General features: G+C 43.2%; 50 protein-coding genes, 1 tRNA gene, 1 pseudogene and 2 riboswitches. Of the genes and pseudogenes, 2 read left to right on the top strand and 50 right to left on the bottom strand.

The window, feature by feature from the left end; genetic code table 11:
- Positions 1 to 1445 precede the first annotated feature (1445 nt).
- The 20 genes from DMI82_RS00005 to DMI82_RS00100 all read right to left on the bottom strand — a co-directional run bounded on the left by DMI82_RS00005 (position 1446) and on the right by DMI82_RS00100 (position 19682).
- Positions 1446 to 1688 carry a hypothetical protein gene (locus DMI82_RS00005; protein ID WP_015525915.1) on the bottom strand — a complete coding sequence of 81 codons (243 nt, stop codon included), beginning with the start codon at positions 1686 to 1688 and terminating at the stop codon, positions 1446 to 1448.
- Between the two features lie 124 nt (positions 1689 to 1812).
- Positions 1813 to 3186, bottom strand: a complete 1374-nt coding sequence (radA, locus tag DMI82_RS00010) for a DNA repair protein RadA (RefSeq protein WP_110101979.1) — start codon at positions 3184 to 3186, stop codon at positions 1813 to 1815.
- Positions 3180 to 3593, bottom strand: coding sequence for a hypothetical protein (locus DMI82_RS00015; protein WP_015525913.1), 414 nt, complete (start codon positions 3591 to 3593; stop codon positions 3180 to 3182). The genes radA and DMI82_RS00015 overlap by 7 nt, the downstream gene beginning before the upstream one ends.
- 96 nt (positions 3594 to 3689) lie before the next feature.
- A complete protein-coding gene (locus DMI82_RS00020; protein WP_110101980.1) occupies positions 3690 to 6155 on the bottom strand; it encodes an ATP-dependent Clp protease ATP-binding subunit in 2466 nt (821 codons plus the stop codon).
- Positions 6156 to 6166: 11 nt separating this feature from the next.
- A complete protein-coding gene (locus DMI82_RS00025) occupies positions 6167 to 6544 on the bottom strand; it encodes a GntR family transcriptional regulator (protein ID WP_015525911.1) in 378 nt (125 codons plus the stop codon).
- 72 nt (positions 6545 to 6616) lie between these two features.
- The gene (locus tag DMI82_RS00030) at positions 6617 to 7390 is read right to left on the bottom strand and encodes an SseB family protein (RefSeq protein WP_110101981.1); all 774 of its coding nucleotides are present in this window, start codon (positions 7388 to 7390) and stop codon (positions 6617 to 6619) included.
- Positions 7391 to 7575: 185 nt separating this feature from the next.
- On the bottom strand, positions 7576 to 8850 hold the full coding sequence (purD, locus tag DMI82_RS00035) for a phosphoribosylamine--glycine ligase (protein WP_022426209.1): 1275 nt from the start codon (positions 8848 to 8850) through the stop codon (positions 7576 to 7578).
- A 32-nt stretch (positions 8851 to 8882) separates the two neighbouring features.
- On the bottom strand, positions 8883 to 9506 hold the full coding sequence (gene purN / locus DMI82_RS00040; RefSeq protein WP_022426210.1) for a phosphoribosylglycinamide formyltransferase: 624 nt from the start codon (positions 9504 to 9506) through the stop codon (positions 8883 to 8885).
- Complete coding sequence (gene purM / locus DMI82_RS00045) at positions 9500 to 10525, bottom strand: phosphoribosylformylglycinamidine cyclo-ligase (RefSeq protein WP_015525906.1); 1026 nt, start codon at positions 10523 to 10525, stop codon at positions 9500 to 9502. Before purM ends, purN begins: the two co-directional genes overlap by 7 nt.
- Before the next feature lie 49 nt (positions 10526 to 10574).
- Positions 10575 to 11075 (bottom strand): 5-(carboxyamino)imidazole ribonucleotide mutase, encoded by a 501-nt coding sequence (gene purE / locus DMI82_RS00050; protein WP_015525905.1) that lies wholly within the window; start codon positions 11073 to 11075, stop codon positions 10575 to 10577.
- A gap of 123 nt (positions 11076 to 11198) precedes the next feature.
- The gene (locus tag DMI82_RS00055; RefSeq protein ID WP_418215257.1) at positions 11199 to 13280 is read right to left on the bottom strand and encodes an aminopeptidase; all 2082 of its coding nucleotides are present in this window, start codon (positions 13278 to 13280) and stop codon (positions 11199 to 11201) included.
- Positions 13261 to 13872 (bottom strand): HD domain-containing protein, encoded by a 612-nt coding sequence (locus DMI82_RS00060; protein WP_021650961.1) that lies wholly within the window; start codon positions 13870 to 13872, stop codon positions 13261 to 13263. The genes DMI82_RS00055 and DMI82_RS00060 overlap by 20 nt, the downstream gene beginning before the upstream one ends.
- Positions 13873 to 13875: 3 nt before the next feature.
- The gene (locus tag DMI82_RS00065) at positions 13876 to 14190 is read right to left on the bottom strand and encodes a hypothetical protein (RefSeq protein ID WP_015525901.1); all 315 of its coding nucleotides are present in this window, start codon (positions 14188 to 14190) and stop codon (positions 13876 to 13878) included.
- Positions 14174 to 14647 carry a VanZ family protein gene (locus DMI82_RS00070; protein WP_022426214.1) on the bottom strand — a complete coding sequence of 158 codons (474 nt, stop codon included), beginning with the start codon at positions 14645 to 14647 and terminating at the stop codon, positions 14174 to 14176. Before DMI82_RS00070 ends, DMI82_RS00065 begins: the two co-directional genes overlap by 17 nt.
- Before the next feature lie 64 nt (positions 14648 to 14711).
- The gene (locus DMI82_RS19990; RefSeq protein WP_022426215.1) at positions 14712 to 14864 is read right to left on the bottom strand and encodes a hypothetical protein; all 153 of its coding nucleotides are present in this window, start codon (positions 14862 to 14864) and stop codon (positions 14712 to 14714) included.
- Positions 14865 to 14934: 70 nt separating this feature from the next.
- Entirely contained in the window at positions 14935 to 15609 is a 675-nt protein-coding gene (pyrE, locus tag DMI82_RS00080) for an orotate phosphoribosyltransferase (protein WP_015525899.1), read from the bottom strand.
- Positions 15610 to 15748: 139 nt separating this feature from the next.
- Positions 15749 to 16654, bottom strand: a complete 906-nt coding sequence (locus DMI82_RS00085) for a dihydroorotate dehydrogenase (protein WP_015525898.1) — start codon at positions 16652 to 16654, stop codon at positions 15749 to 15751.
- Entirely contained in the window at positions 16651 to 17445 is a 795-nt protein-coding gene (locus DMI82_RS00090; RefSeq protein WP_021650964.1) for a dihydroorotate dehydrogenase electron transfer subunit, read from the bottom strand. Before DMI82_RS00090 ends, DMI82_RS00085 begins: the two co-directional genes overlap by 4 nt.
- A 15-nt stretch (positions 17446 to 17460) precedes the next feature.
- Positions 17461 to 18387: an orotidine-5'-phosphate decarboxylase gene (pyrF, locus tag DMI82_RS00095; protein ID WP_110101982.1), complete on the bottom strand. Its 927-nt coding sequence runs from the start codon at positions 18385 to 18387 to the stop codon at positions 17461 to 17463.
- On the bottom strand, positions 18384 to 19682 hold the full coding sequence (locus DMI82_RS00100; RefSeq protein ID WP_022426216.1) for a dihydroorotase: 1299 nt from the start codon (positions 19680 to 19682) through the stop codon (positions 18384 to 18386). The genes pyrF and DMI82_RS00100 overlap by 4 nt, the downstream gene beginning before the upstream one ends.
- A gap of 325 nt (positions 19683 to 20007) precedes the next feature.
- Here DMI82_RS00100 and DMI82_RS00105 point away from each other — a divergent pair, with 325 nt between their 5' ends.
- Entirely contained in the window at positions 20008 to 20208 is a 201-nt protein-coding gene (locus DMI82_RS00105) for a cold-shock protein (protein WP_015525894.1), read from the top strand.
- A gap of 144 nt (positions 20209 to 20352) precedes the next feature.
- Here the strand turns inward: DMI82_RS00105 and DMI82_RS00110 are convergent, their stop codons facing one another.
- Positions 20353 to 20607, bottom strand: a complete 255-nt coding sequence (locus DMI82_RS00110; RefSeq protein ID WP_015525893.1) for a hypothetical protein — start codon at positions 20605 to 20607, stop codon at positions 20353 to 20355.
- 117 nt (positions 20608 to 20724) lie between these two features.
- A complete protein-coding gene (locus DMI82_RS00115; protein WP_021650968.1) occupies positions 20725 to 21564 on the bottom strand; it encodes a DegV family protein in 840 nt (279 codons plus the stop codon).
- A 159-nt stretch (positions 21565 to 21723) separates the two neighbouring features.
- Here DMI82_RS00115 and DMI82_RS00120 point away from each other — a divergent pair, with 159 nt between their 5' ends.
- Positions 21724 to 22227, top strand: a complete 504-nt coding sequence (locus tag DMI82_RS00120; protein WP_022426217.1) for a DUF5721 family protein — start codon at positions 21724 to 21726, stop codon at positions 22225 to 22227.
- Here DMI82_RS00120 and DMI82_RS00125 read toward each other — a convergent pair whose 3' ends face one another.
- From DMI82_RS00125 to DMI82_RS00265, 28 genes and pseudogenes are all read right to left on the bottom strand, one after another.
- Positions 22228 to 22560 (bottom strand): sporulation initiation factor Spo0A C-terminal domain-containing protein, encoded by a 333-nt coding sequence (locus DMI82_RS00125; protein WP_110101983.1) that lies wholly within the window; start codon positions 22558 to 22560, stop codon positions 22228 to 22230.
- 279 nt (positions 22561 to 22839) lie between these two features.
- Positions 22840 to 24894 carry a molecular chaperone HtpG gene (gene htpG, locus DMI82_RS00130; RefSeq protein WP_110101984.1) on the bottom strand — a complete coding sequence of 685 codons (2055 nt, stop codon included), beginning with the start codon at positions 24892 to 24894 and terminating at the stop codon, positions 22840 to 22842.
- 247 nt (positions 24895 to 25141) lie between these two features.
- Positions 25142 to 28123: an LPXTG cell wall anchor domain-containing protein gene (locus DMI82_RS20175; protein ID WP_242981790.1), complete on the bottom strand. Its 2982-nt coding sequence runs from the start codon at positions 28121 to 28123 to the stop codon at positions 25142 to 25144.
- 120 nt (positions 28124 to 28243) lie between these two features.
- The gene (locus DMI82_RS00140; protein ID WP_015525887.1) at positions 28244 to 28501 is read right to left on the bottom strand and encodes a hypothetical protein; all 258 of its coding nucleotides are present in this window, start codon (positions 28499 to 28501) and stop codon (positions 28244 to 28246) included.
- A 1-nt stretch (position 28502) separates the two neighbouring features.
- Positions 28503 to 29306, bottom strand: coding sequence for a Cof-type HAD-IIB family hydrolase (locus DMI82_RS00145; RefSeq protein ID WP_015525886.1), 804 nt, complete (start codon positions 29304 to 29306; stop codon positions 28503 to 28505).
- Complete coding sequence (locus tag DMI82_RS00150) at positions 29299 to 29964, bottom strand: HAD family hydrolase (RefSeq protein WP_044961208.1); 666 nt, start codon at positions 29962 to 29964, stop codon at positions 29299 to 29301. Before DMI82_RS00150 ends, DMI82_RS00145 begins: the two co-directional genes overlap by 8 nt.
- A gap of 8 nt (positions 29965 to 29972) precedes the next feature.
- Positions 29973 to 30578, bottom strand: coding sequence for a Maf family protein (locus DMI82_RS00155; RefSeq protein WP_022426223.1), 606 nt, complete (start codon positions 30576 to 30578; stop codon positions 29973 to 29975).
- A 189-nt stretch (positions 30579 to 30767) separates the two neighbouring features.
- Positions 30768 to 32435, bottom strand: coding sequence for a glutamine--tRNA ligase/YqeY domain fusion protein (locus DMI82_RS00160; protein ID WP_015525883.1), 1668 nt, complete (start codon positions 32433 to 32435; stop codon positions 30768 to 30770).
- Positions 32436 to 32549: 114 nt separating this feature from the next.
- A tRNA-Thr gene (locus DMI82_RS00165) sits at positions 32550 to 32622 on the bottom strand.
- 164 nt (positions 32623 to 32786) lie between these two features.
- Positions 32787 to 33140: a hypothetical protein gene (locus DMI82_RS00170; protein ID WP_059085171.1), complete on the bottom strand. Its 354-nt coding sequence runs from the start codon at positions 33138 to 33140 to the stop codon at positions 32787 to 32789.
- Between the two features lie 84 nt (positions 33141 to 33224).
- Positions 33225 to 33809: an RNA polymerase sporulation sigma factor SigH gene (sigH, locus tag DMI82_RS00175; RefSeq protein ID WP_110101985.1), complete on the bottom strand. Its 585-nt coding sequence runs from the start codon at positions 33807 to 33809 to the stop codon at positions 33225 to 33227.
- A 36-nt stretch (positions 33810 to 33845) separates the two neighbouring features.
- Positions 33846 to 34571, bottom strand: a complete 726-nt coding sequence (gene rlmB, locus DMI82_RS00180; protein WP_227573913.1) for a 23S rRNA (guanosine(2251)-2'-O)-methyltransferase RlmB — start codon at positions 34569 to 34571, stop codon at positions 33846 to 33848.
- A gap of 10 nt (positions 34572 to 34581) precedes the next feature.
- Positions 34582 to 35007 (bottom strand): Mini-ribonuclease 3, encoded by a 426-nt coding sequence (locus DMI82_RS00185; protein WP_021650980.1) that lies wholly within the window; start codon positions 35005 to 35007, stop codon positions 34582 to 34584.
- Positions 34992 to 36401 (bottom strand): cysteine--tRNA ligase, encoded by a 1410-nt coding sequence (cysS, locus tag DMI82_RS00190; RefSeq protein ID WP_021650981.1) that lies wholly within the window; start codon positions 36399 to 36401, stop codon positions 34992 to 34994. Before cysS ends, DMI82_RS00185 begins: the two co-directional genes overlap by 16 nt.
- A gap of 1 nt (position 36402) precedes the next feature.
- The gene (ispF, locus tag DMI82_RS00195) at positions 36403 to 36894 is read right to left on the bottom strand and encodes a 2-C-methyl-D-erythritol 2,4-cyclodiphosphate synthase (protein WP_110102108.1); all 492 of its coding nucleotides are present in this window, start codon (positions 36892 to 36894) and stop codon (positions 36403 to 36405) included.
- Between the two features lie 70 nt (positions 36895 to 36964).
- Entirely contained in the window at positions 36965 to 38230 is a 1266-nt protein-coding gene (locus tag DMI82_RS00200) for a sn-glycerol-1-phosphate dehydrogenase (RefSeq protein WP_110101986.1), read from the bottom strand.
- Between the two features lie 1182 nt (positions 38231 to 39412).
- Positions 39413 to 40462 carry a GGDEF domain-containing protein gene (locus DMI82_RS00210; RefSeq protein ID WP_110101987.1) on the bottom strand — a complete coding sequence of 350 codons (1050 nt, stop codon included), beginning with the start codon at positions 40460 to 40462 and terminating at the stop codon, positions 39413 to 39415.
- Between the two features lie 299 nt (positions 40463 to 40761).
- Positions 40762 to 40837, bottom strand: a riboswitch (cyclic di-GMP riboswitch).
- Between the two features lie 163 nt (positions 40838 to 41000).
- Positions 41001 to 43832 (bottom strand): response regulator, encoded by a 2832-nt coding sequence (locus DMI82_RS00215; protein ID WP_110101988.1) that lies wholly within the window; start codon positions 43830 to 43832, stop codon positions 41001 to 41003.
- Between the two features lie 178 nt (positions 43833 to 44010).
- A complete protein-coding gene (locus DMI82_RS00220) occupies positions 44011 to 46866 on the bottom strand; it encodes a transporter substrate-binding domain-containing protein (RefSeq protein ID WP_110101989.1) in 2856 nt (951 codons plus the stop codon).
- Between the two features lie 46 nt (positions 46867 to 46912).
- Positions 46913 to 47110, bottom strand: a pseudogene (locus DMI82_RS20610) (hypothetical protein); the annotation flags it as partial.
- A 3-nt stretch (positions 47111 to 47113) separates the two neighbouring features.
- A complete protein-coding gene (locus tag DMI82_RS00230; RefSeq protein WP_110101990.1) occupies positions 47114 to 48613 on the bottom strand; it encodes a response regulator in 1500 nt (499 codons plus the stop codon).
- A gap of 213 nt (positions 48614 to 48826) precedes the next feature.
- Entirely contained in the window at positions 48827 to 49051 is a 225-nt protein-coding gene (locus DMI82_RS20505) for an Hpt domain-containing protein (RefSeq protein WP_330409171.1), read from the bottom strand.
- A 30-nt stretch (positions 49052 to 49081) separates the two neighbouring features.
- A complete protein-coding gene (locus tag DMI82_RS00240) occupies positions 49082 to 51268 on the bottom strand; it encodes an ATP-binding response regulator (RefSeq protein ID WP_110101991.1) in 2187 nt (728 codons plus the stop codon).
- Complete coding sequence (locus DMI82_RS00245) at positions 51252 to 52067, bottom strand: substrate-binding periplasmic protein (protein ID WP_110102110.1); 816 nt, start codon at positions 52065 to 52067, stop codon at positions 51252 to 51254. The genes DMI82_RS00240 and DMI82_RS00245 overlap by 17 nt, the downstream gene beginning before the upstream one ends.
- Positions 52068 to 52274: 207 nt before the next feature.
- A riboswitch (cyclic di-GMP riboswitch) is annotated at positions 52275 to 52350 on the bottom strand.
- 201 nt (positions 52351 to 52551) lie between these two features.
- Complete coding sequence (locus DMI82_RS00250) at positions 52552 to 52923, bottom strand: RidA family protein (protein WP_180214274.1); 372 nt, start codon at positions 52921 to 52923, stop codon at positions 52552 to 52554.
- Positions 52924 to 53017: 94 nt separating this feature from the next.
- On the bottom strand, positions 53018 to 54484 hold the full coding sequence (locus tag DMI82_RS00255; RefSeq protein ID WP_227573904.1) for a serine hydrolase: 1467 nt from the start codon (positions 54482 to 54484) through the stop codon (positions 53018 to 53020).
- 123 nt (positions 54485 to 54607) lie between these two features.
- Positions 54608 to 56974: an ATP-dependent DNA helicase gene (locus DMI82_RS00260; RefSeq protein ID WP_110102113.1), complete on the bottom strand. Its 2367-nt coding sequence runs from the start codon at positions 56972 to 56974 to the stop codon at positions 54608 to 54610.
- 178 nt (positions 56975 to 57152) lie between these two features.
- Positions 57153 to 57374 carry an HPr family phosphocarrier protein gene (locus DMI82_RS00265; protein ID WP_015525837.1) on the bottom strand — a complete coding sequence of 74 codons (222 nt, stop codon included), beginning with the start codon at positions 57372 to 57374 and terminating at the stop codon, positions 57153 to 57155.
- Positions 57375 to 57671 lie beyond the last annotated feature (297 nt).

Consider the following 57671-nt stretch of genomic DNA (forward strand, 5'->3'; position numbering starts at 1 on the left):
AGACAACCGTTTGGCTATCTCTCGTTTTTACTGCTTTTGGTTTGTTTAAACCGTTCTTTAAATGTAAAGAAATTTTCGAGAATCGTATGTGTTTCACTGTTTAGTTATCAAGGTTTGTTTTGTCTGTCTCTCAGACAGCTCGTTTATTTTATCTCATCTCTTTTTGTTTGTCAAGCACTTTTTTAAGTTTTTTTCAAACATTTTTGAGTTAAGATCTTGTTGTCGTTTTGTTGACGACTTGGATACTTTATCATATCTTCTGTCTTTTGTCAACTGTAAATTTCATTTTTCTGAAATTCTTTTTAATTGTTTGTTTTTTAAAAACAATTATTTGCGACAGCTCAGTTATAATACCACTGGGAGTTATGCTTGTCAACCATAAATTTCAATTTTTTTAGATTTTCCTGGAAGTTTATTTTTATAGGACAATTTTTTATTCTTATTTGTAATTTATAGGATTATCTTTATTGTTGTTTATCGTGTTGTTTTTTAATAATAAGTCTCTTCGCTGGATGGCGCTACGCCGGTCGCATTTTCAATGCGGGAATATGCAGGGGGAAGGCCATCTCAGAGTTCCGTAGCCCGAAGGCCCTCCCCCTGCACCCCCACCCTCTTGGGCACGGAAGGAGTTCTGCGTTGTTGTGTGTGCTGCGTTGTTGACTTTTGTCTGTATGCTTCGGTATTGGATGTGGAACGTTGTGCCGATCTGGTTTCTGTATTCTTCGGTACTTATGGTGGTACGCTGTGCCGATCTGCGATCTGCGATCTGCGATCTGGTTCTGGGATTCTTCGGTACTTATAGTGGTACGCTGGGCCGATCTGGTCCCTGTATTCTTCGATATTTATGGTGATACACTGGGCCGATCTGGTTCCTGTATTCTTCGATATTTATGGTGATACGCTGGGCCGATCCTGTTTCTGTATTCTTCGATACTTATAGGAATATTCTGTACCGGTCTGACATTTCAGGACAGGACGCCCAGTCCGCTTCCATCCCCCGCATGTTTTTTCCTGTCGGCTGGAAGCGTCAGCCAGAGGAAGGTGGCATCGGGCCGGGCTGCTGCGGAGGAGGGGTGATTACTACTTGGGCTGCGGGAGACGGCGTTATTGCGGCAGGGCCTGCTGTCTGAGCCGCAGGCGAGTTCTGGCCCTGCCGCAATGCTTTTAGCCGTCTCACGGAGCCCTAGTAGTATCCCCCGACGGAGTCCCTGCCCGGAGCGATGCCACCTTCCTCTGGCGTCCCTCAACCACATCCACCCACAAAACCTCAAAAACCCCACCGACTGCATCCACTCCCCGGACCGATGCCACCTCCCTCTGGCGTCCCTCTCCATCCCAACAAAAAAAACGGCACCCGGCAGTTCCAACACTGCCAGACACCGAAACCAAAACACCCGTCAAACAGACCTATACAATATATAATCAACATTCGCTATCCGCTCAACTCAATTACCACCAGAAAGTTCTCTCAGCAACTCAAGATCGCTGGCCTGCACTTTAATATTCGTAGTCAGCTTCTCACCCTCAGGGCTAATATACGTCACCTCAAGAATACTCCCCTCACGAATCCCCCGCCGGGAAACCGCACTACAAAATGCCGGAAACTTCGGATGATTCTGTTTAAATGTATTCCATGCATTCATAACCTTCATCATATTTCCAATATTTCCAATATTACCAATACCCATAACCAACACCAGCCTTTCCCTTACTATCATCTATGTTTTTTTATCTATTAACCCAAACACAGCCGCCGTACAAACCATACAGCGGCTGACCACATGATCCTATTCAAAATAACCTGCCGGAAACTCACAACCCTCTGATAAAAGAAATCGCATCCCGGATCCCAGCCACATAAACCAATTTAATTCCTTTAATACTCTCTGTAGCCGTCCGGTTCACCTCAGGAAGTATCACCGTCTCAAACCCAAGCTTTTTCGCTTCCTGCACACGCTGTCCGGCCATACTCACTGCACGAACCTCGCCACTCAGACCAATTTCACCAAACGCCATCACAGAATCCGGGATCACGATCTCCTTCGCACTGGAAATAATAGCAAGACAAATACCCAGATCGATCGCCGGCTCTGTCATCTTCATGCCACCCGCAATATTCACATAAGCATCCGAAGCAGCAAGATGAACTCCCGCCTTCTTCTCCAGAACCGCCATCAAAAGATTCACACGATTAAAATCCGTACCAACTGCTGTTCTTCTCGGAATTCCAAAATTACTCTGACACACCAGAGCCTGGATCTCCACCAAAATCGGTCTCGTCCCCTCCATAGAACATGCAACAACAGACCCCGAAGCATTCTCCGGTCTTCCATTCAAAAGGAACTCGGAAGGATTCTTCACTTCTTCAAGTCCGGAATTCTGCATCTCAAAAACACCAATTTCATTGGTAGAACCAAAACGATTTTTCACCGCACGCAGGATCCGGTAAGAAGCATGCCTGTCTCCCTCAAAGTAAAGCACAGTATCTACCATATGTTCCAGTACACGAGGACCTGCCACATTTCCCTCCTTGGTCACATGACCCACGATAAAAATGGACACTCCCATACCCTTAGCGATCTGCATCAGTACATTGGTAGATTCCCTCACCTGAGAAACACTTCCCGGCGCAGACGAAATATCTTCATGAAACATCGTCTGGATAGAATCCACAACAGCTACATCTGGTTTCGTCCGCTCAATGATCTCCCGGATATTTTCAAGCTTCGTCTCACAGAGCAGTTTCAGTTTATCATTAAACGTTCCAAGCCGATCTGCCCGGAGCTTGATCTGTCTGAGAGACTCCTCACCAGAAATATACAAAACAGAAATCCCCTGTGAAGATAAATTTCTGCACACCTGCAACAACAATGTAGACTTGCCAATACCAGGATCTCCACCTACCAAAACAAGGGAGCCGGGGACGATTCCGCCTCCCAGCACCCTGTCAAGTTCACCGATTTCGCAGCTCTGACGTTCATCTGAAGAAAGACTGATATCTTTCAGAACTACAGGCTCCGTTTTCTTTTGTGTAGTTTTAATACTCCCTGAGGAAGATTTTTTGGAAGAAACCGTTTCCTCCACAAAAGTATTCCATGCCTTGCATGCCGGGCACTGCCCCATCCACTTGGCTGATTCATACCCGCATTCCTGACAGAAATAAACCGTTTTTTTATTTTTTAGCATTTTACAATTTTAACTTCTGCTTTGGTGTTCGCATCCAGTTCAACACTGAAAGAAAGCTTGCCGCCCAGGTTTGTGGTCATTGTACCTGTACTTACATCGTCAATAAATACCTGATACTCTGTCTCAGCTTCCAGTTCAACAGTAATCTGAGAATCCTCAAAGCCCTGAACCTCAAAACTCATTGCTGTTCCATCCTGCTGAAGATGGAACACACTGGTTCCCGGAACAGACTCATATACGAACATTCCATTACGCTCAAGTTTGGTGATCTCCTTATATGTTTTTACTTTATACATATCTCCCTGATACTGATAATCCGACAATTTGGATTTCTGATTTAATTCATAATCTCCAAAACTGATAGTCCCATTATCTTCTGTGCGGATCAATTCCTGTACCACTGCCATGATCTTATGTCCTCCTGAAATCTTTCATTGTATAGTTTTAATTTTGTTAATTATAACTTATTTCTGTTTTTTTGGCTATAGAAAGTAATAAAATTCTTACGCTTTCTCCGCATCTTTTACTTCAAAGTAGATTTTCTTGTCTTTGACCTTCACCTGTACGGTATCACCGGCTTTGATCCGACCTTCAAGGATTTCTGTTGCCATCTCATCCTCAATCTTTGTCTGGATCGCACGACGCAGCGGTCTTGCACCGTATTTACTGTCAAAGCCTGCATCTGCGATAAGATCTTTAGCTGCTCCGGTAACTTTCAGTATGATATCCAGCTGTTCCTGACAGCGTTTTTCCAGGTTTTTCAAAAGAATAGTAACGATCTTCCTGATATTTTCTTTATTCAGAGAATGGAATACCATGATCTCATCGATCCGGTTCAGAAATTCCGGTTTAAACATCCGCCGCACTTCTTCCATCACTCCGGACTTCATACGTTCATAATCACGCTTTTCCGTATCTCCGGACATAAATCCAAGATGTTTCGGTTCCATGATCATCTGCGCACCTGCGTTGGAAGTCATGATAATGATCGTCTGCTTAAAATCCACTTTTCTGCCTTGAGCATCTGTAATATGACCATCATCAAGTACCTGCAGAAGAATATTAAACACATCCGGATGAGCCTTTTCAATCTCGTCAAAAAGAATGACACTGTATGGATTTCTGCGCACTTTTTCGCTGAGCTGTCCACCTTCTTCATAGCCTACATATCCGGGCGGCGATCCGATCATTTTAGAAACACTATGTTTTTCCATATATTCGGACATATCTACACGGATCATTGCCTGCTCACTTCCAAATACAGCTTCCGCCAGCGCTTTGGAAAGCTCCGTTTTTCCCACTCCGGTAGGTCCCAGGAATAAGAAAGAACCTATAGGCCTTGCCGGATCCTTTAATCCTACTCTTCCCCTTTTTACCGCACGGGCAACTGCAGAAACTGCCTCATCCTGTCCGATCACACGTTTTTTCAGAACCTTTTCCAAATTTGCAAGCTTACGGGATTCCCCCTCTGTCAGACGCTGTACAGGTATTTTTGTCCAGTCAGACACAATACCGGCAACTGCCTCTTCATCAACTGTAAGTGGATTTTTCCTATTTTTCCGCTCCGCCTTTCTTCGGATCTTTTCCAATTCTGCTTCCGCCTCATTCTGCTTTGCCTGTGCTGTTTTTGCACCTTCAAGATCTGCATTTATGACTGCCTGTTCTTTTTGTTTCAGAATATCGTGGATCTCTCTTTCCAGTGCTTCTGCTTTCGGAGACGGACGATATCCCGCCAGTTGTACTTTCGACGCTGCCTCATCAATAATGTCAATGGCTTTATCCGGAAGAAACCGGTCATTGATATAACGAACGGACATTTTTACAGCCGCCTCAAGGGCCTCATCCAGAATCTCTACACCATGATGTTTTTCATAATATGGGCGCAGCCCCTTCAGGATTTCAACAGCCTCCTCTTCTGTAGGCTCTTCCACGATGATAGGCTGAAAACGCCGTTCAAGCGCTGCATCCTTTTCAATGTATTTCCGATATTCTTCCAGTGTCGTTGCTCCGATCAGCTGGATCTCTCCACGGGAAAGAGACGGTTTCAGGATATTGGAAGCATCCAGTGCACCTTCCGCTCCACCGGCTCCGATGATCGTATGGATCTCATCAATAAAGAGCAATATTCCCTGCTGTTCGCTTACCTCATCGATCACATTTCGGATACGTTCTTCAAACTCACCGCGATATTTACTTCCTGCGACCATTCCGGAAAGATCCAGAACTACAACCCGCTTATCCTTCACAGTATCCGGTACCATTCCTGTGACGATCCGCTGTGCAAGTCCCTCTACAATAGCCGTTTTTCCTACTCCCGGTTCTCCAGTCAGGCAGGGATTGTTCTTTGTTCTTCTGCTCAGGATCTGGATCAGTCTGGCAATCTCTTTATCCCTTCCCACTACAGGATCCAGCTTACCTTCTTCTGCCATGGCCGTCAGATCTCGGCTATACTGATCCAGAGTTGGTGTTACACTGCTGTTTCTTCCCTTTGAAGCTTTTACAGCCTGGAATTCTTCCGCAATGGCATCGCTGTCCATTCCCATAGCTGTCAGCACTGCCGCATAAAGCTTCTGGATATTGGCACCCATTGTGTACAGCAGTCTGGTACCCACACAGTCTGTTTCTTTCAACATTGCCAGCAGAATATGTTCTGTCCCGACTTCCTCAAAACGCATGGATTCTGCTTCTGCATATGCACCCTCAAGAACTCTTCTGGTTCTCGGACTGAATCCCGGTTTCTGTGAAACAGCCGTATTTCCCGGCGGTGCGATCAGTTTATCGATCAGAGCCATCGCTTTATCAGCCTGGATTCCAAACTCCTCCAGAACTCTTCCTGCTGTGCCCTCCTTTTCTTCTACAAGCCCGACCAGCAGATGCTCCGTGCCGATATAACTATGTCCGCAGGAGCTGGCTGCCTCTTTTGCCAGAGCAAGAACATTCTCTGCCTGTTTTGTATATCGTTCCTGCATGATGTCTCCTCCTATCTGTCTGTGTCATACTCGTCAAAAATCTCGTCCACCAGCTGATGGACTTCTTCTCTTGTTACATTTTTACAGCATCCCCATGCCATTGCTACTGTCAGATTCTGTTTCATTTCTTCCAGTGCTCTGACCTTATCTGCATCTATGGAGATCACCGCTCCCTTTCGCCTGTCAATAGTCACAAAGCCTTCCTGACGAAGCAGCGCATATGCCTTATTCACAGTATGCATATTGATTCCTGCAATGCTTGCAAGCTGCCGTACAGAAGGCAGAGTATCCCCTTCATGAAGCCTTGATGTAGCGATCCCCATTATGATCTGATTGGTGATCTGCATATAGATTGCCTCATCACTGTTAAAATCGATTTCTATCACCATAGGGTAATCTCTCCTCTACAACAGCAAAAGGCTGCACAGTTTCATCCTGGCAGCCTGCTGTGATTTTTGTTTTTATTTACTGATCCCTGCAATCTTCTCTATCTGTTCTTTGTTAAGAACCAGATTAAATCCCATTGGATTTACCACATAAGCGTTTGCCTGCGGAATCATCAGGCTCGGAAGTTTGTCTATAGTCACTTTCGCAACACGGAGATTCTTGCCTCTTCCAAATTTCTCAAATTCCATAACATCTGTAAACACAGGCTGCATGATCTTATCCTCTTTATTTTTCAGATACGGAATATGGAGCTTTCCATCTTCTTCCTGCTCTGCATTGATCGCGATCAGGAATTCTGCCTTACGCAGGTTTGCTATCAGCTCTTCTTCCAACTCACGGATATTCTTATGCTCTTCCTGTTTTACCGGGCGACGCAATTCCTGCATAAAATAGATTCCGGAAAGTTCAAGAGACGGGTTCAGAAGCGGTCTCTTTGACGGCTCGATCTTACTCATATCTCTCTGGTTTGCGATCTTTCCGATCTCAATCTCGATCTTCTCTTCTCCGTCGATCCAGATCACACTGTTCACTCCGATCGCGTACAGCGTACCATACAGTCTTGGATAGTCTTTTTTCTCATATTTCATGCCCATAAGAAGGATCTTATCCTCAAGGAGCTGTTTACCATATTCTTTGATCTCTTCTTCTGTGGCAAAAATCCTTGCCTGGTCATTAAATGTTTCTTCATCACAGGTCACATATGGAAGTCTGGTTGCCTGTGAATATGCAACAACTACTTCCTCCCTGTTTCTGAGCTCATGGATTGCTTCTTCTACACTGATTCCCATTTTTCTGTCCTCTCTGCCTCATCACTTGGATGCGACACCTCATCAAGGAAAATGGTTGGTTCCTGTTGTGCCCTGTCAGCATCCAGCTTTTCATGTTCGTAACTACTCACTGTGTTTCATAGTTGTTACTATTGTACAATGAAATCCCTGTTTTCGTCAAGCTGTGCCTGTGAAAAATGACCAACTTAAGCCTCGTCGATAGCTTTTCCGATATCGTGACGCATATACTTATTTGCAAAGCTGATCCACTCTGTAGCAGCATATGCATTCTTTCTGGCTTCTTTTAATGTCTCTCCTTTGGCAGTGATGCCAAGAACACGCCCACCGTTTGTAACGATCTCTCCATCTTTAAATTTGGTTCCCGCATGGAAACAGTAGTATCCGTCTTTGTCCTTAAAATTCTCAAATCCATGGATCGGGATACCTTTTTCGTATTTTACCGGATATCCATCACTTGCAAGAACAACACAAACTGCTGCATTGTCCTCAAATTTCAGATCGATCTGATCAAGTTTGCCGTCTACACAGGCTTCCATTACTTCAATGATATCATTCTCCATACGCGGAAGAACAACCTGTGCCTCCGGATCCCCAAATCTTGCATTATATTCCAGAACCTTCGGGCCATCTGCAGTAAGCATCAGTCCGAAGAAAATGATTCCCTTAAACGGACGTCCCTCTGCTGCCATGGCATCTACTGTTTTCTGATAAACATATTTCTTACAGAATTCATCTACTTCCGGAGTATAGAACGGACTTGGAGAAAATGTTCCCATTCCGCCTGTATTCAGTCCCTGATCCCCATCCTTCGCACGCTTGTGATCCTGTGCGGATGTCATGGTACGGATCGTCTTTCCATCTACAAAAGAAAGTACGGAAACCTCACGGCCAGTCATAAATTCTTCAATTACCATGGTATTTCCGGCATTTCCGAATTTTTTGTCTTCCATGATCTCTTTTACGCCAGCTTCTGCCTCTGCAAGATCCTGGCAGATCAGAACACCTTTTCCAAGAGCAAGGCCATCTGCCTTCAAAACGATCGGGAATTTTGCTTCGGTCCTTAAATATTCCAGAGCTTTTTCCGGATCATCAAAATTCTCATAAGCAGCTGTAGGAATGTCGTATTTTTTCATAAGATCCTTGGAAAAAGCCTTGGAGCCTTCCAGAATAGCAGCATTTTTGCGCGGTCCGAACACACGCAGTCCCTCTGCCTCAAATACATCTACGATTCCGCCCACAAGAGGATCATCCATTCCCACGATAGTAAGATCGATCTCTTTTTCTTTGGCAAAGGCTGCCAGTTTTTCAAATTCCATTGCTCCGATATCTGCACATTCCGCATACTCTGCGATTCCTGCATTTCCAGGTGCACAGTAGATCTTGTCAACTTTCGGGCTTTTTGCAACACTCCATGCAATTGCATGTTCTCTTCCGCCGCTTCCTACGATTAATACTTTCATCTGTTTACTCCTTTGTTTCATCTGTCTGCTGATTACTTTAAAGAAACAATTCCATCTGTCACTGTGATTTTGTCATTGGCGATAAGATTGATTGCTTCCGGAAGGATCTTCCACTCTGCTTTTTCCATTACACGTCTCTGAAGCTCCTTGGATGTATCTCCGTCTTTTACCTTTACTGCCTTCTGAAGGATGATCGGACCTGTATCCGTTCCGGCATCTACGAAATGAACCGTAGCGCCTGTTACTTTCACTCCTCTTGCAAGAACTGCATCATGGACCTTAAGTCCATAAAAACCTTTTCCGCAGAAAGACGGGATCAGAGATGGATGGATATTGATGATCTTGTTGGGATACGCTTCCACCATCATCGGAGGGATTGCAACCAGATATCCTGCAAGAACGATCAGATCCACCTCTTTTTCCTGAAGCTTCGCCAGTAATGCTTTATGGAAAGCTTCTCGGTCCGGATAGTCTTTCGGTGCGATGCATACCGCCTCTATATCGTGCTTTCTGGCTCTTTCCAGAGCATAAGCGGAGGCATTATTACTGATCACAATATCCACTTTTGCATTTGTGATCCCTCCTGCATCAATAGCATCCAGGATCGCCTGAAGATTCGTTCCCCCACCGGAAACAAGAACACCGATCTTTAACATAAGGTCACTCCCTTTTCTCCCTCTTCAATGGATCCTACCACATATGGCTTATCGCCGGTTTTACGGATAGCTTCCATTGTTTTGTCAACATCTGCAGGATCTACTGCCAGGATCATTCCAAGACCCATATTATATGTATTATACATCATATGCTCATCAATATTTCCTTTTTCAGCAAGGAGCTTGAAGATCGGAAGTACCGGATAGCTGTCTTTTTTGACAACAGCTCTGGTTCCCTCTTTCAGCATACGTGGGATATTCTCATAGAATCCACCCCCTGTGATATGGCTGCATGCATGGATCTTCACGCCAGACTCTCGGATGCTCTTCAGCGCTTTTACATAGATTCTGGTCGGTGCGATCAGTGCCTCTCCCAGAGTTGTTCCAAGCTCTTCATAATAAGTATCCAGAGACTCTTTTGTCATGTCAAATACTTTACGTACAAGAGAAAATCCATTACTGTGAACTCCTGTGGAAGCCATACCGATCAGGACATCTCCTGGTTTCAGGGCCTCTCCTGTAAGAAGATCTTTTTTGTCAACGACTCCTACTGCAAATCCGGCAAGGTCGTACTCATCTTCCGGCATAAGTCCAGGATGCTCTGCTGTCTCACCACCGATCAGAGCTGCCTCAGACTGTACACAGCCCTCTGCAACACCTTTTACGATCTCTGCGATCTTTTCCGGATAATTTTTGCCGCAGGCAATGTAGTCCAGGAAAAACAATGGCTCGCCGCCTGCACATGCAATATCATTTACACACATGGCTACAGCATCGATTCCGATGGTATCATGCTTGTCCATAACCATGGCTACCTTAACCTTGGTTCCACATCCGTCTGTTCCGGAAACCAGAGTAGGCTCTTCCATATCTTTGAATTTCTCCATGGAAAATGCACCTGAGAATCCACCGATTCCTCCAAGTACCTCCGGTCTCATTGTCTTGGCAATGTGCTTTTTCATCAGCTCTACTGATTTGTATCCTGCCTCAATATCTACGCCTGAAGTCTTGTAATCCATAATGTCCTCCTTATGACAACACCTTTTTATTTTATGGTAAAAGATTTATTTAGTAATTTTTGTATCCAACTTCCTGAAGCCTTGCGTCTTTCTTCTCAACCTGCTCCTTCAGATCCTGACTGTAGGCTTTCAGTCTGGAAAGAAGCTCTGCATCGGAAGTTGCAAGGATCTTGGCAGCAAGAAGTCCCGCATTGGCGCCACCATTGATCGCTACTGTGGCAACCGGGATACCGCTTGGCATCTGTACGATTGAGTAAAGGGAATCTCGTCCTCCCAGAGAGGTTGTATGCATCGGAATACCGATCACCGGCATTGGAAAGATCGCTGCGCACATTCCCGGAAGATGAGCTGCCATTCCTGCGCCTGCGATGATAACTTTGAAGCCTTTTTCTTCTGCTGTCTTTGCATACTCGAAAAATACATCCGGTTCTCTGTGTGCGGAAATGATCTTCATTTCATAATCAATCCCCAGTTTCTCCAGGATATCTGCTGCTTTGCTCATAACCGGCATATCCGAATCACTACCCATTACAATTCCTACTTTTGCCATTGTGTTCTCCTTTCATGGTACACTAACTGAATATTAGCCTGTGTCCTTTGACTATTGTTATGGTTATTCTACGTATATTCTCACTTTCTGTCAATACGATCGGAAAAACTGTAAATTTACTAATTAACTTATATTATTATTTAATGGAAGATTCTCAAAAGGACGGTTTAATTCCTCTGTTCCCGGAAGAACAAACCTTCCGTTTTCGATAATGGAAAGCATTTCTCCCTCATCATCGATCACACGGATACTTCCAAGCTCATCATAGGGAATGGTAATATCTGTATGACAGCCATAATAAGCAAGGCTTACGTCATCTTTTCGCATCTCGGAAATCTCATTATCCCTGGCGATGATCTCTTTTCCATCCGGATTATATACCGGTGTATCCTCTGCCCAGCTGTAACAGGTATCGCCCACAGCAAAATGCGGTCCCATTTTTTCTGCGATCAGGATCGGAAACTTATCCGCAATTCCGTATTTCAGCGCCGCCACATAAGCTGTGGTATTTGTACCGATGGCAAACTCTCCCATGGGGATCTTCGGATGGTGGTGGAGGATATTATCTTCAATATATTTCCGGTTCTCTTCTTCGGTTTTAAAATTCGAGCAGGTGTAATCAATAACCTGGCCGCAGTCAAATACCAGCTTCAGATCCCGGAACTGAAGACCGTTCAGATATACTTTTTTCACATGAAGGATTCCGCCTGTGCCTGCCAGCTGCGGAGATGTAAAGACTTCGCCCACCGGAATGTTCACATCTGCCACGCAGTTCTCAAAATTTGTCTGTTTCTTCGGATCTGTCAGTTCATGAAGATGGATCAGAAGATCCGTCTCATTGTCTCCACGTCCTTTGACTTCCACCCACTCACAGGTATCCAGGGTATTGATGATCGTCTGCTGGATTTCCTGATAGAGATGGTAATCCAATGTATTGATCTTTACGATCTCACGGAAAATTTCCTCATAATTTCCACCAATCTCAGGAACCGGATATGCAATGATCGTAAAACTTCTCTCATCACCTTTGATGTATCGGTTTACGATCTGTCCGGATTCATTGTCAAGTTCTGTCTGAAGCTTCTGCTGTGTCTCGCTTAATGCATAAGCTTCCGGTTTACTTATCGGAGAGAAAGGATTTTCTCCAAATGTATCAATGCAGGCCGGACCGCCATGTACTTCTGCCAGTTCTCTGTACTTCTCATAGGAGGTCTGCATAGCACGAAGTTTTCGCTGAACAAAATCCCCATCCAGGAACAATGCACTGTCCTGACGATGATCGTAATCGTACTGCGGATTGGCAACGCCGCCTGTATAGCCTACTCTCACGGCGCCTCTCTTATTTACCACATGCGTTGCATGGCGATAGATCACCGGCTTCAGACCCATTTTTTCAAACTGGAGGATCGCTGCTTTTACCATCCGTTCAAAACCAAGACTATATCGGATATTTACTGTTTTCTTTTTTGTGATATCCTTCCGTCCGGTGATAAATCCGATCCGATAGCCTTCTGTATAGGTAGAAGCCATCTTATCGATCTCTTCCTGAGAAAGGGAGTTCAGAAACTCTGCAACTCCTGTTTCATTCTCTGAAACAAACTCGCCATAGCGATACAGATATCTCAGATCCGAAAGATCCGAATTCATGATGATATCTGCTGCAAAGTCAAGCTCCGGATCTACACCTTCCCGTATCCTCTGCTCCATCATATCCTGGCAGTAATCATTTACATAGGAACGGAGAATCCCCTCCACTGTTGCCGCCTCCGGAAGTTCTTCCTCACAAAATGCAGAATATACTTCCAGAAACAGTTCCATGGATACAGTCATATCCCACAGCCTTTTCTCATGAGCATAAGCTACAGTTCCTGCGATCTCTGCATACAGAAAACTGAAGGCTTTTCCATATTCTCCCATCTGCTGTACTGCATACGCCGGATTTCCATAGCTGCTTTCATAATTTTCCGGGAGGATATCCTGATAAAAGCAATGATTTCTCTCTTTCAACACCTCCATCGTAAGCTCTGCTGCGCTCTCATCCATCACATCTGCTGCCATGGAAAGAAACTTTGCCCTGTTTCTGAAAAAATCTCCAAACGGTTTTTTTACGGTTTCTTCTGTTATGATCTCACGGATCCGTTCCTTCGCAAGTCCATAACGTTCTTTCATGCATTCTTCCAAGACTTCATCTCCCATCTTTTTCATCATCGATCACATGCCCCAGGGCAATGTGTTTGTCAACGAGTTCTTTCATATATTCCCAGATCACTTCAGAACCCTCTCCTGTTTTCCGGTTTCTCTTATAAATCTGACTTTTCTTCACCTGATGCTCTTCCCAGCTTTTTCCGTTGGAAGCATCATTTAGAAACAATGGCTGACAATTATCTAGCACATGGGCAAATTTCGCCTCCGGGGTTTCGTAAGCCTCAAACTCCTCCCATAATGCTTTTAACCACTGTCCCTGATCTTCCGGCAATAGTCCATAGATCCGTTCTGCTGCCTGCTTCTCCCTGTATTCCTTGGTTGTCGCTCCTTTTTCATCATATGCATAGGTATCACCTGCATCGATTTCTACCAGATCATGCGCCAGTACCATAGGAATCACCTTCGAAAGATCCACTTCCTCATTGGAATATTCCTTTAAAAGCACCGCCATCAACGCCAGATGCCAGGAATGCTCCGCATCATTCTCTTTCCGCTTTCCGTCTGCAAGATATGTCTGTCGGAAAATATTCTTGACTTTATCTATCTCCATAATAAAGTCCAGCTGTTTTTTTAAGCGTTCTTTTTTATCCATCTGTTATACCCCCGATAAAAAAAGTCCCAGCCAGATAACCAGGATCACTCCGTTCAAAATAGACCCGACCATGCTCGTCCTGTGTTTCCGGTTTTCTTCCGAAAAGCTGGAAAGCCCCAGTGTAAAGCCATATGCAGAAAGCAGCATGGCAAAAAGCCCGGTTCCGCCGATCAGGCCCCCGAGCTTTCCATCAAAAAAGAGTGCAAGCACAACTGCCGCGATAAACAGCACGAGGGAAGCCGCCGCAAGTCCTACAGACCATTTTCCCTTGGAAGCTTCTCTTTTTTTTGCAAATGCATATCTATATCTTCTTGCCATTAATTTTTCTCCTAATCCTGTCGCAGACTGCATAAATCCCATATCCAAGCGCTGCGCCCAGAGTATTCAATATCATATCATCCACATCAAAGCAGCCAACTTTTGTAAGCAGCTGGATCACTTCTATCGTCAGACTGATAAAAAAGCCGGATAATATGATAAAAAAGCCATTTCGCATTTTTCCGGTTATTACCGGAAGAATAAATCCGTATGGCACAAATCCCAGCACATTTCCAAAAACATTTGTGAAAAGCGCAAATGTACCCACTATTTTTCGATAAGTCCAGAAACGCCTGATCTCCACAAACGGAACAAGATTGTAACGGTATTCTCTTTCTGCATCCGCCACTCTTCCGTATCCTTCGGAAAAGAACAGAAGATACACAAGAACAAGAACATACAATACAAAAAAAGCTGTCCCGAGTTTTTTTACTCTGCGTTTTGTCCCTTTTTCCAATATTCTCCCCTGCTTAAATAGTCCGAAAAGCCACACGGAACAACGTGCGGCTTTTCAGATCATATTAGATTAATATCTCTGATTTTCTTCTGAGCAGTCTCGCACCGTTCACGATCATCAGAATTCCTGTGACAAGTCCCGTCACCAGAACGACAATACCGAGTGCAAGGCTTCCCGCCCCGCTGCTCGCCATAGTTTTATAAATTTTTTCATTCATAAGGCTGCGTCCTCCCAGTAAAAGCGGACCTTCGGAATCCGCCGCTCTTTTATGACCTTTTATAACAATATTATTCTGCGCCGTACTGGTCATAATATGCATCAATGGCAGCTTTCAGCTTATCATCGATCACAACACGGCCTTTGTATTCTTTGTTGTAGAGATGCTCAACAACCTCCGCCATAGTTACAATAGCTGTAGTCTGAAGGCCGTAGGTTTCCTCGATCTCTTTGAGCGCACTCTTTGTTCCCTGGCCGCGTTCCATACGGTCAACAGAAACCACAAGACCTATCGGATTTACATCTCCCTGCGCTTTGATGATCGGAAGTGTTTCTTTAATGGATGTTCCTGCAGTCGTAACATCCTCAATGATCACTACCTTATCCCCATCCTGGATCGGGCTGCCAAGAAGAATTCCTTTATCTCCGTGGTCTTTCACTTCCTTACGGTTGGAACAGTAACGGATATCCTTTCCGTACATTTCACTGATCTCCATAGTTGCTGCTACAGAAAGCGGAATTCCTTTGTATGCCGGTCCAAACAGCACATCAAAATCCAGTCCGAATTTGCTTTCTATCGCTTTTGCATAATACTGTCCCAGCTTGCGAAGCTGCGCACCGGTACGGTAAAATCCTGTATTTACAAAAAATGGTGTCTTTCTTCCTGATTTCGTAGTAAAATCTCCAAATTTCAGGACATTACAGTCAATCATAAATTCAATAAATTCCTGCTTATACTGTTCCATTTATCTAATCCTCCATGTTTTTCATATATACGACAAACCCAGGATCCACACTCTGCTGCAATCCCAGTGTAAAATCCCTTTATTTATCCTGTTAATTCTAACATATGAACAACAGAATTGCAAATACGGCAATCCTCCGTTATTTCACTACTCCGATCAGCTCATTGATGTCTTCCACTTTCTGTTTTTCAAGAAATGCCTGAATACCATCTGCGATCTCCACAGTAGCATAAGGGTTAAAAAAGTTTGCAGTTCCCACAGACACTGCAGTAGCACCTGCCATAATAAATTCCAGGGCATCCTCAGCAGTTGCGATTCCTCCCATACCGATGATAGGAAGGGATACTGCATTTGCCACCTGATATACCATACGGACAGCTACCGGTTTTACTGCAGGACCGGACATTCCACCAGTTTTATTTGCCAGTGCAAATGTACGTCTGTTGATATCGATCTTCATTCCTGTCAGGGTATTGATAAGAGAAAGAACATCTGCGCCGCCAGCTTCTGCTGCTTTCGCCATCTCGGTAATATCGGTTACATTTGGGCTCAGCTTCATGATCACCGGCTGTTTTGCATATTTCTTTACTTCTTTTGTGATCTCTTCAAGAGCTTTCGGATTCTGACCGAAGGCAATTCCGCCTTCCTTGACATTCGGGCAGGAAACATTAATCTCCAGCATATCCACAGGCTCATTTCCAAGGCGTTCTACAACCTCACAGTAATCCTTTGCAGATTTTCCACAGACATTGACGATGATCTTTGTATCATATTTTTTAAGGAACGGAATATCTCTTTCACAGAAAACATCAATCCCCGGATTCTGAAGACCAATGGCATTGAGCATTCCGGATGCTGTCTCTGTCACTCTCGGTGTAGGATTTCCCGGCCACGGTACATTTGCCACACCTTTTGTCACAACTGCGCCAAGTCTGTTCAGATCCACAAATTCACTGTATTCCGCTCCGGAACCAAATGTTCCGGACGCTGTCATCACCGGATTCTTAAGTTCTACGCCGGCAAGATTTACATTCATTCTGCTCATAGCTCTACCTCCGTGCTCAGGAATACAGGTCCGTCTTTACATACTCTCTTGTTATGGACATGAGAATGAGAATCCACATCTTTGGATTTGCACACACAGGCAAGACACGCGCCTACGCCACAGGCCATACGCTCTTCCATGGAGATCCAGCACGGAATTCCTTTTTCAAGGGCATATGCCTTGATGGCACGGAGCATCGGGGCAGGTCCGCAGGCAAAGATCGCATCTGCCTCAAGATCGTTCTCACGGATGGCATCCATAACATTTCCCTTTGTTCCTGCAGAGCCGTCTTCTGTTGCCACATAGACATCTCCATAAGCTTCAAATTCCTTATTTAAAAACAGCTCATCTCTGTATCCGAGAACCATGATCTTTTCTGCGTCCAGCTGTTTAGCAGTTTCCAGCATTGGCGGGATTCCGATTCCTCCACCCATGAGAAACACTTTTTTGCCTTTTACTGCATCCAGCGGAAAACCATTTCCCAGAGGTCCCATAGTCTCAATGGGGACCCCTGCATGAAGTCTGGAAAATTCCTCCGTACCGGTTCCTTTTCCTGTAACGCGATATACCAGTCTCAGTTTTCCTTCTGCTTTATCGATCTCACAGAGACTGATGGGTCTTGGCAGAAGCTTACCGCCATTGCGGCTGTAAAGTGATACAAACTGTCCCGGCACTGCATTTTTTCCAATCTCACCTGCATCCAGCCACATACTGTAAATATCTGTACCAATACATTCCTGGCTGAGTATCTTACAGGGCTTTTTTGTTTTTTTACTTTCTGATGTACTCATAAAATGCCTCCTGTATTATCTGTTCTCCAGCGCACCGCTGATATCCGCGATCATATCTTTTACTGCCGCTCTGGAAGCATCTGCGTAATTTTCAGCGCCAAACTCTTTATATTTCTCCTGCTTATATGCAGCGATGATTCCTCTGGAAGAGTTTACGATAGCACCAAGTCCGTCCTCATTAAAGAAATGGACAAGATCTGCGCCCTTTCCACCCTGAGCACCATATCCGGGAACAAGGATAAATGTCTTCGGCATGATCTTTCTTAATACCTTTCCCATTTCCGGATAGGTCGCACCTACAACAGCACCAACATAACTATATTCATCACCCATAAGCTCATCGCCCCATTGTGCAACCTTCTCACCTACCAGCTCATAGAGCGGGCGACCGTCGATGACACGATCCTGGAACTCACCACTTGATGGATTGGAAGTTTTGACCAGAACAAAGATACCCTTTTTCTCTTCCTTACATACATCCATAAAGGGTTTCACACCATCAGAACCAAGGTATGGATTGACCGTTGCAAAATCCTCATCAAAACCTGCATATTTTTTTGAGCCTACCTGAACCTGTCCCAGGTGACCAACTGCATATGCTGCAGATGTGGAACCGATATCACCTCTTTTGATATCACCGATCACAACCAGATCTTTGGCTTTACAATACTCAACCGTTTTCTTGTATGCGATCAGTCCCGGGATACCAAACTGCTCATACATGGCGATCTGTGGTTTCACTGCCGGGATCAGATCACAGGTCGCATCCACGATCCCTTTGTTATACTGCCAGATTGCTTCTGCAGCGCCCTCCAGAGTCTCTCCAAACTCTGCAAAAGCCTTCTTCTGGATATGCTCCGGAATATAATTCAGCATAGGATCCAGTCCTACAACGATTGGTGCATTTGTTTTGCGGATATTGCTGATCAGTTTGTTAATCATGATTCTTTCTCCTCCTGGTTTTTAAATACAATTTTTCCGTCACAGATGGTATAAAGCACTTTTCCCTTTACTTTCCAGCCATCAAACGGTGTGTTATGTCCTTTGGAAACAAATTTATTTTTATCGATAGCATACTCCTGCTCCGTATCCACGATGATCACATCTGCCGGATGGCCTTTCTGGAGAGTTCCTCTGTCAAGCCCGAGGATTTTCGCCGGGTTCAGGCACATCTTCTCAACCATCTGTTTCAGTGTGATCACATCTTTTTCCACCAGCTCTGTATAGGTGAGCGGAAGGCTTGTTTCCAGACCTACGATCCCAAATGGTGCATTCTTCATAGAACCTGTTTTTTCCTGTGCACTGTGCGGTGCATGGTCCGTGCTGATCACCTCGATGGTACCGTCCTTCAGGCCCTGTTTCAGCGCTTCCACATCCTTCGGTGTACGGAGCGGCGGATTCATCTTGTAATTCGGGTCATCTGTTTTAATATCATCGGATGAAAGGATAAAATGGTGCGGGCATACTTCAGCTGTGATATTGTCGTATCCTTTCTCTTTTACGATCTTCATCATCTGAGCATCCCCATAAGTGGAACAGTGGCAGAGATGAAGATGGACTCCTGTCTCCAGCGCCAGAATGATATCTCTGGCTGTAATGGTATCTTCCACTGCATTGCAGATTCCGGGAAGCCCCAGTCTTTTGGCGTTCTCATCCTCATTCATGCATCCATCTCCACGCAGATCGATATCTTCACAATGGTCAAAAAATGGCACGCCACATTCTGCTGCGATCCTCATTGCTTCTTTACAAAGTGCTGTATTCATCACAGATTTACCATCCTCGGACACTGCCGGGATCCCTGCTTTCACCATTCCGGCAATATCTGCAAGTTCAGTACCTTTTTCTCCCATGGTGGCTGCACCTGCCTGAAGTACATGAATACCGGAAACCTGCGCCGCCTTGTTATGTACATAGTTTACCCGGTCCGGATTATCAATAGTGGGAGTTGTATTTGGCATAGCAACTACAGTTGTCACACCACCACGTGCTGCCGCAGCAGCACCACTCTTGATATCTTCCTTATGTGTCTGGCCCGGATCACGAAAATGGACATGAAGGTCGATAATTCCCGGCATGACCAGCTTTCCTTTCGCATCAATCACACGGTCGCCGTCTTTCTTTTTCAGCTTCTGGCCTATTTCCGCAATGATTCCGTCTTCCAGATAAATATCGCCTGTTTTATCCGTATCTGTAGCCGCATCCACGATCCGGCCTCCTCGAATCAGAATCCCCATTTCTGTTCTCCTCTCATCCTGTATTTTCAAAGCAGATCCTTCAATCCGCTTGTATTCTCCTATATCATACACGAAATCTCTCTATTTATAAAGATTTTTTTTACAAAGCAATTTCGCCTCTTTTTACACCCCGGAATTGTTGGAATTTTCTCCTTGACATTTCAAAACACGGGTTATATAATCAGAACATGGCAAGATATTTAATGTAAAATCACTAGTTTTTAGAGATTATATTTACATGAATATAGTCTGTAAAATCTGGTGATTTTTTATTATCATCAGAAGGCTATTTTAATTTTTTTTATTTTTATGGAGGTAACACAAAATGAACAAGGGAACTGTAAAATGGTTCAACGCAGAAAAAGGTTATGGTTTTATCACAGGTGAGGACGGACAGGATGTATTCGTACACTTCTCCGCTATCAACGGTGAAGGCTTCAAATCTCTTGAAGAAGGACAGGCTGTATCCTACGACTTAACTGAGGGCGCTCGCGGAATGCAGGCTGCTAACGTTACAAAGTTATAATTCTATAACCATAAAAAACGTATAAGTCAAAACGGGGCTGCTTTATGGCAGACCCGTTTTTTATTGCATTATATTTATCCTGTATATAAAAATCCCCGGGATGCTTCAACACATCCCGGGAACCCATCATTTCATATGTGTTTTCTATTCCGCACTGTCTGAAGATAATCCGGAAATATAATCTGTCAATGCAGAAGTATCCATCACAGTATCCACCTTCACACTGGCTTCCTTCGCCTGGATCTTGGCATATGCGGAATATCCGATCCAGCCTACAAGCAGAACCGCGATGAGGATCCATGCCGCCATCTCAAGTACAAATTCTGCGCGTTCCTTCTTCAGGGCACTGTTTCGCGAGTATTTGTTGTTTTTATATTTGTCAACTTTCTTCTGGCTCATTGTCTTTCTCCTTTGCCGCTTCAGTACTTCGTTCATTATAGCACACTTGTTTTCAAAAGAAAAGCGGCAACTCCCTGAAGAAATGTGATAATTTTCTGAACTGGAGATTTTCTCTGATCAGACTGCTACGATAACGCCACCATCGTTGGCATACATACTGCTGACACCGGCAGTATCCATAACTACGATCTTTGCTGGGTGCAGTTTCTCACGGATAGCCTCCTCCAGCATCTTCGCTCTTTCCGGACAGTTGCAATGAGTGATGGCAACTGTCTTTTCCGGGATGTTGATCCCCTTCTCTCCAATGTGATCCACCATTTTTACGATTGCTTTATTCATGCCTCTGGCCTGATCCAGCTGACAGATCGTTCCTTCCGGAGTAGCTCCCATAACCGGCTTGATCTTCAGTGCACTGGCCACCAGAGCTTTCACTCTGCCCAAACGTCCGTTCTTGCGCAGAGTTTCCAGATTCTCCAACACAAAAAATGTGTTCATCTCTTCAATATATTTCTCTACTTCACTTACTACTTCTTCAAAAGAAAGTCCCTTTTCTTCACACTCCACGATCTTCATGGCAATCAGACTCTGACCACCGGATGCAGATTTGGAATTAAATACATGAACCTTTTTCTCCGGCTGCTCTTCCAGGAACAGGTTTTTTCCAAGAATCGCACTGTTATAGGAACCACTCAATTCTGCCGATAGCGTCACCGCATAAATGTGTTCCGCATCACACTCATATGCCTTCATATAGCGTTCCGGAGAAGGGCATGCAGACTTGGGGCATTCCGGGCAGGCCGCAACCTTCTTTAAAAAATCTTTCTGATCGAAATTCTCATCATCTATAATATTCTCACCGCCCACCGTCAGCGTCAGTGGTATGGATTCAATCCTGCCGTCATTTTTCCATTCATCTAAAAGCTCCCCACAGCTATCTATCGCAATCTTATAGCTCAATTATATCGTCCTCTTTTCCATTATATGTAGTATTCAATACCACATCTATCGTATCACATAAACAGATATTTGAAAAGAGTTTTTTAAAAAGTCTGTCCTTTTTTCTTTATCTGAGATATAATGTCTACACGCGATCACATAAAAGAAAGGAAGTGCGGCATGCTTGCATTAAAGATCACCGATATCCGGGATTTCACAAACAAACTTTTTATAGGAGAAGTATTTGACAAATTCTGTCTGTCCGAAGCGACTGTGACTACTTTTAATACTTTTACCATTGATGGCAGGCTTCAGAAAGATTTTTTTGATACAGACAGCATGAACAGACTCACAGAGCACGGCCGGACACATTCTCTCTGGAAGGACATCAGACCTTTCTGCTGGTCTGTGATCCGCGGTAAGCGTACGCCCTTAAGCTTCAGGATCGTGCTACATTTAAGTCGGAGTGGAGTTGAAGCTGCAATGAGAAATACAGATTTCGGAATTTCCTCCGAACAGATTGACGGACTATTCTTAAATCTTCAATTTAAAAATAACAGCCTTCTTTGTACTACCGGAACCTCTCTCAAAACATTCTCTATGGATAAACGCCCGGAGCAGCTCTGGGATGATATGATCCTGAGCTTTCTGTCCAGGAATCAGATTCTTTTTGAAAGGCTATAGTCAATTCTCTTCTTCTATTTCCCTCAGGTAATACGCAAGCATATCAATAAATTCACTGTTGGTAGGCTTGTATTCTAGAGGATATCCTGCAATCTCATCCAGCAGTTTTTTATTTCCTTCCCAACACACATTTACCATTGTTCTGATATCATGCTCAATATTGGTAGGTGTTGATCTGTACTTCCGCGCCAGGTATGGATAAATATCCTTTGTGATCCGCAATGGTTTATACTGATACCCCATGGAAATCTTTACCGCTTCCGCAACGAAAAAATATCCTTTGTATTTCGAATTTGCACCAAGTCTTCTGATCAATTCATACACCTTTTTCATACATTTGTTCCTCCATTTCATTTTTTTCTCTTTTTAAAAGCACTCCCTTATGTATAATACGACACTTATCTATATTTTTCGCTTTCTTCCGAAAATTTATTTTATACATATTAGATACTTATTTAAATTTTTAGTCATATTTTACAGGTTATTTTTATTTAATATCTATTATTTTATTTAAAATTCCTCTAATTGTGTTAAAGATACACATATTGTTATAAAAAAACAAAGGCTTCGCCCCATTACGGGCAAAGCCTTTCGATCATTTTATATGTCGTTTTATTTTGTAAGGACCATAAGGATATCGTTGCTTCTCTTTACAAATTTTGTCATTTCTTCAGGAGAAAGCTGTTTATGGCTCATCATTGCAAGATCATAAAGCTGTTCACAGATCACCGGAACATACTCTGATCCCTGATTTTCTGCTATAAATCTTACAAGAGGATGATTTGCGTTCAGTACAAGTACTTCCTGACCACCGAACATATTCGGATCCATTCCGTACATATTGTACATTTTCATCATATCCTGCATACGGCGGCTCTCCTCAGGAAGAGTGATCATCGCTGCAGTTCCCTCATTTTTCAGCTTCTCTACTTTTACTTCAAGTTTATCCTTGCCAAGATTCTTACGGAACACCTCAGTAAGTGTCTTGACTGTTGCTTCATCCGCTTCTCCGTCTTCACGAAGCTCTTCTGTCAGATCTGCATCAATTCTCTTGAACTGGATCGTCTGATCCTGCTGTTCAAGATGGGAAATAAACTGTGAATCGATCACATGCTTCAGCAGTACAGCATCTTTACCCGCTTCACGGAACATATTAATGTACTGGCTCTGCTGTACCTCATCGGTCACATAATAGATCACCGTTTTTTCCGGTTCCTCATTCTGGGATCCTTCAGAAGCTTTCTCCTCTGTCTTCTCCTCTTCAGCTGCTTTTGTTTCTTCTTTTTTATTTTCCTCAATGCAGTCTTTCAGGGTAAGATATTTGCCATCCAGATTCTTAAAGAGGATATAATCATTCATCTTCTCACCAAATTTCGCATCCTTGATGCATCCAAATTTGATAAACGGGCTGATATCATCCCAGTACTTCTCATAAGACTCTCTGTCTGTCTTGCACATTCCGGTGAGCTTATCTGCTACTTTCTTGGTGATGTATTCAGAAATCTTTTTCACAAAACCATCATTCTGCAGTGCAGAACGGGAAACATTCAGTGGAAGATCCGGACAGTCGATCACGCCTTTCAGAAGAAGAAGGAATTCCGGGATCACCTCTTTGATGTTATCTGCAATAAATACCTGATTATTATAAAGCTTGATGGTTCCCTCAATGGAATCATACTCTGTCCTGATCTTCGGGAAATACAGGATACCTTTCAGGTTGAACGGATAGTCCATGTTCAGATGGATCCAGAACAGCGGTTCCTTGTAATCCATAAATACCTTACGGTAAAATTCTTTATACTCTTCATCCGTGCACTCATTTGGGTGTTTCATCCAGAGCGGCTGTGTATCGCTTAAGGATACCGGCCGTTTATTGATCTTTACTTTATCTTTGGCAGGAGAAACTTCCACAACTTCTTTCTCGCCTTTATCATTCTCCTTTTCCTCCGTCTTGGCGTCCTCATGGATATGTTCAACTACCACGTCATCTTCACGGAGATCTGCCTCATCGATGGTTTCATACTCCTGTTCAGCATTTGCTTTGGAAAGATAGATATTTACCGGCATGAAAGAACAGTATTTCTCAATAACCTCTCTCATACGATATTCATTGGCAAACTCCAGGCTTTCCTCATTGAGGAAAAGAGTGATCTCTGTTCCCGGTTCTGTTTTGTTTCCGTCTGCCATCTCATACTCCGTACCACCGTCACAGGTCCAATGTACCGGTGTGGAACCCTCCTTGTAAGAGAGAGTATCGATATGAACTTCATCTGCAACCATAAATGCAGAATAAAATCCAAGTCCGAAATGACCGATCATCTGATCATCCGTTGTTTTATCCTTATATTTCTCAAGAAACTCTGTGGCACCGGAAAAAGCGATCTGTGTGATATATTCCTCTACTTCATCTGCTGTCATACCAATACCGTTATCGATAAACTTCAAAGTTTTCTGATCCGGATCAACGATAACATTTACAGCCGGTTTGTAACCTTCCGGGAATGTATAATCTCCCATAACTTCCAGCTTTCTCAGTTTGGTGATCGCATCGCATCCGTTGGAGATCATCTCTCTTACAAAAATATCATGGTCGGAATATAACCATTTCTTGATAATCGGAAAAATGTTTTCACTGTTGATTGATAAACTGCCATGTTTTGCTGACATATATGTCACTCTCCTTTTGTTTTTATTTTTGTTTTTATTTCTGATGTTCCGACAGAGTCGGAAACCTGTTGTTTTTTTCAATAAATATATACTAATACGACTTTTTACAAAAGTCAAGAAAAATTTAGCACTCATCATTATAGAGTGCTAGCAACAGCATGTAAAACGGATCTCTATGTGCAAAAAAATCCCTCCGTACATTTTTTTGTACGGAGGGTGCTGTAAAACTATCTTCTACATTCTGTTCTTATTTTTTCTTTCTACGATATACAAGGATTCCTCCAATACATACCACAGCCACGATCAAAATGATCACAAATGTCATGATCGGTGTACTGTCTCCCGTCTGCACTGCAGATTTCTGATTTGTCTGTGTCACTGCCGGACTCGGAGTCGCAGTAAGAACTGCTGCCTGTGATACCGTAAAAGTAACCGTACTTTCTGACTGTGTACCGGTATCCTTCCAGCTGGAGCCGTCATATTTCTGCTGTCCAAAGGTAACTTTCAGAGTATATTTTCCTGGCTTGCTGACACGGAATGTTGCAGTATAAGGCTCTCCATCCCAGGTACGGGTCTCTGTGATCTTCCAGCTCTTCGGCTGATATCTGGTATCTCCCTTACGCGGGTTTGTATTATCCATCCCTGCACCAGATGCTGTAAAGGTGATCTTTGTATTGGTATCATACTTGCCATTGGAATCAATTCCTGTGATCTTATTGTCCGATGCAGCGGCTTCCGTGCCCTGATATCCATTTACTGTAATACTTACTGCGATCACTGTACTGATCTTGTTAGGATTCTTAACCCCCTCCGGAAGAATGACAGTACCTTTTACATTAAATATCTGACGTTCTGCAGAAGACGGATCATAAGAAGATCCCTTAACATCCCATTTAACAGATGCCTTCTGCTCTCCCTTTGTTGTAGTGATCTTTACTGTTCCCGGAAGCTTCAGGGCTTTCTGGGTTTTCTGGGTTCCATTGGGAAGATCTTTGATATCGGATGGCTTTTTGATACCTGTAAGGTTATTCGCCTTCTTACTGTTATCTGTTTTTTTCTTTGTAACGCTGAAATGAACGTTTACATAAGCTTCCACATTTGCATCATTGGCGATCACAATGTCTTCCAGATATTCCCCCTGTGAAAGTCCGCTGACCGGCTGTACGCTAAAGGTTGCATTATCTCCTGCTTCCAGCTCTGTGGCGGAAAGTGTACCAATTGTATATGCATTTGATGAAGGCTGTTTCAAAACGATCTTTGTATTTCCGGTGTTGGTAACTGTAACTTTCTTCGCATCAGGAAGTTCCTTATAGCCTTCCTCTTTAGTTCCAAACTCCAGACTGTCTGTTACCGAAAGACCGGGATTGGGTTCCGGTTCCGGCTCCGAAACTGTAAATTCCAGCCGGACTTCAGCCAGTGTGTTTCCGGTATTCTGATCTGTCACAGAAATCGTATCACTGTGATCTCCGGCCTGAAGACCAGTCTTGGGCTGTACGGTAAAGGTTGCCGCCTTATCTCCGGGATTGAGCACTTCCGCAGAAGGCTCTCCCACCTCATAATCCTCCGGAGCAGAAAGCTGGATCCGGATAGCCTCTGTACCTGTATTCTCTACGGTTACAGGCTTTGCATCCGGCGCAGTCTCATAGCCCTGTTCCAGTGTTCCAAACTTCAGAGGGCCTTCCGGTTTCACTGTTGCAGTAACTGTTTTTGGTGTTTCTGTCTTTACCATAACCGAAGCCGTCACTGTAGCAGATGCTTCCGTGCTTTCATCAGAAGCAAATACAAGCTCTTCCACGTATGGATCATCTTTTGCAGAGAGTCCAAGCTTAGGCTGTACGGTAAAGGTCTGCTCTCCTCCCTGCGCCAACTGGATTTTTCCGCTGCTCTCCACTTCACTGACCGGCGCAATATCAAAAAACTCCGACTCAGGCTGTACTAACGTCACAGCTTCTGTACCTTCGTTTTTGATCGTGACTGTACCTGTTGTTTCTACCTTTTCATAACCGGCAGTCAGATCATCAAAAGGCAGTTCTGTCGGATCCGCAGTTAGCTTATATATTTTTTCCGTTGCAGGGTCCGATGTTTCCCCAGGATCTGTCTGCTCATTACTTTCATTATCTTCGGCTTTTTTATTTTCCGGTTCTTTTACTGTAAAGTCCGCTTCAAAGAAGACATCGGCACCTTCTTCTGTATGATACGTGATCAGATCTTTGTATTCTCCAGCCTTCAGACCTTCTCGTGGTTTTACCCACACAGCAACACTTTCACCACTCTTTAATGGCGCATCGTTAATATCCGCAGCCATGAAATTCTCCGGGGCGATCTCTTTAAAATTAAGATCTCCGGTTCCGTTATTTGTGATAGTAACCATCTGTGCTTCCGGAATTTCCGTATATCCCTCTTCCACGGAACCAAAATCCAGAATTCCACTTCCATCTTCCGTATATGCAGATGCCGAATATGTCGGTTCCTCATTTTTTTCGGTAGCGTCTGCTGCTGTATCTGCGGAAGCTGGCGTCTCCGTCTGATTGTCTCCGGATGCATCTGTCTCATCGGTATTTTGAGACCCTGACTGTTCTCCGTTTACTTCTATAACAGAGTTTTCAGCAGGCTCCTGGGTATCTGCAGGTTCCTGTACATCTGTATTCTCCTGCACATCCGCAGACTCCGTTTCTTCTGCCGGCTCTATGGTTTCCTCAGGCTGAGCACTATCAGGCTCCTCTGACGTTCCAGCTTCTGTATCCGGCGTGTTCTCTGAAGACTCCGAAGCTTCACTTTCCTCCGCATCCGGATCTTCTCCTGCTGCTTTGGCTTCTTCCTTTTTCTTTTCTGCCAGTGCTTTGGCTTCCTCCTCTGTTTCGGAAACCTCCTGGGTCGTCACCGTAAGCTCACCACTGACTCCCGTCTCTTCTTTTCCGGTGATCTTCAGAACGATCGGAATACCCAGATCTTTTTCATCGATTTTATAAGTCTTGTCAGTTCCTACCTCTGTAAGAAGGTCTCCGTCTTTTAATGACCAGGAAAAACTCACATTATCATCTGTGATCCCCTCCGGCTTGACCTTTGAGTAATCTGCACTTAAGGTAGACCCGATCGCAAGTGTTCCTTTGACCTTCAGCTTTCCATCAAGATTTCCAGATGGAGCTGTAGTGGCAAATACCATCGATGGAAGCAGCGTTACAATCATAAGCACAGCCATGACGACTGCCAGCACTCTGCTTTTTTTCATATCCCATCCTCCTTTACATCATTTTATTTTCCCCACATTTACCCTTTCTACGCAGGGCTTTCTTTTTGCTGATGCAAGTTTATCATATTTAATTTTCAGAGGTGTAATCCCTGCTTTCCGTCAGCCTTCTACGATCATATATTTTCCGTCCGGGAGTTTAAATACTTCGCTTTCTTCTTCCAGCTCCTTCAGGGAAATCCCCTCCACATCTGCGCCCATTCCATCCAGATATTTTTTAACATCCTTCAGGGAATCCAGCACAACTGCCATGCAATCCTCGAGAAATTCCTCTGCCTCCTCAAAATCCTCTGCTACCGGCTCATCAAAAAGCTGACCCTGTTTTTCCAGAAATGTCTGGACATATTCTTTCTTGTACATATTAAAGTACCTCCTTTATATCTCCGCCCGCCGCAATCAGTCTGCGAAGTACTGGTTCCACCTTCTCTGTCTCGTAGAAAGCCGCCGCCTTTACCCCTGGCTTCGCATGCTTCATGGCAAAGCTGTATTTTACAGATTTCATCATTTCAATATCATTGTATTCATCCCCGAACGCCATGCATTCATCCGGTCCGATTCCCAAAAGTTCCTGGTATTTACGGATCCCTTTTGCTTTGTTCGTGGTAAATGGAACAAAATCCACCCACGCAAATCCGGATGTCACAACAGTACATCTGTCTTTGAACCGTTCTCTCCAGTACTGGATGGATTCCTCCGTCATTCCTTCTCTCTCATAAACTGCAACCTTCATACAAGGCTCTGTGATCTCATCAAAACTCTTTATGATCTTACACTGATTTTTTACTTCTTCGATCATCAGATGGCGATAATGTTCTGTCTTGGGCATGATATAATAAAAATCCTTTGTAGAACAGGAAAATTCCGCTCCGGGCTTTTCCCATATTACCTGAATGATCTCTCTGACCAGTTCTTTGTCAAAGCTGTCGCAGTACAGAAGCTTCTCATTCTGGACAGCGAGCCCGCCATTTTCACTGATAAATGCCATCTCGTCCTTTACCGGCGCAAAAAGATTCCTCATATTGGCATACTGTCTGCCACTGGCTGCCACAAAGAGGATTCCCATTTTTTTCAGTTCCTTTACCAGCGGAAAGATCTCTTCCGGCAGCGTCTGTCTTCCACCGATAAGCAGCGTTCCATCCAGATCGCTGGCAACCATCTTAATCATGCTGCTTCTCCTCATAAATAGTAAACAGATCACCAGGTACAGCTGCTACAATATCTGCACCGTTATTTTCAAGCTCTTCTCTGTCACGGAATCCCCATAGTGCACCAACGGTATACATTCCGGCAGCACTTCCTGTCTGCATATCTGTCTTTGTATCTCCGATATACATACATTCTTCCGGCTTTACGCCGAAATCTTCTGCAATCTTCAGCGGACCATCCGGTGCCGGCTTTCTGCGGATCCCTTCCTGCTGTCCCATCACCTCATCAAACAGATCGCCATAGATCGCCTTTACCACTTTCTGCGCCGCAACATGAGGCTTATTGGAGCATACAGCCATCTTAAGGCCTGTATGTTTCAGCTTCTGAAGGGTTTCCGGCATATCTTTATATGGCACAACTTTATACAGCGGATCTTCATCAAATTTCCTGCGATAAAGTTCCCTGACTTCTTCGTAGTGTACCAGCTCCGGATCTCCTGCATCGATCAGGCATCTTCTGATCAGCATATCTGCACCTTCACCGCTGTAATAACGAAAATTATCTGCCGGCTGTGGTTTCAGGGAAAACTTTTCCATGATCTCATTCGCCACATATGCCATAGATTCCAGTGTATCCGCAATTGTTCCATCCAGATCAAATATACAAGCTTTTATCATTTTGTCTTTCATCCTCTCAGGTTCATTCCCAGTTTTTTTGTCTCATAGATCAGTCTTGCCACAGGCAGTCCCACCACGTTGTTATAATCACCACGGATTCCCTTCACATAGGCTCCCCAGGCGCCCTGGATCCCATAGCTTCCGGCTTTGTCCATTGGGTCTTTGCTGTTTACATATTCCTTTATTTCTTCCTCTGTCACCGGATAAAAGCTCACATCTGTGCACTCATGGAAGGTATGAGCTTTCCATCTCCCTTTTTCTCTTATCAGCAAAGTTACACCGGTATATACCTGATGTGTATTCCCCTGCAGCATAGCGAGCATCTCTATTGCAGCTGTCTCATCTGCCGGTTTACCTAAAATCTTACCCTCATAAGATACAACGGTATCTGCACCGATCACAACCACATCTCTCAGATCTCGGTTCTCCTCTTCCTCCAGCGCGTATGCCGTAAACATAGCTTTCTGACGAGAAAGTTCCTCCACCACTTTCGCAGGCTCTGCACTGGTGATCCGTTCTTCCCCGCTGGCAGGCTTCACTTCAAAGGCGACTCCTACCTGGCTTAAAAGTTCCCGCCTCCTGGGAGATGCGGAAGCAAGCACGATTTTCTTCATGTGTAATTCCTCTCTTTCCTGTGTTATCAGTATAACCGTTTCTGTAAATGGGCGCAACCGAAATCGTTGCAGGAGCATTTTGTACTTATCCATTTATTCCTGATGACGATAAAACAAAACAAGCAGTACACCCTGATACCTGTTCACGGTGTACTGCTGTCATATGTTTCGTATTCTTTTTGACAGTTTTTATGCTTTCGGTAATTTGAAAGAGCTCTTCAGAGATACAATGCGGTTAAATACCGGTGCTCCCTCCCTGGAGTCATGGATATCTGCGCAGAAGAAACCGTTACGTACAAACTGATAGCTGTCATAACCTTTTGCTTTCAGAAGCTCCGGCTCTACATAAGCACTTGTTACTGTAAGAGAATTCGGATTTACATTAAGAGAACCATCTTCTTTATTGTAAACACCTTTTTCTTCATCTACGATATTCTCGTAAAGTCTTACCTCAACTTTACCTGCATTGGATGCTTCCACCCAGTGGATCGTTCCTTTTACCTTACGTCCGTCCGGTGCATTTCCGCCCTTGGTCTCCGGGTCATAGGTACAGTGGACTACACGGATCGTTCCGTCGTCATCTGCCTCATAACCTGTGCAGGTTACAAAATATGCATTCATAAGACGAACTTCATTTCCAATATAGAGACGTTTGTATTTCTTAGGAGGCTCTGCCATAAAATCATCACGTTCAATATAAAGTTCTCCACTGAACGGAATCTTTCTGGTTCCAAGTTCCTCATTCTCCATATTATTCGGAGCTTCAAGATACTCAACCTGTCCTTCCGGATAGTTATCGATCACGAGCTTGATCGGATCAAGAATCGCCATCATACGCGGACGTTTCAGCTTCAGGTCCTCACGGATGCAGTACTCGAGCATTGCATAATCTACAGAACTGTTCGCCTTTGAAACACCACAGAGTTCTACAAATTTACGGATAGACTCCGGTGTAAATCCACGGCGGCGAAGTGCGGCGATGGATACTAGTCTCGGATCATCCCATCCATCTACGATGCCGTCCTCAACAAGCTTCTTGATATAACGTTTACCTGTAACAACGTTGGTCAGGTACAGCTTTGCAAACTCGATCTGCTTCGGTGGGTGCGGATATTCCAGTTCCTTTACCACCCAGTCATAAAGCGGTCTGTGGTCCTCAAACTCCAGAGTACAGATAGAATGTGTCACACCCTCAATGGCATCCTCGATTGGATGAGCGAAGTCGTACATCGGATAGATGCACCATTTATCTCCTGTATTGTGATGTGTCATGCGGGCTACACGGTAAATGACCGGGTCACGCATGTTCATATTCGGTGATGCCATATCGATCTTGGCACGGAGAACCTTCTCGCCATCTCCGTATTTGCCCTCACGCATCTCTTCAAAAAGCTGAAGATTCTCTTCTACAGTACGGTTTCTGTACGGGCTCTCTTTACCTGGCTCTGTAAGAGTTCCTCGGTACTCACGGATCTGGTCTGCAGTCAGGTCGCAGACAAAGGCCTTGCCTTTCTTAATAAGTTTCACTGCTGCCTCATACATCTGATCAAAATAATCAGATGCAAAGAAAAGTCTGTCTTCCCAGTCTGCACCAAGCCATTTCACGTCAGCCTTGATGGACTCTACAAATTCGGATTTCTCCTTTGTAGGGTTGGTATCATCAAAACGGAGATTGAATTTTCCGTTGTATTTCTGAGCCAATCCATAATTTAAAAGAATGGATTTCGCATGTCCGATATGAAGATAGCCGTTAGGTTCCGGTGGGAAACGTGTATGCACGGTGTCATAAACGCCTTCTTCAAGATCTTTGTCTATAATATTTTCAATAAAGTTTTTGGAAACTGTTTCGTTCTCCATTGCTTTCCCTCCTAAATATCATCCTGATGTTTTATCTTATCATAAATCCGGAATTTTTGAAACCCGCAAAACCTTTATCTAAACAAAAAATTGTCTGTTTTTAGACACAAAAAAAGCTGCTGACGGGAATCGAACCCGTGACCTCCGCCTTACCAAGGCGACGCTCTACCGACTGAGCCACAGCAGCTTGTTTCGCGACGTTTGTGCCGCTCACAGTTGTTTATATTATCAGATGATTGTCATATTGTCAATACATTATTTTTATTTTTTTAAAAATTCATATTTTCATGATTATAGCACAAAAAATCCTGTGTGCTGTCGCTCACAGACACAGCACGCAGGATTCTCTTTTTACTCTTCTGTCTTTGTCTCTTCTGCTTCTGTCTCTTCTTCCGCTTCGGCCTCCGATTCATCATCTGCAGGTGTTTCCTCTTCTGCTTCTGTTGGTGCCTCTTCAGCATCCTCTGCCTCTTTGGAAACTTCTACAGTCTCAGATGCAGTCTTGTCCCAGTCCTGGAAGACTTCTTTCTCTTCTTTTTCTTCCTTCTTCTCGTCATCCTTGAAATCATCAAGATCTTCGAAATCATCCTCAAAGTCTTCTTCGCATACAGATCGTCTGGATACAAGTGCTGCGATAGCTCCTGCTGCGGCAGCGGTAAGCGCTCCTACTGCAACAAGTCCCCAATATTTATTGATCTTTGCCATAATTTGGTCTCCTTTCTTATTCTGCTCCTTATGAATATTATTTTAATACTTTTATATTCAAAAGGAAAGAGGTATTTACTCTTCTCAAAAATAGCTTTTAATTTTCCCACGGATCCTCTGCAGTGCATTATCAATGGATTTCGGTGTTTTTCCAAGGATCTGGGCAATATCCATATATCCATTTCCATCCAGATACAACTGCAGTACCCTGTTTTCCAGAGGGCTCAAGCTCTTTTTCATTTCATTTTCAAGAGCCGCCACATTTTCCCGGTCGATCAGGATCGATTCCGGATTATCATGCTCCACACAGGAATCTCTGAAGTTTTCCTCCGCCTCTCCGTCGCTTAAAGACACATAAGTGTTCAGTGGCTGATGTTTCTGGCGGTTTGAACTTTTAATTGCAGTATATATCTGTCTGTCAATACATATATTTGCAAAAGACTGAAAAGACGACTCCCTGTCTGACTGGTAATCACGGACTGCCTTAAACAGTCCGATCATCCCCTCCTGTATCAGATCATCTGTGTCCCCACCTATCAGAAACATGGCACGGGCTTTTTTTCTGACCAGACCTTTATACTTTTCCATCAGATAATCTGCAATTGCAGATTCCCCTGCACGAAGTCTTTTGATAAGAGCTTCATCCGTCATCTCATTATATCGGCACATTTTTTCTCCGAACAGCTATGGCTGTATTTGATGTATTTATTTTGACAGTCTCTGTCTCACGATTTCAAAAGCAAGCACCCCTGCTGCTACAGAAGCGTTAAGGGAATCGATATCCCCTTTCATCGGGATCGCGGTAGTAAAATCACATTTCTCTTTTACAAGGCGGCTTACACCATTTCCCTCATTTCCGATCACAAGGCCAATAGGTCCTGTCAGATTCTGACGGTACATCACCTCTCCGTCCATATCTGCACATACGAACCAGATGCCTTTTTCTTTCAGTTCATCAATAGTCTGTCCCAGATTAGCAACCTTGGCAACCGGTGTATAATTCAGTGCGCCTGCCGACGTCTTTGCAACCGTAGCAGTCAGTCCTACTGCTCTGTGTTTGGGAATGATCACACCATGAGCACCTGCGAGATTTGCGGTACGGATGATAGCTCCCAGATTATGAGGATCTTCAATATTATCAAGAAGAATGATAAACGGAGGCTCTCCCTTATCTTCTGCTTTTTTCAGGATATCTTCCACTGTAGAATAATCATAAGCCGCAACCTGTGCGATCACACCCTGATGTGCACCTGTCTCGCTCATGGAATCCAATCGTTCCTTTGGAACAAATTTTACAATGGTATCATGTTTTCTGGCTTCTCTTGCGATGGTGCGGACCGGTCCGTCCTGACAGCCATCCAGAATAAACAGTTTATCAACACATTTACCGGAACGAAATGCCTCAAGGACCGCATTTCTTCCTTCTATCATTTCAGTCAATTTAAATTTCCTCCTTCTCAAGTCCTGCATGGACCAGTTCCAGTATCCTTGAAAAATCCTCTTTCAGGTAAAGATATCCCATCAGCGCCTCAAACCCTGTGGCACGCCGGTAATCCGCCATGGTGGCATGTTTGGCCATGGTAGCGGAATGCGCATTCCTTCCTCTTCGATATACACTTTTTTCTTCTTCTGTCAAAAGTGGTTCGAGGATCTCCATCATACCCGACTGCGCAGATGCTTTTACAAGGCTGCTAGCTTTTTTGTGGAGACGATTTACCGGACAATTCGCTTTTTTCACAAGAATAGTACGGATCACCAGCTCATAAACACCATCCCCGATATAGGCCAGCGTCAGCGGCGAATAAGTCCGAAGGTCTGCGTCTTTCAGATCAAACAGCTCTTTCAGTTTCTTTAAGCTCTCTGCCATTTCACACCTTCTCTTGTATCTTTAAGGATGATACCTTTTTTCAGGAGCTCATCTCGGATCTCATCTGCTCTCTTGAAATCCTTTGCCTTTCTTGCAGCTTGGCGTTCCTGGATCAGATCCTCGATCTCTTTGTCAAGAATCTCTTCTTTTTTCTCGATTTTCAGTCCCAGCACATCACTGAGCTTAAAAAGTTCCTCATAAAGACCACCGGCAAACTCCCTTGAGCTGTTCTCGTCTACGTTTGTGTTGGCAAATTTTACAAGCTCAAAAATTGCCGCAAGTGCATCTGCAGTATTAAAATCATCATCCATGGCCGCTTCAAATTTGGTAACAAAACCTTCTGCCTCTTTGAGAAGCGCAAGCTCTTCCTCTGTAATATTCTCTGCCGCCCCATTGTCTTTACGGTCGCTGAGCTTGCCTGCCGCCTCAAGGATACGCTCCAGAGAGTTCTTTGCTGCCTCCATCAGATCTGCGCTGAAGTTCAGCGGACTTCTGTAATGTGCGTTCAGCATAAAGAAACGGAGAACCTGAAGATCATACTGTTCACCGATCTGACGAACGGTACGGAAATTTCCGAGAGATTTGGACATCTTGCGGTTGTCGATGTTCAGGAAACCATTATGCATCCAGTATCTTGCAAAAATCTTACCATTGCAGCACTCACTTTGTGCGATCTCATTCTCATGATGCGGGAAGATCAGATCCTCACCGCCTGCATGGATATCAATCTCTTCTCCGAGATATTTCTTGGACATAACAGAGCACTCAATATGCCAGCCAGGACGTCCGTCGCACCACGGTGATGGCCAGGACGGCTCGCCCTCTTTCTTTGGTTTCCAAAGCACGAAGTCTAACGGATCTTCCTTCTGATCCTCACCGGATACCTTAAGAGAACGGAATCCTGACTGGAGATCATCCAGATTCTTATGAGAAAGCTTGCCATACTCTTTGAATTTCTTTACACGGAAATAAACGGTCCCGTCAGCTGCCGGATATGCATATCCTTTATCAATAAGAGTCTGGATCATGTCGATCATGCCCTGGATCTCCTGTGTAGCCTGAGGTGCAGTTGTAGCAGGTTTTACATTCATATCTGCCATATCCTTCTTGCACTCTTTGATATAACGGGTAGAGATTTCCTCTGCGGAAACGCCCTCTTCAATGGCCTTCTTAATGATCTTGTCATCTACATCGGTAAAGTTGGATACATAATTTACTTCATATCCTTTATATTCCATATATCTGCGCACCGTATCAAAAATGATCATAGGGCGGGCATTTCCGATATGGATCAGATTGTATACCGTAGGTCCGCAGACATACATTTTTACTTTTCCTTCTTCCAGAGGTACAAATTCCTCTTTTCTGCGTGTCAGTGTGTTAAAAATCTTCATGTTACTCTTCCTCCAATTTCCCGATTCTGTACAGGGAGCAGATCGCCTGTGAGGAGATTCCCTCTCCCTGTCCTGTAAATCCAATGCCTTCCTCTGTGGTCGCCTTGATATTCAGCTGTGATATTTTAATCCCAAGTGCTTCTGCGATATTTTCTCTCATCGTCGGAATATGTGGTGCCATCTTCGGTTTCTGAGCAATGATGGTGGCATCGATATTTCCGATCGCATAGTCATTCTCCTTCAGTAATCCGGCAACATGCACCAGAAGTTTCACACTGGAGATTCCCTTATATGCAGGGTCTGTATCCGGAAAATGCTTTCCGATATCTCCAAGAGCCGCAGCTCCCAGAAGTGCATCCATGATCGCATGGATCAGAACATCCGCATCCGAATGGCCCAAAAGACCTTTTTCCCAGGGAATATCAACACCACCAAGGATCAGCTTCCTGCCCTCTGTCAGTTTATGTACATCATATCCCATTCCTACTCTCATCAAACCGTTCATCACTGCCTTTCCTGAAATTTATGTCAAGTCAAAAGAACCTTTTATGAGCTGTTCCTGCTCAGTATGTGAGCATCTTCCGAAGTCTCAGAAGGCTCAGCCTTCTTCTTGTATACGGTGCAAGTCTGAGACTCTCCTCGATCGCTTTTCCCGGCAGTCCGATATCCCGGACTCTGCTCACGCAGCCAACGATACTCATCATCTCCTGCATATCTGTAACTGCAGGAAGAAGATCTATGATCTTAAGGATTTCCGGAAGTGCACCGGAAAGTGTTTCTGTGCTTACATCGTCCAGAAGTTCCGGGGTGTTTTCTTTTTCAAGTGCTCCAAGAATCCCTTTTCTGCCGAAGGTCTCCTGCAGGAGTTCTGTGTCTCCGTCTGTAAAGGCATGCACTCTGCAGGCTCCTCTTCGGATAGCATCTGCAAGCTTTTTATATTCCAGAAGGACCAGCATGGTTGCTGCAGAAACCTTCTCCCCGTGAAGAGCATCCAGGTGACCATTGACCACTTCCATATCCCAGAGGTGGACCATATGGTGCTCCGCCCCGGATGCCGGTCTGGAGTTTCCTGTCATCTGCATGGCCAGTCCGGAAAGGATCAGCGCATACATCAGCTTCTCACATGCATCTTTCTCTCCTGCTGCAATTTCTTTCAGATTATCCTTAACAGTCCGGATCGCTTTTGTTTCCAGGTCTGCCACCGCTGTACAATAGTATTCATCCACAAGAATACTTGCTATCTTCCAGTCTGCCAGCGCAATGTATTTTCCCAGAATATCCGACACCCCGGCTGCTGTAAGCCTTGCAGGCGCCTTAGCAAAAATATCCGTATCCGCAAAAACAAAAAGTGGCGCAGATGCCTGAAATACTTTTTTTACACCATTCCAGGTCATGTCTGCTACTGTGGAAGTAAATCCGTCTGAACTGGCTGCGGTGGGCACAGAGACAAAAGGGATCCGGTACTGATGGGCGACAAAACGGCTGAGATCATGGATCGTCCCCGCTCCAACTGCAAGAACAAGATCGATGTCCTCTTCCATATAATTCTCCACGATCTCCACGGCACGCTCATCTGCCTCAAGACCTTCAGCATCCAGGATCAGTACCTGACACCGGTCGTAGATATCCTCCATCAGTTCCTCTGTAGCTTTGTAACTGTTCGTGTCACAGATCAGAAGCGGGGAAATACATTCTTTCAGATCACCGTCTGACATTTCCTTTTCCAGTTTCCCGATAGCTCCTGATTCAATTACAATTTCTCTAACGTCTATGTGGTGCTCCCTCCCGCAGCTGCAAGGTCGGGCAAAATCGTCCGCATCGACTCGCATGTACTTATGTCCTCCTGACTTCTTTTAATGATTCACAGCGTATTTCTCTGTCCGCTGAATGATACAATATTACAGTTTGGTATTATACAGGATTTTTTTTTATTACGCAATGATAGAGTTCAACTTGTTTCATCATATAGCAAAAATCCTTTATTTTCAAGGATTTCCGGTGTTTCTACGCCAAACAATGTTTCGTCTGGTTGCGTCTATTTTCTTTTGTTTGTCACAAAAATTGTCATAATAAAAAGCCACGCCCAATAAAGGGAATGGCTCTGATTATTACATTACATTTTCAAGCTTTTTCATTTCATTCTGTAAACGTGTAAATTTTTGCCCTAAATGTTCTGCTGACAAAAAAGCTCAAAAGCAATATAACGACCGGAAACGCAAAAAGAATCCTACTATTACAGAGATTTGATTAAGGGAAAGAAAGTTTCTCCTTGCCCTAATGACTATAACTCTTCTATTCAAACTCAAAAGCAGTATGAAGAATGGTTAAAACAAAAACATCAAGAATTGACAAAAAGGCCAAAGAAACACCCGGTACATTAATTTGCACCGGGTATTTTTATATGTTCCATTCTGTTCTAAGTTGTGTTATACTGACTGCGTTGTCCAACCGAGACCCGGCAACGGGGGGAGGTGAACACATGGAAATAGTCATATCTTTTTTAGTGGCTGTTGCGGCAGGTGTGACTTGCCATCTCATTTGCAAATGGTTAGACAGTCATAACAAGGACAACGAATAGCCTGGTGGATGCTCAACCACTGAAATAAAAAGAGAAGAACCCTCGCATGTATTGGTGGTACATACGGGGGTTCGTTCTTTGTTCACATGGAACATCGTCATATCTTTTTTGCCTACTGGCATTATAGCATATGCCGATCATGAAATCAATATGCTTCGTCTTTGTAAATCCGTGATTTTTCCGCCGTTTGTCACAAAATTGTCACAAAATCATATTTTCAAAGCATCCCACACATCCAAAAATGCTTTAAAATCAACACTTTCCAGACTTCACGGTATAAATATATTGCTTTCTTTTTTTACGCAATAACGTGCTTTGACTTGTTTCATCTTATACCAAGAATCCTTTGTTTTCAAGGATTTCCAGTGTTTCTACGCAAAACAATATTTCGTCTGATCGCGTCTATTATCTTTTATCTACTCTGAGCTGAAAGCTAATTATATTTCTTGCATATCTGTTTATTTTTATACATATAAGCATCTGCAGCATCCAATAACATCTGCATTGTACACGACATATCATCGGAGGATAATGCCCATCCGCATGCATAGTCGATTGGTATTTGATTTTCATAACTATTTAATCTGTCTTTTTCTCTGTTCAAGGATTTTAATATTTCCTTAATTTTCGCCTCGCTTGTATGATAAATGACTGCTATAAACTCATCTCCGCCATATCTTCCAACAAAATCCTTTTCTGGAATAACACTGCGCAAAAGCTTTGCGAAATTTATTATTAACTGATCTCCTGCGGAATGTCCCATTGTATCATTTACAGTTTTTAAATTATTTAAATCAAACATTATGCAAGCTGTAGGATCTGTAATTATATCTTTTTTATTAAGAAGATCATTACAGGCATTTTTATTTGGCAGCCCAGTATGGGCATCTATGAATGCTTTCTGTTCCAGCAGTCTGTTTTGCATTGCCATCTGCATTGCCCTTAGAGTCTGCATAATAACCAATATCACCAGACTCAACATATCAAGTGCCGACAAAAGCTCTATAGTACGAATCTTTACAGCGATCTTTTCTGAATAGCTTTCTGCGGAAGAGACAGTTTCATCTGCCATCGAAAAATATATTTCACTCATATTAACAATGTCTGTATTTTCGTATCCCTTGTTTCTTGCTGCTTCAATTTCTGTTTTCAATTTATCCCAGTAATCACTCTGGATTTGCAATTTTTCCTGGTATTCTTCGTCATTGAGTTTTACCAGATCATAATGTCCATCCTGATATCTCAATCCAAGAAGAATATCATCCAAATATTTAATTAATTCTTCATTTTGGTTTCCTGTAATTTCTAATTTTACTTCACGCTGTGTAGCTCCACGTACCAGACCTGCATAATTTATTACGCGTGCTGTCCCCTGCAGCCTACTAATCTGAATCATCATAAAAATAATAAGAACTACTAATATCAATATAAGGAAACTCTGTATAATACCTATTATATTTTTACTTTTCTTGTTTGTCTGCATTTCACAATTTATCCCAAACCTTAAATAATATTCATTTACTTTCCTACAGGAAATCAAATGACAGACTTTTGGTCAGCGAACTTTCATTAAGAATATTAATCTTTGAAGATGGAATGACAGTTGCAGCAGTTTTCTTGTTGCTTTATAACTTCCGCTAACATCAACAGCAGCTTATCAATCCACTCATGTCATTGATGTTTGGATCATAAACTGTCTGTGTACAAATATCGGGAAGATCATCTCCTGTTGATAAATCATTCCTCAAAAAAAGCACTGCCAACCAGACAGTGCACCTCATTTTATGCAACTGGCTGCCATTTTACAGGCCCTGTAGCTTTGCGTCCCAGACTTTCATCTGGTTTGCCGATTTCCTTATTATAGCTTTTACACGTATACAAAAAAACTGGTTTTATTATACTATAGTGCTCTACTATATACAAGAAAAACATTACCGTTTTAACGTCCAAAAATAAAAAAAGAACAGCCGATATATATATCGAACTGTTCTCCCACTTCCGAAATCCACGCAGCATTGACATTACCGTTCTATATATTTTGTGATGACAGATATTAAAATCCTCATATCAACCGGCTTCGCCACATGGTCATCCATTCCGGCATGCAAAGCAGCCTGTACATCCTCTGCAAATGCATTTGCTGTCATTGCAATAATAGGGATCTCCTTTCCGTCTGGACGCTCCGACAGATTTCTGATAGCTTTTGTCGTTTCATAGCCATTCATTTCCGGCATCATGATATCCATCAAAATCAGATCAAAGGTCCCCGGAGCTGTATTGCAAAACTGTGCCAAGGCAGATTTTCCATCGGCAGTCCTAGTTACGATCATCCCTTGTTCTTCCAGCAAAGCTGCTGCTATCTCTGCATTTAAATCATTGTCCTCTGCCAAAAGGACATGCAGACCATGTAAATCCATATCTTTCCTTAACTTTTCTTCCTTTTCAGACAGTATCTGTTCTGCTATAAGCAGGGGAATTTCTACCGTAAATGTTGAGCCAATACCCTTTCTGCTGCTGACCTCAATTTTTCCACCCATAAGATCTACATACTGTTTGGCAATGGCCATTCCCAGTCCGGCTCCCTTATAGCTGGTTCTTGCCCCACCATTTTCCTGACTGAACTCATCAAATATTCTGGTCTGGAACTCCTCACTCATACCAATTCCGGTATCTGATATACGATAGCGTACAATTATATGATTCTCATCATTACCCGGAGCGTTTTCTGCAGCGAATGAAATGGTGCCTCCGTCTTTTGTAAATTTGACTGCATTACTGATAATGTTGAGCAATACTTCCCTGATTCTGAGTTCATCTACCATCACATAAGGAGTTTTTAGTTTTTCTCTTGAAACATACAAATTAAGGTCACGATTTTCCATATATCCCTTTGCGATCGACAAAACAGTATTTATCATATCCCTGAGATCTGTCGGTACCGGTTTATATTCCAGTTTACCACTTTCAATGCGGCTGATATCCAACACATCGTTGATCAGTGTCATCAGATATTCTGAACTCTGCCTGATCTTTTTCAGACAATTCTCCACCTCTTTGTCCGGTTTCCTCTTCATGGCAATATCTGTAAATCCAACAATTGCATTCATTGGTGTCCTGAGATCATGAGACATATGGTTCAGGAATGTCGTTTTTGCAATATTCGCCGCATTTGCATTCTGTGCTTCTTTCAGGGCTTCCATCTGTTTTTTTCTACTCACGGAAAGAGAATAAACCAGAAGAAGCAGTACAAAAATAATCACAAACGAAACTCCGATAACTAAGCCTGCATGCTCAGCAAGGATATCCTTCAAGGTCATTTCCTTTTCTGAAACAGAATTCTGTGCAAGGACAACACCATTTAAAACATTGGATGACTGCTCAATTGCTTTATTGATAATGGTAGCTGCTCTTCTGTTTTCTCTCGTCGTGAACATTCCTAATTCCTGCCGTTTTGCCATCTCTGCAAATGACAGACTTTGGGTCAGTGGACTTTCATTAAGAATATTGATCTTTGAGGATGGAACGACAGTTGCTCCCACTTTTCCATTTGCTACAGCCTCCAGGCATTCTTCCTGTGTATCATATTGTTTGATTTCTGCATCTGGAAAAAGAAGGGACACCATCAATCCAGAATACAGTGAGGTCTCTGTCACTGCGACCGTAGAGAGACTGCTGCTATATTCTTTTCCCTTGTAAATAACAACCGGCGTAATATCAAAGATTGCATCCGTCAAAACCACTTGAAACTGTTCCTGTGTATAAAAATCCTGAATGATAGGACCGGCAATATCTATTTTGCCAGATTGCAATGCCTCATTCATCTCTACTCCCGTGGAACATGGAACTGCCTTGATCGTAATTTTATATTTTTCCTGAACAGTATCCAGAACAGTTCCAAGAATTCCTGTGAGTTTCCCATTTTCTTCACCACAAAAAGGAAGATTATCCTTTAGATATCCCACGCGGATCGTATTTTCATGTGCATCCAGCCATTGTTTTTCTTCCTTGTTGAGTGCATAGTTTATGACCGCTTTTCCTTCATAACGGGCATACAGCTTGCTGCTGTAGTCCGTTTCTGTATTGTTGATTTCTTCCATGGCAGAATTTAATTCCTTTAACAGATCTGGTCTGGATTTTGATACACCGAAATAACAGTCACTTGCACCGATATTGGCAATGGCAATAAAATCGCTGTTGACAGACAGCACTGGGATCACAAGTGCATCCAGTTCATCTGCATCCAGTTTTTCTATCATTTCATCATAGCCTTTACAAACAACCACCTCTGCCTGGATCTGATTGCTGTCCAGCCATTTTTCCAGAAGTTCTTTCTGATAGCTTCCATCTGCTACACCAATACGACAGCCATTCATCTGCTTTGGATCACCATCCATAAGATCTGTATGATCTTCCCGGGTATAGATCCAATATCTTTCTGTTCCTGCGGCATAGGTTGAGTAATCTATAGATTCTGCTCTTTCCGGTGTGTAACTGACATTTCCAAGTATATCTATTTCTCCATCTGCCAACATATCCAGACACTCTTTAAATGAGCCATAGACATATTCATACTTCCAGCCAGTTATATACGAAATCTTCTGGAGATACTCATAGCCTGCTCCCTGCTTGTGTTCCCCATAGCCGCCTTCCTGAAAATTGGCATATGGGAAATAGCCAACTCTCACGGTTTTATTTTCTTCCTTTATTACCTGAGTTGTATTCCCATCACTTTTTGTTTCCGACGCATAAACAAAAAACGGTACAAAAAGCAGCATGACAAATGCAAAAATGCTCAAACATACTCTATTATTCTTACTCTTTTTTCTTATCTGTTTTTCTATCTTTCTGTTCATTCATTTCCTCTTTATCATCCAGTAAAGCGGACATTCGCAATCCGCTTTCGCTACTTGCTCATGAACGCAGTCTGTTTGCGTTCATGCTGTTGTCCTTCCCAGTCTGTAAGTTTTCCTGTTTTTTCAATACAGAAAGAATGACCACTCCATTCAGTATAACACGAAATTATTAGTTTTCTTACTGCCTTAAAACTTCCGCTAACATCGACAGCAGTTTATCAATCTGGATCGGCTTTGCAATATGACCATTCATTCCAGCTGCAACAGCATCCCGCTTATCTTCTTCAAATGCATTTGCCGTCATTGCAACGATCGGTATGCATGCCTTATCCTTATCCGGTAAGTGCCTGATTGCCTGTGTTGCTTTATAACCGTCCATTCGGGGCATCTGGATATCCATGAGGATCATATCATATGTTCCCACCGGCATTTTTGTTATCTTATTTACACACTGAATGCCATCCTCCACACGTTCTGTTTTAAGGCCGGCACGCTCAAGTATTGCTTCTGCAATCTCTGCATTCAGATCATTGTCCTCTGCCAAAAGGATATTCTTGCCTTCAAGGATTTTACTGGCTGTTCCAGAGCCTTCATCATGTTTTTTTACATAATAGCTTTCATCCGCTATCCTGTGTTTTAATGTTACAGTAAAGGTGCTGCCCTTTCCAGGCTCACTCTCTACATCTATTGTTCCGCCGAGCAGATCAACATATCTCTTTACGATTGACATTCCCAATCCGCTTCCTGTGATTTTGCTCTTTGTAGTGTTTCGCTCACGCGTGAATGCATCGAAAATCTTTGTCAGATAATCCTGGCTCATACCGATTCCGGTATCGCTCACCCTGGTCCTTACCATCATGTACCCGGGCTCATCACATACTAATTCGTCTATGTTTATCATAACAGAACCACCGGATGGGGTATATTTTATGGCATTGCTCAGGATATTGACAAATATTTCTTTTACCTTGGTAGTATCTGTCAGTATATGCTCATGCTCCACATTTATTGTGTAATGAAGTGCAATATTCTTTTTCTTTGCTTCATCACCAAATATTTCAAATAAAGTCTGCCGGATATCTTCAATCCGGCCATAGTTCTCATCAATTTCCATCTTTCCGCTCTCAATCCGAGCCATATCAAGTACATTATTTATGATTGACAGAAGAAGATTTCCAGACTGCTGCAATTTTTCCAGATGATCTGAAGTTTCAGGCAGATCCTTTTCTTTTAGTTCTTCCTCCATAAGCTGTGCATAACCCAGAATTGCATTCATAGGAGTACGGATGTCATGTGACATATTGTTAAGAAAACGAGTCTTTGCCAGACTGGCATCCTCTGCTTTTTTCAAAGCGATTTCCAGTTTGTCATTGAGTTTTTTTGTATCCTTTGCCGCAAGCTTTGCGACAGCTTCTGCTTTCCTTGCCTTCCGCAAAAGTACGAGGATAATACCAATGATGCTGAGTGCCAAAAATCCTACCGTAGCCAAAAAAACAAGCAGATTGTCTTTTATGAAATCAGAAAATGTTACTTTATCTGCAGTACTGTCATAGATAGCAAGTGCACTTGTAAGCATGTCAGACGGCATGGCCTTTATAGTTTTATTCAGTATTGATAAAAGGCTTCCCTCTCCCTCTCTTACAGTAAAGCATGCCTCCATTGTTTTTGTAAGTGGAACACTCTTGAACTTTTGACTGTTATCATATATCAGCGCCTGGCTTGCTCCCATGAGGAAACAGTCTGCTTTTCCTTGGATGACCATATCTGCTGCATTGTCAAGCGAATCACAATCTACAAGCTTCCATTCAGGATAACTGAATGCAATATGCTGTTTTAAGGCATATTTTTCCTTTGGCACAGCTACAGTATGCACCTTATTCTCATCAAATTTTTCCTCATCAGTTACCGCCATCAAACTGTAAGTCCAGGCTGTGTTTGTAAGTGCATATCCGTTTTGTTCTGCAAAATATGGATTCCTGCCGGCATAAAAAATCATGTCAATCTCACGATTCTGCAGCGCCTGAATCATTTCATCATAATCATCATATGCATGTATATTAAATTCCAGTGTCTGATTTCCCAGACAATCTTTGGCATAGGAGATATATTCCGCCAGCATACCGGTAAGTTTTCCAGTCTCTTCATCCATGGAAAAGATTGCCGGATCATTGTTCAAAAATCCTATCTGGATACCTCCATGTTCTTCCACCCAGACCTTTTCTTTACCTGTAAGAACCTGAATATAATCAAGTGTAAAATACTTCTTATACAGATCTGCCTTAAAAAAGGGACTATCCTGTTCCAGTTGACGCATAGCATAGTCCAGCTCCGTCTTGATATCGCTGCGTTCTTTATTTATTGCAAAATATATGCCTGATTTGCCAATCGTGGTAACGGATGATATTCCCTGTTCAGACCAGATCGATTCCTCCAGAGATACAAAACAGTCGATCTCATGATTTGCTAATTTCTTTTCGACATCATCATCATTATTCACATTTACATGTTCTGTATGTATGCCATTCTTATTTTCCCATTCTGTCAGCATGATCTCAGGTTCTGTATCCATGAGCACACCTACACGTTTCCCATCCAGAGACTTGAAATCAGACATTCCAATATCCGTATCCGATAAATCAGCATAAAGGATATATTTTTCCTCCCCCATCGGTTCATCCGGGAAAAGCATCTTTTGTGCACGTTCATCGGTGTAAGAGATATCACCCATGATATCGATCTCACCATTTTCAAGTTTATCAAAACAGTCAGACCAGTCACATTTCACATACTCAAATTTCCATCCGGTATAACCTGCCAAAGCCTGCATAAGTTCGTATCCATATCCTCGTCTTACACCGTTTTTATCGACATAATTAAAAGTATCCTCAAATGAGCCGACACGGATGATCTGTGACTGCTTTTCATCGTTGTTCGTCTCAGCAGCCCGGCAAGGTACTGTCAATACCATCCATATTCCCAGAAACACAAATATACCTGCACATAGTACGGTTGATTTTTTCCTACTTTTATCCATATTTTTATTTCCTTTATTTGTGCGGTTTTTCTAATACTCCGGACACCTAATCCAGGTTCTTCTGCAGGATGATGATCAATTCCTCTATGACAATTGGTTTGGACAAGAACCCATCCATACCACATTTCAGTGCTTTCTTTCTATCCTCATCAAAGGCATTGGCAGTCATAGCAAGAATAGTAATTCCAGCCAGTGCCGGATTTTCTTTTTCATTAGGATCCTCCTTCTGAGCTTCCTTTGCATTTTTCTATTTTACAATATCAAAATATCCAACGATCCCAATGTATCCATCCTTCTTTAAAGGCGACCACAATGTATGCAATTTCAGTTTATACATCTGGCGGTCATTTTCCACCCTTGCTTTTATCTGCACAGAGATTTCTTTATTTTGTACAGATGTCTGATGTAATAAACCCTGAATATGATGAACATCTTCTTCATTTACTCCGAATTCTTTGAACAGATCAAAATCCGGATTATTTCTCTGATATAATATCTGCTGTTTTCCGTTTAATATAGTCAGCTGACCGGAACTTGTATTGTAATCAATTGAACCCATGCCGCTGTTCGCTTTGAAGAAATCAACCTTTTCCTTCATGACCCTGAGAATACTCTGTGAATAATTTGGGTTCGGTAAAGATCTGTCGCTGAGTATTTCATTTGAAAGTCTCTGCACTTCATGGTAATAGCTATTGTCATCCTTCTCTTTATCAAGCATTTTCGAAAGCTGAAGACGCAGCTCTTTCAGGCACTTAAGGAGGATGGGGTTAAATTGTCCGCATTGCCCATCCAGGATCATCTGGATCGCTGTGTCATGATCAAATGCTTTCTTATAACATCTTTCACTTGTAAGTGCGTCATAAACATCAACGATCGACACCACCTGTGCGGAGATTGGTATTTCTTCTCCTTTCAGTCCATCCGGATAACCTTTTCCATCCCATCTTTCATGATGCCATCTGCAGATTTCCCATGAAGCACGTACCAATGAATTGTCTTTTGGGAAATGCATATCCTGGATCATATCTGCACCAAGTTCACTATGAGTTTTCATAATTCTGAATTCTTCATCGGTAAGTCTGCCAGGTTTGTTCAGGATTTCTTCCGGAATACGGATCTTACCGATATCATGAAGAGAAGATGCTGTTGTGATCAAAGAAATATCTGCCTCTGTCATAGGATAAGCATCTGTTATTTTTACCAGTTGTCTCAGCATCAGTTCTGTTGCTGTTTTAATATGCAGGATATGTTCTCTACTCTCACTGTTACGTGATCCCAGTACATTACTCAGGATCCGGATCATAATATTATTATTTTCTTCTTTTTCGTAAACCTGATCATAAACCACATTAATCAGATGCTTTTGCTTCATATAGAGTCCCAGGGTATTCTGAACTCTTTTCTTTACAATCACAGAATCAAACGGTCGTGTGATATAATCCGTGATTCCCAGCTCATATGCCTTACGCATAGTATCAACGGCATCTTCCGAAGATATCATAATTACAGGAGTTTCAGCAATACACTGGCTTCTTTTCATTATTTCCAAGACTTCAAAACCATTCATCTGTGGCATATTGATATCTAAAAGCATCAGATCAATTCCTATATTTTCTCCTATCATCTGAATTGCCTGATTTCCATTTTCCGCTTCCAGGTAATTATAAGTTTCTCCGAGGATCTCCTTCAACATATCCCTGTTAAATTCTGAATCGTCTACAATCAGGATCTTTTGTCTTTTATCCATATTTTTTTATTTCCTTTATCCAATGGGTTTATGATGTTCCAAGCACCTGGTCAAAGATCGAACGTCGTGTCGCATCACTTAATTCGACAGTCCCTTCTTTATTTCTTCAATCATCCTCTCATATACTTCTGTTACTTTTTCCATTGCCTCCGATATCCCAGGCTGCGCTCCGGTTCTATCTCTCAAAAGTTCTGTTAACTCATTACTAACCTCTTACAGACGGTCAAAAGAAAGATTCTGACAAACCCCTTTCAGTGTGTGTGCACTGCGGAAAGCATCTTCATAATTTTTATTTTCCAATGCCAGTTTTAACTGCAGGTAACTCGGATCCTCAAGGAACTTTAATGTGAATTTCCGGATCAGTGCTTCGCTTTGAAGGCGTCCTAAAACCTCTTCATAATTTCCTCCGATAGCTTCATAGCATTCCTGTATTGTCATGATTTTGTCCTCCTATCTATATTTCACTGCTTATTTGTCACTGCCATATCCATTATATTTCACCAATTTATGAATTACTTTTATCAGTAACCCCACATCAACAGGCTTAACAATATGTTCATCCATCCCTGCTTCTTTTGCTCTTATTCTGTCCTCCGTGAACGCATTTGCTGTCATTGCAATGATCGGTATTTCTTTTGCATCCTCTCTGTCCAGAGACCGGATCATCTTTGTAGCTTCATAACCATTCATGACCGGCATCATAATATCCATAAGAATGACATCAAATCCACCAGGTCCACTTTTTCTGAACAGCTCAACCGCTTCCTGACCATTCCATGCTTTTGTCACGTCAGCCCCTTCATTCTGAAGCAAAAATTCAGCGATTTCCATATTCAGTTCATTATCTTCTGCCAGAAGAATATGCAGTCCCTTTATAGATTTTTCTGATATATCCTTCTGTTCTTCACGTTTATCCGCATCCAGATCTATCTTAAATGGAACCCGGATCACAAATGTAGTCCCTACACCGTATTCACTTTCGAGGGTAATGGTTCCACCCATTTTCTCGACCAGATTCTTTGCGATCGCCATTCCCAGGCCTGTTCCTGGAAATTTTGTACGGCTTCCTGTATGTTCCTGTGCAAATGGTTCAAAAATATGTTTCTGGAACTCCTCAGTCATTCCGATTCCTGCATCCCGGCAGATAAATTCCATTGTTGTCATTCCTGGCTGTTCGGATGGGATTTCCATGCAGCTAAGATAAATATGTCCGTTTTCTCTGTTATATTTCACTGCATTGGACAGGATATTCATCATCACACGTTTCACATACCCCGGACTTCCAATAAGATTCCGGTGTATGATTTCTTTTTTCTCCCACATGATCCGGATATTCTGTTCTGCTGCCACCTGCTCGATCACAACAAATACTTCCCTGGAAATACTTCTCAGATTAAATGGGATCTCCTCCAGAACGATCTCACCGGACTCCAGCTTACTCATATCCAGAACATCATTTACCAGCTCCAGCAACAGATTGGATGCCTCTTTAATCTTTGTCCTGTATTCCGTCTGTTTCTCCATATCATCTGCATAATGGTCTGCCATATCGACCAAGCCGCAGATTCCATTGATCGGAGTCCGGATATCATGGCTCATCCGCTGGAGAAACTCTGTTTTTGCCTCATTGGCAGCCTCTGCCTTTTTTGCAGCTATCAGAAGTTCTGCCTTATATTTTTCGTCTTTTTCCTGTTCCTGTTTCCGGTGTGTCAGATTGGTTCTATATGCCCAGAACCAGAATATACTGAATATCAGAAGATAAATAAAAATAACACCTGCTACATTTAATGGAAGATTATGAAACACTTCCGTATCCGGAAGATACGCATAAATATAATAATCCCGCTGCTTCAGCATGATTCCGTAGCATCTGGTTCCTTCATTCTTCAAATGATAAATGTGCTGACTGTCTGTATGCTTTTTCATTGCCTGAACAACTTCGTTGTCGGCTGTATTCTGCCCTAACAGCCTCTCATCATTACTGGCAACAACGATCCCATCATCTGCAACAATGATCGTTCCATCTTTCTGGACACTATAACCATTTAAAAGCTCTTGTATCGTCAGGGTATAATTTCTGGTAAATTCAGGAGATGTGTAGTAATAGATTGCAACGATACCTGGCACATCTTTTCTGGCACAGGCTGCAATGTCAATATAGGATCCATCTTTCCTGGCAAACCGTTCTGAATAAGATCTTTCTTCATATCCGGCAAAATCCATGATAATTTCTTTTTGCAGATACTCCGTGATCTCATTAGTCAGAGACTCCTCCATACTGTATTCACAGTCCATCTTTCCTTCTTTATCCAGCACTATGATGCCATCCACCCAGAGAGTCTGCAGGTTTTCTTTCAGCAAATCCTGGCTTAGCTGATCGCCGTTTTCTGTTTCCATGCTAATATTTGTACTCATCTGTCTGGCACTTTCAATGGCACGTAAAAGACTTTTGGATTCCGAAGATTCATTATAATGGGTGTAGGTTGAGCACTGCACTTTGACATAGTTTACGATCTCCACCAGTCTTTTCTCTGCTTCCGCTTTTTCTGCGTAGAAGAAATAAAACAGAGAGACTACAGCCACACAGATTCCGAGCAGACCTCCGAGCAGCTGGATTCGTTTTCCTTTTGTCTTTCTCTTAATATCCAAGATCATCCACCTCCAGATACTTCTGGGGATCATCCAGATATTTTTCAATAATTTTCAGGGATGTGCCATCCTGACGCATCTCCGCCAGTGTCTGATCCATCTGCTCACAGATTCCCCTGTCATCATCTTTTGCAAAAGCGACACCTATTCCGGTGATCATAAGAGGCTCTTCCAGGATACGGAAGCTTGTATCATAATCCTTCATATACTGAACGATAGATTCCTCGTGTGCGGCAACTGCATCTACATATCCTTTCCCAAGAAACGTATAGATCAGTTCCCGATGTCCAAGACTGATCAGATTTCCCAATTTGGGGATTCTTTCATCTGTCCGGTTCAGAAAGATGCTTTCCGGTTTGGTTGTGGACTGAACAGCCAGATTCTTTCCCTCCAGATCACTCAGTTTATAGATATCACTGTTCTCATTTACAGCGACCACCTGACGGCTTGCTATGTATGGTCCTGCCCATCGGTAATCGTCAAGGCGCCCTTCCATGGAAAAACATCCCATGATACAATCAATCTCTCCACTCTCTACCAGTTCTTTTTTCTTCTCCCAGTTGATCTGGACAACCTTCACCTGATATCCCATTCTCTCGAAAGCTTCTGTAGCCAGTTCTACATCTATACCCGTCGGTACACCATCCTCATTCAGATAATTGTATGGTGGATAATTATCGCTGCCAAGGGTAATAACAGGCTTTTCTGGTTCTTCTTTCGTGTTATCTGTGTTTTTACACCCTGACAGGGTGACTGCTAAGATGCCCGCAAGCAGAATGCCTGCAATCACTCTTTTTCCTTTCATTTTCCATCTATCCCTAACTATCCTTTTTGTTTTTTTCATATCTGTATTTACGGTTTCCAGCCTCGCATTATTTTCCCGCTCCACACGGATCGCTTCCTGCTGATTTCTACGCATAACAAGAGAAATCACCAGCATAACGCAGACAGCTACGACAACCGTAAAGCTAACGATAAAAAAAACACCGTCTCACAGACAGTGCACCTCATTTCATGCAACTGGCTGCCATTTTACAGGCCCTATAGCTTTGCGTCCCAGACTTTCATCTGGTTTGCCGATCATCCTTATTAAGCTTTTATACGTATCCTAAAAAACTGGTTTTATTATACTACAGCGCTCTACTTTACACAAGAAAAAACATTACCGTTTTAACGCCTGAAAACACACAAAAAGAGATTGCTCCAAAACAGAGAAAAATACTTTATCCCCACGAAAAAAATCCCCGCGTCTGACTGAAATCAGACAACAGGGATTTTTTATCAAATCATCAGATTGCTGCGATCACTTCTACCTCGCAGAGAACGTTCTTTGGCAGTGTCTTGACTGCAACACAGGAACGTGCAGGTTTATTTACGAAATATTTGGCATATACTTCATTAAATGCCGCAAAATCGTTCATATCTGCAAGGAAGCATACTGTCTTGACTGCATTCTCATAGCTGGAGCCGGCAGCTTCCAGAACTGCTCCGAGGTTCTTCATAACACGGTCAGCCTGCTCCTCGATGGTTGTTCCAACTACCTCTCCGGTTGCCGGATCCACCGGGATCTGACCGGATGTGTAAAGCGTATCTCCATGGATGATAGCCTGGGAGTATGGTCCGATTGCTGCAGGTGCTTTGTCTGTATGTACTGTCTTCATAATAGAATTCTCCTTTCACGAACATTTCGGATACTTCTCTGTCGGAAATATCCATCAGGATCTTGCTCAGCTGTTTTTTATTCTAACTCACAGATCACCCCTGGTCAAGGTCCATATTCAGATAATTATAAACAATACCGGAAATATCCCGGATATGCGAAACTGCGTCCCCAGGTTTACAGTCTTCTGACATCACACAGAGGATATATGTAGTCTTTTTTCCATATACAATGGCGATATCATGCTGGTCCGTATCCGTTTCTCCAGTCTTATTTGCAATTTCCACGGACGCAGATATCCCGCTGGGGATCTTAGTAGTAACCTGCTGATTCAGAAGCAGATTACGCATAGCCTCCGAAGCTTCTTTCGATACACATTCTCCTTTATAGATCCGGAAAAGAAGCTCTGCGCAGTCTTTTACGGAAGTGGTGTTCCTGCCGCCGAGGCCGACGTCCTTTGAAGAGGACGGGCTTAAGATGTGCTGAACGGAAGTATCTGCAAATTTCTGTTCCGCAAGAAATCCATTTACAGCCTGTGCTCCGTCCTTAAAAACACCCGATGCTGTCTGCAGACGTACCAGCTCATTAAAGGATTCATTGTCACTGACTGTGATCATATTCCAGAGAAGATCATTGACCTTTGTGGATACGGACGGATCTGTAACATCTTTTTTCATTTTTGCCGCTTCGCTCTGAAGGACTGTATCCATGTTGGCATAGGTCTGGGCCATGACAAACACTTTGATCAGACTGGCTGAGTACAGTGATTGACTGTTCTGTTCAAACTCCTGATCACTGGTCAGATCCTTTACATAAACGCTCCATGTACCCTCATAGGTTCCAAGAAGATCTGCAAGCCGTTTCTCAAGGCCATCCATTCCCAGATCTTTCGTCTCGACTTTTCCGGATTTATCCACGGAAAATCCCTCCGGAGTCTCTCCCTCTTCCTGGAGCAGAACGCCGTTTTCTCCGCCAAAATAATAATATCCGTCAAACATCTGTCCTGCAGCATTCATTTCCAGATAATGGATACCTGGATCTGTGACCATTTTTCCATATTCATCAAAATAATACAGCCCGTTGTATGTTGTTTTGTCCACCACCAGCTCATCCATATAACGTACCTGTGGAGAGGCGCTGAGTTTTCCCAGATTGTTTACCATATAACAGCCGTCAAAAGAAACTTCCTCACCGCTGCCGTCTTTTGCCGGAGCCTTCAGATCGGTGATCTGGACCATATGCGAGTTTCCCGCTGTAAATTTACCGCTTTCGTCGTGATAATAATATCCATCAAAAACCGTTCCGTCGATCTCAAAATGATCAAAATAATACACTGCCGGAGTATTTTCTTTGGTTCCATCTTCATTCAGGCAGTAAAAGCCATTGCTTTTCAGAATATATTTCCCGTTTTCACCGGGAATTGGAAGTATCTGGGACTCCTCCGTAACAGAACCAAGGCTTCCCTGTGCCGTCTGCTGCACTGTTGTCGCAAAAACCGGCTGTGCGAGCATCACTGTGCTCAGACAAAATGCCAATGCTTTATATATTTTTTTTCGTCTCATATACTTCTTTCACTTTTCTTATGATCCTATTTTACAGTTTCTTGTCCTGATCCGGCATCCACACATTCCTCCAGTGATTTTCCAGATAAAGACTCTATAAGTATATCGGATTTCTCCGTTCTGTCAAGTAAACCTCTTCCAGAACGTCTCCACTGCACCTTCTACCGTATCCAGCCTGCAGCCTGTACGGTCCTGCCATTCCCTGGGAAAGATTTCCTGGTAATCCCGATCCCAGAAGCGGTCATCCAGAAGCAATATCACGCCTTTATCCTCTTTTGTGCGGATCACGCGCCCGGCGGCCTGAAGCACCTTGTTCATACCCGGATAGCGATATGCATAATCAAAACCACAGTGATTCTTTTTATCGTAATACTCTTTCAGGATCTCACGCTGACTGCCGATCTGGGGAAGTCCGGTTCCTACGATCACTGCCCCGATCAGACTTTCCCCTGTCAGATCAACACCCTCAGAAAAAATCCCTCCAAGGACACAGAACCCTACCAGGGTACCTTCCCGTTCCTGAAATTCCTCCAAAAATCCTTCCCGTTCCTGTTCTGTCATATCTGGTGTCTGACACACGCAGCGCACCCAGTCTACGGAAAATTCTTCCTCATAAACCTGCAGTACGTCTTCCATAAGACGATACGACGGAAAAAACACCATATAATTTCCCTGCCTCTGCCAGACACATCTGGCAATATATCCGGCGATCTTCCGGTATTCTGCACGATTTCTCCGGGTATACCGGCTGCTTACGTCGCTGCCGATAAGAATCCTGCGGTTTTCTTTTGGGAAAGGAGACTGCACATAAATCCCATAGGCATCACGGTCTGTTGTCAAAAGCTCCCGGTAATAGAGCATGGGAAACATTGTAGCTGAAAAGAAAATAGCACTTTTCCCTTTTTTCAGGTATTCTCCCAGATTTTCTGCCGGGTTCACACAGAACAGCCTCAGACGAAATCCTTCTTCTGCGCTGTTTTCGGTATATACTACATAATTTTCATCTACCAGCTCTGAAACATTTAAAAAATCACGCACTATAAAATAAAATTCCAGTATTTCCCTGCGTAGTTCTTCTTCCAGTTCTTTTTCCTCCAGTATTTCTTCCAGTTCACCTGATATCGTGAGAAATGTGATCGGCAGTACTCCGGGATTGGGAAGCACCTGATACCCTTTTCCTGTTTCCGCAAGATTCTCTTCCAGTTCCATCATCTGGCGATTTGCTTTATCCAGTGTTCTGGCCAGTTTTGAAAACCTCTTTCTTATCTTCTTTCGAAGTGCTACCAGACTCTGACGGGAAATACCGGCACTGTACATCTCTCTGCCACGTTCTACCAGATTATGTGCCTCATCGATCAGAAAAATATGATCCCCGGAAATATTTTCCCCGAAAAAACGTTTCAGATGAACATTGGGATCAAACACGTAATTATAATCACAGATGATCCCGTCTACCCAGATTGAAAGATCCAGACACATTTCAAAAGGGCACACCTGCCATTTTTCTGCATGAGCACGGATCACTTCTCTGGAATATACCTCTTCAGTGGTCCAGAGCTCATAAACCGCATCATTTACCCGGTCAAAATGCCCCTTTGCATAAGGACATTTCTCCGGTGTACATTCCGGAGTATCCTGAAAACACAGCTTTTCCTTTGCCGTGATCGCCGTTACCTTGAATTTCAGACCTTTTTCCCGCAGGATGTGAAATGCCTCCTGCGCCACAGTTCCTGTGATGGTTTTTGCGGTAAGATAAAAAAGTGTTTCACCTTTTCCCTCACCGATGGCGCGCACGGACGGAAAAATGGCAGACATGGTTTTTCCCACACCGGTAGGCGCCTGAACAAATAAGGTCTTCCCGCTGGAAACCGTATGGTACACACCACTAACAATATCCCGCTGCCCTTCTCTGTATGGAAACGGAAACTGCAGATCCTTCATGGATGCATTTCTCTCTTTTTTCCAGTTAAGAGAATATGCGATCCATTTGTGATAGGCATCCAGAAGCTTCTGATACCAGCCTTTAAGCTCCTCTATGGAAAAATCCTCACGAAATCTCCTGGTTTCTTCCGTCTCAAGATGAGCGTAGGTCATCTGAATGTGGATTTCAGAAATCCCTTCTTTTTCTCCCCAGATCAGTCCGTAACACATGGCCTGGGCACGGTGGACAGGTATTGGCATGTCCATTGCCTGGACATTTCCGTAAGTCCCCTTGATCTCATCAATATAAACGGCTCCGTCCTCTGTAAAGATCCCATCTGCACGGCCCTCGACCTGAATGACCACATCGTCGTATTCACTTTCTTTTTTCAGAGAAACCTCTGCCTGATAATCGCCCTTCATACTCCGCTGTATCTTGCGGTGAAGCCTTCCGCCTTTTAACATGGCTTCCTTATCTCCGGATGTCCCACTGCTGTTATCCAGATCTCCGCTCCTCAGTATAAATTCCACAAGATTTCTGACAGAAATCCGCACTCTTGGTTTTTCCATATTTTCACTCCCGGCAGCTGCCGGAATTCCAGTCCGGCAGCTATTCTTTTTCCATGCTATACCAGGATTATACCATAAAATATGATCCGAAAGCTTCCCATAATAAAAAGGACGCATGTTCTGCTTTTCTTCTCATGAACTGCGCCCTTTTATCACCGTTTTTCTTTATTCATATTTCTCAACCTGCTGCATACTTGGAAAGAACACGATTAAAATCCTCATCTTCTCCGTAACACTTTACTGTCAGAGTCTTTGTCAGATCCAGACTCAAAAGTCCGAGGATCGACTTTGCATCAATGATAATACGGTTATAAAATACATCAATATCAAAATTACATCTGCTGGCTGCACTGACAAACTCCTGTGCACTTTTTTCATCCAGTTTGATCTGTTTCTCCATAGCTGACCGCCTGCCTTTCTGATTTTTTCATATTTCAGTTTTACACAAAAGTTAAGTTTTTGTCAATACTGTTTATTTCATATCAAACTTTTTTCGACACAATGTACAATATCTTTGTCTTTCCTTTGGAAATCCTGTTGAATTTGATTGTATTATTTTTAGATAAATCTTGGATTTTTTCCAAAAAAATCCGCCGCAGGACGGTATGTTACACGTACTGCGGCGGTTTTAAATAAATCGGATATTCGGAATCCGTTTCCGGATTTATATCAATCGGATATTCGGAATCCGCTTCGC

This window comes from Blautia sp. BCRC 81119 (assembly GCF_003184505.1).
Taxonomy (GTDB): Bacteria; Bacillota; Clostridia; order Lachnospirales; family Lachnospiraceae; genus Blautia_A; species Blautia_A fusiformis.

Bases quoted from the DNA above. Each gene is read 5' to 3' on its own strand.
- DMI82_RS00005 (WP_015525915.1), bottom strand. From the start codon at position 1,688: ATGGGTATTGGTAATATTGGAAATATTGGAAATATGATGAAGGTTATG.
- radA (WP_110101979.1), bottom strand. From the start codon at position 3,186: ATGCTAAAAAATAAAAAAACGGTTTATTTCTGTCAGGAATGCGGGTAT.
- DMI82_RS00015 (WP_015525913.1), bottom strand. From the start codon at position 3,593: ATGGCAGTGGTACAGGAATTGATCCGCACAGAAGATAATGGGACTATC.
- DMI82_RS00020 (WP_110101980.1), bottom strand. From the start codon at position 6,155: ATGCAGGAACGATATACAAAACAGGCAGAGAATGTTCTTGCTCTGGCA.
- DMI82_RS00025 (WP_015525911.1), bottom strand. From the start codon at position 6,544: ATGGTGATAGAAATCGATTTTAACAGTGATGAGGCAATCTATATGCAG.
- DMI82_RS00030 (WP_110101981.1), bottom strand. From the start codon at position 7,390: ATGGGAATCAGTGTAGAAGAAGCAATCCATGAGCTCAGAAACAGGGAG.
- purD (WP_022426209.1), bottom strand. From the start codon at position 8,850: ATGAAAGTATTAATCGTAGGAAGCGGCGGAAGAGAACATGCAATTGCA.
- purN (WP_022426210.1), bottom strand. From the start codon at position 9,506: ATGTTAAAGATCGGTGTTCTTGTTTCCGGTGGGGGAACGAATCTTCAG.
- purM (WP_015525906.1), bottom strand. From the start codon at position 10,525: ATGGATTACAAGACTTCAGGCGTAGATATTGAGGCAGGATACAAATCA.
- purE (WP_015525905.1), bottom strand. From the start codon at position 11,075: ATGGCAAAAGTAGGAATTGTAATGGGTAGTGATTCGGATATGCCGGTT.
- DMI82_RS00055 (WP_418215257.1), bottom strand. From the start codon at position 13,280: ATGAAAAAGATGGGAGATGAAGTCTTGGAAGAATGCATGAAAGAACGT.
- DMI82_RS00060 (WP_021650961.1), bottom strand. From the start codon at position 13,872: ATGGATAAAAAAGAACGCTTAAAAAAACAGCTGGACTTTATTATGGAG.
- DMI82_RS00065 (WP_015525901.1), bottom strand. From the start codon at position 14,190: ATGGCAAGAAGATATAGATATGCATTTGCAAAAAAAAGAGAAGCTTCC.
- DMI82_RS19990 (WP_022426215.1), bottom strand. From the start codon at position 14,864: ATGAATGAAAAAATTTATAAAACTATGGCGAGCAGCGGGGCGGGAAGC.
- pyrE (WP_015525899.1), bottom strand. From the start codon at position 15,609: ATGGAACAGTATAAGCAGGAATTTATTGAATTTATGATTGACTGTAAT.
- DMI82_RS00085 (WP_015525898.1), bottom strand. From the start codon at position 16,654: ATGAGCAGAATGAATGTAAATCTTGCCGGCGTAGAACTTAAGAATCCG.
- DMI82_RS00090 (WP_021650964.1), bottom strand. From the start codon at position 17,445: ATGAGTACATCAGAAAGTAAAAAAACAAAAAAGCCCTGTAAGATACTC.
- pyrF (WP_110101982.1), bottom strand. From the start codon at position 18,387: ATGATTAACAAACTGATCAGCAATATCCGCAAAACAAATGCACCAATC.
- DMI82_RS00100 (WP_022426216.1), bottom strand. From the start codon at position 19,682: ATGGGGATTCTGATTCGAGGAGGCCGGATCGTGGATGCGGCTACAGAT.
- DMI82_RS00105 (WP_015525894.1), top strand. From the start codon at position 20,008: ATGAACAAGGGAACTGTAAAATGGTTCAACGCAGAAAAAGGTTATGGT.
- DMI82_RS00110 (WP_015525893.1), bottom strand. From the start codon at position 20,607: ATGAGCCAGAAGAAAGTTGACAAATATAAAAACAACAAATACTCGCGA.
- DMI82_RS00120 (WP_022426217.1), top strand. From the start codon at position 21,724: ATGCTTGCATTAAAGATCACCGATATCCGGGATTTCACAAACAAACTT.
- DMI82_RS00125 (WP_110101983.1), bottom strand. From the start codon at position 22,560: ATGAAAAAGGTGTATGAATTGATCAGAAGACTTGGTGCAAATTCGAAA.
- htpG (WP_110101984.1), bottom strand. From the start codon at position 24,894: ATGTCAGCAAAACATGGCAGTTTATCAATCAACAGTGAAAACATTTTT.
- DMI82_RS20175 (WP_242981790.1), bottom strand. From the start codon at position 28,123: ATGAAAAAAAGCAGAGTGCTGGCAGTCGTCATGGCTGTGCTTATGATT.
- DMI82_RS00140 (WP_015525887.1), bottom strand. From the start codon at position 28,501: ATGTACAAGAAAGAATATGTCCAGACATTTCTGGAAAAACAGGGTCAG.
- DMI82_RS00145 (WP_015525886.1), bottom strand. From the start codon at position 29,306: ATGATTAAGATGGTTGCCAGCGATCTGGATGGAACGCTGCTTATCGGT.
- DMI82_RS00150 (WP_044961208.1), bottom strand. From the start codon at position 29,964: ATGATAAAAGCTTGTATATTTGATCTGGATGGAACAATTGCGGATACA.
- DMI82_RS00155 (WP_022426223.1), bottom strand. From the start codon at position 30,578: ATGAAGAAAATCGTGCTTGCTTCCGCATCTCCCAGGAGGCGGGAACTT.
- DMI82_RS00160 (WP_015525883.1), bottom strand. From the start codon at position 32,435: ATGGAGAACGAAACAGTTTCCAAAAACTTTATTGAAAATATTATAGAC.
- DMI82_RS00170 (WP_059085171.1), bottom strand. From the start codon at position 33,140: ATGGCAAAGATCAATAAATATTGGGGACTTGTTGCAGTAGGAGCGCTT.
- sigH (WP_110101985.1), bottom strand. From the start codon at position 33,809: ATGTGCCGATATAATGAGATGACGGATGAAGCTCTTATCAAAAGACTT.
- rlmB (WP_227573913.1), bottom strand. From the start codon at position 34,571: ATGATAGAAGGAAGAAATGCGGTCCTTGAGGCATTTCGTTCCGGTAAA.
- DMI82_RS00185 (WP_021650980.1), bottom strand. From the start codon at position 35,007: ATGGCAGAGAGCTTAAAGAAACTGAAAGAGCTGTTTGATCTGAAAGAC.
- cysS (WP_021650981.1), bottom strand. From the start codon at position 36,401: ATGAAGATTTTTAACACACTGACACGCAGAAAAGAGGAATTTGTACCT.
- ispF (WP_110102108.1), bottom strand. From the start codon at position 36,894: ATGAGAGTAGGAATGGGATATGATGTACATAAACTGACAGAGGGCAGG.
- DMI82_RS00200 (WP_110101986.1), bottom strand. From the start codon at position 38,230: ATGCGAGTCGATGCGGACGATTTTGCCCGACCTTGCAGCTGCGGGAGG.
- DMI82_RS00210 (WP_110101987.1), bottom strand. From the start codon at position 40,462: ATGCAGACAAACAAGAAAAGTAAAAATATAATAGGTATTATACAGAGT.
- DMI82_RS00215 (WP_110101988.1), bottom strand. From the start codon at position 43,832: ATGAACAGAAAGATAGAAAAACAGATAAGAAAAAAGAGTAAGAATAAT.
- DMI82_RS00220 (WP_110101989.1), bottom strand. From the start codon at position 46,866: ATGGATAAAAGTAGGAAAAAATCAACCGTACTATGTGCAGGTATATTT.
- DMI82_RS00230 (WP_110101990.1), bottom strand. From the start codon at position 48,613: ATGGATAAAAGACAAAAGATCCTGATTGTAGACGATTCAGAATTTAAC.
- DMI82_RS20505 (WP_330409171.1), bottom strand. From the start codon at position 49,051: ATGACAATACAGGAATGCTATGAAGCTATCGGAGGAAATTATGAAGAG.
- DMI82_RS00240 (WP_110101991.1), bottom strand. From the start codon at position 51,268: ATGATCTTGGATATTAAGAGAAAGACAAAAGGAAAACGAATCCAGCTG.
- DMI82_RS00245 (WP_110102110.1), bottom strand. From the start codon at position 52,067: ATGAAAGGAAAAAGAGTGATTGCAGGCATTCTGCTTGCGGGCATCTTA.
- DMI82_RS00250 (WP_180214274.1), bottom strand. From the start codon at position 52,923: ATGAAGACAGTACATACAGACAAAGCACCTGCAGCAATCGGACCATAC.
- DMI82_RS00255 (WP_227573904.1), bottom strand. From the start codon at position 54,484: ATGAGACGAAAAAAAATATATAAAGCATTGGCATTTTGTCTGAGCACA.
- DMI82_RS00260 (WP_110102113.1), bottom strand. From the start codon at position 56,974: ATGGAAAAACCAAGAGTGCGGATTTCTGTCAGAAATCTTGTGGAATTT.
- DMI82_RS00265 (WP_015525837.1), bottom strand. From the start codon at position 57,374: ATGGAGAAACAGATCAAACTGGATGAAAAAAGTGCACAGGAGTTTGTC.